This is a genomic window from Clostridia bacterium, assembly GCA_024653205.1.
GTDB lineage: Bacteria > Bacillota > DSM-521 > Neomoorellales > SLTJ01 > JANLFO01.
Genome location: JANLFO010000019.1, coordinates 1 through 45,642, shown reverse-complemented (window position 1 = coordinate 45,642; position 45,642 = coordinate 1). Strand labels below are relative to the sequence as shown.

48 protein-coding genes and 3 tRNA genes are annotated in these 45,642 nt (G+C 62.6%); 45 read left to right on the top strand and 6 right to left on the bottom strand.

The genetic code is table 11. The annotated features are described in order from the left end of the window. The first annotated feature begins 305 nt into the window (after positions 1-305). The 7 genes from NUV99_09595 (at position 306) to rsmI (ending at position 6,474) form a co-directional block, all read left to right on the top strand. The gene (locus tag NUV99_09595; protein MCR4420354.1) at positions 306-1,085 is read left to right on the top strand and encodes a polysaccharide deacetylase family protein; all 780 of its coding nucleotides are present in this window, start codon (positions 306-308) and stop codon (positions 1,083-1,085) included. Positions 1,086-1,350: 265 nt separating this feature from the next. Beyond that, on the top strand, positions 1,351-2,790 hold the full coding sequence (locus NUV99_09590; protein ID MCR4420353.1) for a hypothetical protein: 1,440 nt from the start codon (positions 1,351-1,353) through the stop codon (positions 2,788-2,790). A gap of 13 nt (positions 2,791-2,803) precedes the next feature. Beyond that, on the top strand, positions 2,804-3,448 hold the full coding sequence (gene tmk / locus NUV99_09585; protein MCR4420352.1) for a dTMP kinase: 645 nt from the start codon (positions 2,804-2,806) through the stop codon (positions 3,446-3,448). After that, the gene (gene holB, locus NUV99_09580) at positions 3,445-4,482 is read left to right on the top strand and encodes a DNA polymerase III subunit delta' (protein MCR4420351.1); all 1,038 of its coding nucleotides are present in this window, start codon (positions 3,445-3,447) and stop codon (positions 4,480-4,482) included. Before tmk ends, holB begins: the two co-directional genes overlap by 4 nt. After that, complete coding sequence (locus NUV99_09575) at positions 4,427-5,260, top strand: stage 0 sporulation family protein (protein MCR4420350.1); 834 nt, start codon at positions 4,427-4,429, stop codon at positions 5,258-5,260. The genes holB and NUV99_09575 overlap by 56 nt, the downstream gene beginning before the upstream one ends. Then, on the top strand, positions 5,223-5,543 hold the full coding sequence (locus tag NUV99_09570; protein ID MCR4420349.1) for a DNA replication initiation control protein YabA: 321 nt from the start codon (positions 5,223-5,225) through the stop codon (positions 5,541-5,543). Before NUV99_09575 ends, NUV99_09570 begins: the two co-directional genes overlap by 38 nt. After that, positions 5,524-6,474 carry a 16S rRNA (cytidine(1402)-2'-O)-methyltransferase gene (gene rsmI / locus NUV99_09565; GenBank protein MCR4420348.1) on the top strand — a complete coding sequence of 317 codons (951 nt, stop codon included), beginning with the start codon at positions 5,524-5,526 and terminating at the stop codon, positions 6,472-6,474. The genes NUV99_09570 and rsmI overlap by 20 nt, the downstream gene beginning before the upstream one ends. 20 nt (positions 6,475-6,494) lie before the next feature. Here the strand turns inward: rsmI and NUV99_09560 are convergent, their stop codons facing one another. Beyond that, positions 6,495-6,743, bottom strand: a complete 249-nt coding sequence (locus NUV99_09560) for an AbrB/MazE/SpoVT family DNA-binding domain-containing protein (protein MCR4420347.1) — start codon at positions 6,741-6,743, stop codon at positions 6,495-6,497. A 149-nt stretch (positions 6,744-6,892) separates the two neighbouring features. Here NUV99_09560 and metG point away from each other — a divergent pair, with 149 nt between their 5' ends. The 5 genes from metG to NUV99_09535 all read left to right on the top strand — a co-directional run bounded on the left by metG (position 6,893) and on the right by NUV99_09535 (position 12,124). After that, a complete protein-coding gene (metG, locus tag NUV99_09555) occupies positions 6,893-8,809 on the top strand; it encodes a methionine--tRNA ligase (GenBank protein MCR4420346.1) in 1,917 nt (638 codons plus the stop codon). 14 nt (positions 8,810-8,823) lie between these two features. Next, entirely contained in the window at positions 8,824-9,630 is an 807-nt protein-coding gene (locus tag NUV99_09550; protein MCR4420345.1) for a TatD family hydrolase, read from the top strand. A gap of 72 nt (positions 9,631-9,702) precedes the next feature. After that, the gene (locus NUV99_09545; GenBank protein MCR4420344.1) at positions 9,703-10,668 is read left to right on the top strand and encodes a ubiquitin-like domain-containing protein; all 966 of its coding nucleotides are present in this window, start codon (positions 9,703-9,705) and stop codon (positions 10,666-10,668) included. 88 nt (positions 10,669-10,756) lie between these two features. After that, positions 10,757-11,647, top strand: a complete 891-nt coding sequence (gene rsmA / locus NUV99_09540) for a 16S rRNA (adenine(1518)-N(6)/adenine(1519)-N(6))-dimethyltransferase RsmA (GenBank protein MCR4420343.1) — start codon at positions 10,757-10,759, stop codon at positions 11,645-11,647. A 3-nt stretch (positions 11,648-11,650) separates the two neighbouring features. Then, positions 11,651-12,124, top strand: a complete 474-nt coding sequence (locus NUV99_09535) for a ribonuclease H-like YkuK family protein (protein ID MCR4420342.1) — start codon at positions 11,651-11,653, stop codon at positions 12,122-12,124. Between the two features lie 167 nt (positions 12,125-12,291). On the opposite strand, the gene NUV99_09530 is transcribed toward NUV99_09535, so the two are convergent. Then, a complete protein-coding gene (locus NUV99_09530; protein MCR4420341.1) occupies positions 12,292-13,065 on the bottom strand; it encodes a cell wall hydrolase in 774 nt (257 codons plus the stop codon). A 175-nt stretch (positions 13,066-13,240) separates the two neighbouring features. On the opposite strand from NUV99_09530, the gene NUV99_09525 reads away from it, so the two are divergent. Next, positions 13,241-13,495, top strand: coding sequence for a Veg family protein (locus NUV99_09525; protein ID MCR4420340.1), 255 nt, complete (start codon positions 13,241-13,243; stop codon positions 13,493-13,495). 61 nt (positions 13,496-13,556) lie between these two features. On the opposite strand, the gene NUV99_09520 is transcribed toward NUV99_09525, so the two are convergent. After that, positions 13,557-13,934, bottom strand: coding sequence for a helix-turn-helix domain-containing protein (locus tag NUV99_09520; GenBank protein MCR4420339.1), 378 nt, complete (start codon positions 13,932-13,934; stop codon positions 13,557-13,559). 559 nt (positions 13,935-14,493) lie between these two features. On the opposite strand from NUV99_09520, the gene NUV99_09515 reads away from it, so the two are divergent. The 31 genes from NUV99_09515 (at position 14,494) to NUV99_09365 (ending at position 44,733) form a co-directional block, all read left to right on the top strand. Further along, a complete protein-coding gene (locus tag NUV99_09515) occupies positions 14,494-16,254 on the top strand; it encodes a formate--tetrahydrofolate ligase (protein MCR4420338.1) in 1,761 nt (586 codons plus the stop codon). Between the two features lie 102 nt (positions 16,255-16,356). Then, positions 16,357-17,520 (top strand): dihydropteroate synthase, encoded by a 1,164-nt coding sequence (gene folP / locus NUV99_09510; protein ID MCR4420337.1) that lies wholly within the window; start codon positions 16,357-16,359, stop codon positions 17,518-17,520. Between the two features lie 5 nt (positions 17,521-17,525). Beyond that, positions 17,526-17,885 carry a dihydroneopterin aldolase gene (gene folB, locus NUV99_09505; GenBank protein ID MCR4420336.1) on the top strand — a complete coding sequence of 120 codons (360 nt, stop codon included), beginning with the start codon at positions 17,526-17,528 and terminating at the stop codon, positions 17,883-17,885. 15 nt (positions 17,886-17,900) lie between these two features. Then, positions 17,901-18,446: a 2-amino-4-hydroxy-6-hydroxymethyldihydropteridine diphosphokinase gene (folK, locus tag NUV99_09500; GenBank protein ID MCR4420335.1), complete on the top strand. Its 546-nt coding sequence runs from the start codon at positions 17,901-17,903 to the stop codon at positions 18,444-18,446. Between the two features lie 75 nt (positions 18,447-18,521). Next, complete coding sequence (locus NUV99_09495; GenBank protein MCR4420334.1) at positions 18,522-19,415, top strand: DUF2520 domain-containing protein; 894 nt, start codon at positions 18,522-18,524, stop codon at positions 19,413-19,415. Between the two features lie 10 nt (positions 19,416-19,425). Then, on the top strand, positions 19,426-20,274 hold the full coding sequence (panC, locus tag NUV99_09490; protein MCR4420333.1) for a pantoate--beta-alanine ligase: 849 nt from the start codon (positions 19,426-19,428) through the stop codon (positions 20,272-20,274). Further along, positions 20,249-20,641, top strand: a complete 393-nt coding sequence (locus tag NUV99_09485) for an aspartate 1-decarboxylase (GenBank protein ID MCR4420332.1) — start codon at positions 20,249-20,251, stop codon at positions 20,639-20,641. The genes panC and NUV99_09485 overlap by 26 nt, the downstream gene beginning before the upstream one ends. Before the next feature lie 17 nt (positions 20,642-20,658). Then, positions 20,659-21,627 (top strand): biotin--[acetyl-CoA-carboxylase] ligase, encoded by a 969-nt coding sequence (locus NUV99_09480; protein MCR4420331.1) that lies wholly within the window; start codon positions 20,659-20,661, stop codon positions 21,625-21,627. A 49-nt stretch (positions 21,628-21,676) separates the two neighbouring features. Beyond that, positions 21,677-22,450, top strand: coding sequence for a type III pantothenate kinase (locus NUV99_09475; GenBank protein ID MCR4420330.1), 774 nt, complete (start codon positions 21,677-21,679; stop codon positions 22,448-22,450). Positions 22,451-22,464: 14 nt separating this feature from the next. Further along, positions 22,465-23,523 carry a tRNA dihydrouridine synthase DusB gene (gene dusB, locus NUV99_09470; protein MCR4420329.1) on the top strand — a complete coding sequence of 353 codons (1,059 nt, stop codon included), beginning with the start codon at positions 22,465-22,467 and terminating at the stop codon, positions 23,521-23,523. Positions 23,524-24,154: 631 nt separating this feature from the next. Continuing rightward, the gene (locus NUV99_09465) at positions 24,155-24,709 is read left to right on the top strand and encodes a nucleotidyltransferase family protein (protein ID MCR4420328.1); all 555 of its coding nucleotides are present in this window, start codon (positions 24,155-24,157) and stop codon (positions 24,707-24,709) included. A 120-nt stretch (positions 24,710-24,829) separates the two neighbouring features. After that, the gene (locus NUV99_09460; protein ID MCR4420327.1) at positions 24,830-25,921 is read left to right on the top strand and encodes a shikimate dehydrogenase; all 1,092 of its coding nucleotides are present in this window, start codon (positions 24,830-24,832) and stop codon (positions 25,919-25,921) included. A gap of 239 nt (positions 25,922-26,160) precedes the next feature. Next, positions 26,161-26,664 carry a transcription elongation factor GreA gene (greA, locus tag NUV99_09455; GenBank protein ID MCR4420326.1) on the top strand — a complete coding sequence of 168 codons (504 nt, stop codon included), beginning with the start codon at positions 26,161-26,163 and terminating at the stop codon, positions 26,662-26,664. A 62-nt stretch (positions 26,665-26,726) separates the two neighbouring features. After that, positions 26,727-28,211 (top strand): lysine--tRNA ligase, encoded by a 1,485-nt coding sequence (lysS, locus tag NUV99_09450; GenBank protein ID MCR4420325.1) that lies wholly within the window; start codon positions 26,727-26,729, stop codon positions 28,209-28,211. 161 nt (positions 28,212-28,372) lie between these two features. Beyond that, a complete protein-coding gene (locus tag NUV99_09445) occupies positions 28,373-28,828 on the top strand; it encodes a CtsR family transcriptional regulator (GenBank protein ID MCR4420324.1) in 456 nt (151 codons plus the stop codon). 15 nt (positions 28,829-28,843) lie between these two features. Next, positions 28,844-29,377 carry a UvrB/UvrC motif-containing protein gene (locus NUV99_09440; protein ID MCR4420323.1) on the top strand — a complete coding sequence of 178 codons (534 nt, stop codon included), beginning with the start codon at positions 28,844-28,846 and terminating at the stop codon, positions 29,375-29,377. A gap of 22 nt (positions 29,378-29,399) precedes the next feature. Next, a complete protein-coding gene (locus NUV99_09435; protein MCR4420322.1) occupies positions 29,400-30,458 on the top strand; it encodes a protein arginine kinase in 1,059 nt (352 codons plus the stop codon). Positions 30,459-30,484: 26 nt separating this feature from the next. Beyond that, positions 30,485-32,965: an ATP-dependent Clp protease ATP-binding subunit gene (locus NUV99_09430; GenBank protein ID MCR4420321.1), complete on the top strand. Its 2,481-nt coding sequence runs from the start codon at positions 30,485-30,487 to the stop codon at positions 32,963-32,965. 12 nt (positions 32,966-32,977) lie between these two features. Continuing rightward, positions 32,978-34,387, top strand: a complete 1,410-nt coding sequence (radA, locus tag NUV99_09425) for a DNA repair protein RadA (GenBank protein ID MCR4420320.1) — start codon at positions 32,978-32,980, stop codon at positions 34,385-34,387. A gap of 32 nt (positions 34,388-34,419) precedes the next feature. Continuing rightward, positions 34,420-34,896, top strand: a complete 477-nt coding sequence (locus NUV99_09420; GenBank protein MCR4420319.1) for a CarD family transcriptional regulator — start codon at positions 34,420-34,422, stop codon at positions 34,894-34,896. Between the two features lie 63 nt (positions 34,897-34,959). Further along, positions 34,960-36,099, top strand: coding sequence for a PIN/TRAM domain-containing protein (locus NUV99_09415; GenBank protein ID MCR4420318.1), 1,140 nt, complete (start codon positions 34,960-34,962; stop codon positions 36,097-36,099). Then, the gene (gene ispD / locus NUV99_09410; protein MCR4420317.1) at positions 36,087-36,842 is read left to right on the top strand and encodes a 2-C-methyl-D-erythritol 4-phosphate cytidylyltransferase; all 756 of its coding nucleotides are present in this window, start codon (positions 36,087-36,089) and stop codon (positions 36,840-36,842) included. The genes NUV99_09415 and ispD overlap by 13 nt, the downstream gene beginning before the upstream one ends. Next, entirely contained in the window at positions 36,830-37,315 is a 486-nt protein-coding gene (gene ispF, locus NUV99_09405) for a 2-C-methyl-D-erythritol 2,4-cyclodiphosphate synthase (protein ID MCR4420316.1), read from the top strand. The genes ispD and ispF overlap by 13 nt, the downstream gene beginning before the upstream one ends. A gap of 336 nt (positions 37,316-37,651) precedes the next feature. Beyond that, positions 37,652-38,368, top strand: coding sequence for a serine O-acetyltransferase (gene cysE, locus NUV99_09400; GenBank protein ID MCR4420315.1), 717 nt, complete (start codon positions 37,652-37,654; stop codon positions 38,366-38,368). Then, complete coding sequence (gene cysS, locus NUV99_09395; protein ID MCR4420314.1) at positions 38,316-39,746, top strand: cysteine--tRNA ligase; 1,431 nt, start codon at positions 38,316-38,318, stop codon at positions 39,744-39,746. Before cysE ends, cysS begins: the two co-directional genes overlap by 53 nt. 14 nt (positions 39,747-39,760) lie before the next feature. Further along, positions 39,761-40,423 (top strand): FAD-dependent thymidylate synthase, encoded by a 663-nt coding sequence (gene thyX / locus NUV99_09390; GenBank protein MCR4420313.1) that lies wholly within the window; start codon positions 39,761-39,763, stop codon positions 40,421-40,423. A gap of 3 nt (positions 40,424-40,426) precedes the next feature. Next, the gene (gene rlmB, locus NUV99_09385) at positions 40,427-41,179 is read left to right on the top strand and encodes a 23S rRNA (guanosine(2251)-2'-O)-methyltransferase RlmB (GenBank protein MCR4420312.1); all 753 of its coding nucleotides are present in this window, start codon (positions 40,427-40,429) and stop codon (positions 41,177-41,179) included. A 149-nt stretch (positions 41,180-41,328) separates the two neighbouring features. Beyond that, positions 41,329-41,973, top strand: coding sequence for an RNA polymerase sporulation sigma factor SigH (gene sigH / locus NUV99_09380; protein ID MCR4420311.1), 645 nt, complete (start codon positions 41,329-41,331; stop codon positions 41,971-41,973). A 113-nt stretch (positions 41,974-42,086) separates the two neighbouring features. Continuing rightward, complete coding sequence (locus tag NUV99_09375; GenBank protein MCR4420310.1) at positions 42,087-42,995, top strand: quinate 5-dehydrogenase; 909 nt, start codon at positions 42,087-42,089, stop codon at positions 42,993-42,995. A 16-nt stretch (positions 42,996-43,011) separates the two neighbouring features. Then, positions 43,012-43,371 carry an SCP2 sterol-binding domain-containing protein gene (locus NUV99_09370; protein ID MCR4420309.1) on the top strand — a complete coding sequence of 120 codons (360 nt, stop codon included), beginning with the start codon at positions 43,012-43,014 and terminating at the stop codon, positions 43,369-43,371. Positions 43,372-43,374: 3 nt separating this feature from the next. Further along, positions 43,375-44,733, top strand: a complete 1,359-nt coding sequence (locus tag NUV99_09365) for an APC family permease (protein MCR4420308.1) — start codon at positions 43,375-43,377, stop codon at positions 44,731-44,733. Between the two features lie 55 nt (positions 44,734-44,788). On the opposite strand, the gene NUV99_09360 is transcribed toward NUV99_09365, so the two are convergent. The 3 genes from NUV99_09360 to NUV99_09350 all read right to left on the bottom strand — a co-directional run bounded on the left by NUV99_09360 (position 44,789) and on the right by NUV99_09350 (position 45,035). Continuing rightward, a tRNA-Thr gene (locus tag NUV99_09360) sits at positions 44,789-44,864 on the bottom strand. 1 nt (position 44,865) lies between these two features. After that, a tRNA-Met gene (locus NUV99_09355) sits at positions 44,866-44,941 on the bottom strand. 9 nt (positions 44,942-44,950) lie between these two features. Continuing rightward, a tRNA-Tyr gene (locus tag NUV99_09350) sits at positions 44,951-45,035 on the bottom strand. A 341-nt stretch (positions 45,036-45,376) separates the two neighbouring features. Here NUV99_09350 and NUV99_09345 point away from each other — a divergent pair. Then, the coding region (locus NUV99_09345; protein MCR4420307.1) for a GTP-binding protein at positions 45,377-45,642 on the top strand (266 nt) is incomplete at its 3' end.

Here is a 45,642-nt window from a genome sequence, read left to right as displayed (position 1 = left end):
CGCCGCCAGAAAGCTAAGCCTCAAACCCCGGTGTATTACCGGGGCTTAACTTTTTCTTGGCAGAGGCCGCCTCCCATTTGGGTTTGGCCGCAAATTCCCGTCCCGGTACAGGGAACCAGGTCGGCACCGCCATCGGTTCGACTAATCCTTTCCGACCGGTTGCCTTATGATGGTCTTTACCCGCTCCGGCGCTACGCGCCGCGGCTGCCCTATCCTAACGGGAATACTTCCACCTCTTTCCTGCCCTGCGCCCTCCCCGGGGACGCATATGAATCTTCCGAGTCCCGACGGAAGAGGCGATAGAGGTGTGGACCTACATCGTCGGCGGACGCCGGTTTTGGCGGCGATTGGGCTGGGTGCTCCTGGCCGCCTGTCTGCTCCTGTGTCTCTTGCCCCCTCTTCGGGCCTCTTGGCAATACCTTCTGGTGGGAGGTGCCCGACGAATCCATCCCATCTACCGGGTGGACACGGCGGAACGGAAGGTTTCGCTGTCGTTCGACGCCTGCTGGGGCGCGGAGCGCACGCCGGAGATCCTGGCCGTATTGAGGCGTCACGGGGTCAGAACCACCTTCTTCTTGGTAAACCTGTGGCTGGAAAAGTACCCGGAGCAGGCCCGGCAAATCGCCTCTGAGGGCCACGAGATCGGCCTGCATTCGGCTACTCACCCCCGTTTCACCCGGCTTACCGACGAGCAGATCGTCCGAGAACTAAGGGAGAACGCCCGCCTGATCCGGGAGATAACCGGATACCAGCCCAGGCTTTTTCGCCCTCCTTTCGGCGACTACGATGATCGCGTAATCATCCTGGTCAATCAGGAAGGATTCATTCCCGTTCAGTGGAGCATCGATTCTCTAGACTGGAAGGGCCTGAGCGCTCAGGCGATGCTGGAACGCATCAAGAAGCGGATGGCGCCCGGAAGCATCATCCTGTTTCACAATAACGGCGAACATACGCCGGAAACCCTGGATCCGCTGATAAGCCACCTCAAGGACGCGGGATACAGCATCGTACCCGTTTCGGAGCTCATTTACCATGACCACTATTATATCGATCTGGAAGGGGTGCAGCGTCGGGCAGCGGAATAGTCGGGCAGTCCGCGGCGTGCTTGCCGCCAGGCCTCCCTCCGAACGTGCCTGCCCTGCCGGGGCACGCCAAGGGCGCTAACCGGAGAACGAAGGTTGACCGGGCCACGCGGGGAGAGGTTAAGGGGAACCGGGTGTGGGAAGTCAGGTCGACCCCGGTGAGGCCGGGACAGACTGGGGTTAACCCGGGGACAGGTTGTCTAGGCGGGCCGGGTGGTTTATGCTACAATAGGACCCAGCAAGAACATACTTCTACAAGGAGAAGGTCTTGGTTAAGGGACGGCCGGAAGCACCGCTGGTTAGGGCGCTGGTGGAGCACGTAGCCCGCGATTACTATCCCGGGCATTTCCCGGCTCATAAGGGCGGCAAGGCGTGGCCGGGGTGGTGGCGGAGGCTGGTAGGGGATAAGCTGGCGGCTCTGGATCTCACCGAACTGCCGGGTCTGGACGATTTACACCACCCCCAGGGGCCTATCGCCCGGGCCCAAGAGCTAACGGCCCGACTTGCCGGCGCCGGCCGCAGCTATTTCCTGGTGAACGGGACTACGGTGGGACTGCTGGCGGCGCTCCTGGGACTGTCGCGGCCGGATGAGCCGGTGCTCGTTCCCCGGTGCGGCCACCGCAGCCTGGTAGGTGCGGCCATATTGGCCGGCATTCGGCCCGTATTCTTGAGGGATGCGTTCGACCGGACCTGGGATTTACCGCTGGGCATAGATCGGGCAGAAGCGGAGTCCGCCCTTGCCTCCCATCCGGGATGCAGACTCTTGGTCCTTGTCTATCCTACCTACGAGGGTGTGGCCTGGGAGATCGGGCCGCTGATCGAGTGGGCACATTCGCTGGGAATGACGGTGGTGGTAGACCAGGCCCACGGAGCCCACTTTGGAAAGCACCCGCGATTTCCGCCCTCGGCCCTGGACCTGGGCGCCGATGTGGTGGTAGAGGGCTGGCACAAGACCCTTGGTTCCCTCACCCAGACGGCGGTACTGCACCTGCGTCACGGGCTGGATGAGGGGGGGAGAGTAGTCCGGGCGCTTGATCTTCTCCAGAGCACCAGCCCCTCCTATCCGCTTCTGGCCTCCCTGGACGCCATGCAGGCCCACCTGGCCCGGCGGGGAGCCGCAGCCTGGGAGGAGGCCCTGGCGGCGGTCGACGAGCTGCGAGGCTGGCTGAAGGCCAGACCAGAGTTTGAACTCTGGGAGGGGCCGGGGGGAGAATGCCGCGATCCTCTGCGGCTGGTGATTTCGGCGGCCCCTCTGGGCGTAGAGGGCCGAGCTCTGGCCGAGATCCTGCGCGAAGAAGGCCGGGTGCAGGTTGAGGCCTGGGGCAGGCGCCACGTATTGCTGCTTTTCAGCCTGGCCGACGGCGCCTGGTCGATACCTAGCGTGAGGCAGGCTTTTTCGGTCCTACTGAGCCGACCGCTGGTAGCCAAGCCCCGAGCCGGGGTGGTGGGTTATGAGCCCCGTCCCGGCAGGCCGGTTCTCACCCCGCGTGAAGCGTTCATGGCTCCCCATCGGTGGGTGCCTCTGGACGCTGCCGCCGGGGAGATTGCGGCCCAGGCCCTGGTTCCGTATCCGCCGGGCATCCCGCTCTGTTGGCCGGGAGAATTGATAGGTGAGGATTTGGTGGCCTACCTCCGGGAGTTGCAGGCTTGGGGGCACGCCATTCAGGGCCTTACGGATGAAGGTGAGGTAGCGGTAGTCGGTGAATAGGGAGCAGGGTCGCATGCCTCTTCCCGGGCGGCTTATTTCTCTGGAGGGGATAGACGGCGTCGGGAAGACTACCCAGACCGAGCGGTTGGGGCTTTACCTCAGGGCCTGCGGGTTACGGGTACTGGTAACGCACGAGCCGGGAGGAACCGAACTGGGAGAGGCGCTGAGGGAAGTGGTACTCGGCCGTCGCCTGGGTACGGTGGCGCCGGCGGCCGAGTTGTTCCTGTACTCGGCGGCGCGGGCCGAGCACGTGGCTAAGGTAATCCGCCCGGCCCTGGCGGAGGGCCGGGTGGTGGTGTGCGACCGCTACACCCTGTCCACCCTTGCCTACCAGGGTTACGGGCGGGGTCTTGATCTGGCCGAGTTAGAGGCGGTCAACCGCCTGGCCACCGGAGGCTTGGAGCCCGATCTTACCCTGCTCTTGGATATGCCTGCCCGGGAGGCGCTGCGGCGCCTGGTTACGGCGGGACGCAAGGCGGATCGCCTGGAAGCAGAGGGAAGCGAATTCCTGGAGACGGTGCGCAGGGGCTATTTGACATTGGCCAGGCAGTTCCCGGAGCGGGTGGCGGTGATCGAAGCCCTCGGACCTCCGGACGAGGTCTTCGTCCGGGTGAAGAACAAGGTAGAGGCCTTTCTGGAAAGGAAAGGGTGGTCATGACTCTGGCCGCTCTGTACGGGCAGGAGGTTGCCAAGGAGCAGCTGCGGCGGGCCTTGGTTGAGGGCCGGATAACCCACGCCTACCTTTTTGCCGGGCCTCCGGGCGCAGGCAAGAAGACCGCGGCTCTGGCCTGGGCCCAGGCTCTCAATTGCCCCTACTCCCGGCAGGGGGACGCCTGCGATTTCTGTCCGGCCTGCCTCAAGCTCAGGGAGCGTTCGCACCCGGATCTGCTTTGGATAGAGCCGGCCGGCCAGAGCCTAAAGCTGGAGCAGCTCCAGGAGGTGCGCCGGCGGGCGGTCTATCCCCCTCACGAGGGGCGGTACCTGTTAGTGGTGCTGGTGCGGGCGGAGGAGCTTACCCCGGAAGCGGCCAATGCCTTGTTGAAGCTTTTGGAAGAGCCGACCGCCCCGATGGTCTTCGTTTTGGTTAGTGACCGCCCGGAGGATCTACTGCCCACGATACGTTCGCGTTGCCAGACGGTGCGCTTTGGCCCCTTGCCGCGGGCGGCGGTGTTGAGCTTTCTGGCCGACCGGGGATTCGAAGGGCCGCAGGCGCAGTGGGCGGCGGCCCTGGCCGGAGGGAACCTGGAGCGGGCAAAGAAGCTTGTGAGCGGGGACCCCAAGCGGTCGGTTATGCTGAGGATTTGGTCCGGTGTTTGGCAGGCTCCGGCGCGGCAGAGATTAGAGCTGGCCCAAGAAATGAGAGAATGGGAGGGCCGGGAGGTCGTCGAAACCTTCCTGGATTGGCTGCGCGACGCCTGGGTGTGGCAGAGGACCGGCCGGAAGGACCTCCTGCACCATCCAGACCTGCCGGAGCACCTTCCTCGGCGGTTGCCTTCGCCTGAGAAGCTGGCCGCCCTCCGGCGTCGCCTGGTGGGTGCGCGTAAGGCTCTGGACCAGAACGTCCAGCGGCAGCTACTGTGGGAGGTGCTGCTCTTGCGCTGGCCACAGATAGGGTTGGAAGAAGGGAGAAGCGGAAGTGGTAAGGATAGTAGGGGTCCGGTTCCGGCGAGCCGGAAAAATATACTACTTTGATCCCGGGGAGCAGGAGTTGGCCGTAGGCGATAAGGTGCTGGTGGAAACGGTTCGCGGGCTGGAATACGGAGAAGTGGTGGTGGGTACCAAGGCGGTATCCGAGGAGGAAATAGTCACTCCCTTACGGCCGGTAATCAGGAGGGTTACCGCCGAGGACCAGGAGGTGCTGCGGAGTAATACTGCCCTGGAAAAGGAAGCCTTTGCCATTTGCCAGCAGAAGATACGGGAACACGGCCTGCCCATGAAGCTGGTGGGAGCGGAGTATACCTTCGACCGCAGCCGGCTGACCTTCTACTTTACGGCCGAAGGGCGGGTAGACTTTCGCCAGTTGGTCCGGGATCTGGCGGCGGTTTTCCGCACCCGTATCGAGCTGAGGCAGATAGGGGTACGGGACGAGGCCAAGCTCCTGGGTGGATTGGGCGGCTGTGGCCGCGAACTCTGTTGTGCTTCCTTCCTGGGTGAGTTCGATCCGGTTTCCATCCGCATGGCCAAGGATCAAAACCTTTCCCTCAACCCGGTCAAGATCTCCGGCATTTGCGGCCGCCTCATGTGCTGCCTGCGCTTCGAGAACGACCTTTACGAGGAGGCCCGAAACGGCTACCCGGAGATCGGACAGAGGGTGCTTCTGGAGTCCGGTCCGGGCCGGGTTGTAGGGATCAACGTGGTCAAAGGGACGGTTACGGTAGAACTGGAGGAGAGCAAGGTCGCAGTGGAAGTACCCCGGGAGGAAGTGGGGCAGGTTGAAGAGCAGCCTGACGGAGGCCTTGGCCCAGATTGAGGGCCGGCTGGCCGGCTTGTTGGCCGAGGTCCAGGAACTGCGTTCCCGCATTTGGGGTCTAGAAGAAGAGAACCGGAACCTGCGGGCCCAGCTCTACAGCGGCTACCACCGGCCCGGACCGGAGCAGGGGGTGGTTTCGCTGCGCGAGTTGTACCGCGAGGGCTACCATATTTGCCCGCCCTATTTTGCCCGTCCCCTAAACTACGGCATGGGCTGCCTCCTCTGTCTGGCCCTGCTGGCCCGCCTGGGGAGGGAGGAGGGAAATGAGCAGGCGCAGACCTAGTTCGGCCGAGGGCATCGGCAGCAGCGGAAGCCCGAAGCGGCAAGACCCGGCCGGGGAAAACCCCGAAGGGGGGATTTCCCCCGGCCGGTTATTTGTTTGCCCCACGCCGATAGGCAATCTAGAAGATATTACCATCAGGACCCTGAAGGTCCTGCGGCGGGTGGACCTGATTGCCGCCGAGGATACGCGCAAGGTGAAGGTCTTGCTGGAGCGCTATCGCGTGCGGCGGGTGCCGGTGGTGAGTTACCACCGACACAACGAAGAGCAGCGGGTGGGCTACATACTGGAGTACCTTCGTCGCGGCAGAGACGTGGCCCTCTTGAGCGAGGCGGGGACTCCGGGCATATCCGACCCGGGAGAAAGGGCAGTAAGGGCCGCCATCCGGGAAGGCATTCCGGTAGAGGCCCTCCCCGGACCGACGGCGTTTGTCCCGGCGCTGGTGGTCTCCGGTCTTTCCACCCGGCGCTTTGCCTTCGAAGGATTTCTGCCGCGTCAAGCCGGAGCGCGGAGGAAATACCTGGAGAGCCTGGCAGACGAGGAACGGACCCTGGTCTTTTATGAAGCGCCCCACCGTTTGCAGGAAACCTTGGCAGACCTGCTGGCGGTGCTGGGGGACCGGCAGGCGGCGGTGGCGCGGGAACTGACCAAGTTGCACGAGGAGGTGTTGCGGGGGTCAGTATCAGAGCTGCTGGACCATTTCACCGTCAACCCTCCTCGAGGGGAAGTAGTGGTCGTAATCGAGGGGTGCCGGCCGCCAGAAGATGTAGACTGGGAACAAGTGCTTCGGGAGGTGAAAAGGCAACGAGAGGCGGGCGTCCCTTTTTCGGAAGCGGTCAGGAGGGTAGCGGCCGAGGCCGGTGTTCCCCGGCGAGAGCTGTACCGCCTAGCCCTAAAGGCCGAAGCGGCCCCGGATTCGGAGCCGCTTCGATAACCTTCTATAGCTTGTCCACCCTAAACAGCTTGCGAAGCCATCAGACTGAGGCATTCCCGACAGACGTTCTTTCCCCGGAAGTGGGTGATCTCCTCGGCATTACCGCAGAAAATGCAGGCAGGCTGATACTTCTTCAGTATGATCTTCTCCTGATCCACGTAAATCTCCAGCGCGTCCTTCTCCTCGATACCTAAAGTCCGCCGCAGCTCAATGGGGATCACTACCCGGCCCAGCTCGTCCACCTTCCGTACGATACCCGTCGACTTCATCATGTTCTCCTCTCCCTTGGCAAACATATTTCGACAGTCTTTACTACTATCGTACCAGCGTTTGCATTTAAAGTCAATAGTTTCCTACCCAACTTGACAGCTCTTTTTTTGGTGCTATGATAAATAAAGTAAAAAGGAGGACGGGTGCGGTGGCCGAACCCTTTTACGTTACCACGCCTATTTACTACCCCAGCGACCGGTTGCATATCGGGCACGCCCTTACCACCACCATGGCCGATACCCTGGCCCGTTACAAGCGGATGCGCGGCCATGAGGTCTGGTTCCTTACCGGTTCGGACGAACACGGTCTGAAGATCCAGCGCAAGGCCCTGGAGGCCGGGGTGAAACCGCAGGAGTACGTGGATCGAATCGTCGCCACCTTTCAGGACCTGTGGCGGCGTTTAGGAATATCCTACGACGATTTCCTGCGCACTACCGAGCCCCGCCATCAGCAGGCGGTACAACAACTGTTCCTGAAGTTGCGGGAGCAAGGTGACATCTATAAATCTACCTATGAAGGTTGGTACTGCACGCCCTGTGAAACCTTCTGGACGGAGACCCGATTGGTAGACGGATGCTGCCCGGATTGCGGGCGGCCGGTGGAACGGGTGACGGAAGAGGGATACTTCTTCCGGCTAGGCAAGTATGCCGATCGCCTGCTGCAATTCCTGGAAGAGAATCCGGACTTCGTCCAGCCGGCCTCGCGCTACAACGAAATGGTGAGCTTCGTGCGCGGCGGCCTGGAGGACCTCTGCATTTCCCGCACCACCTTCGACTGGGGGGTGCCGGTGCCGGGAGATCCCAGGCACGTGGTCTACGTTTGGTTCGACGCCCTCACCAACTACATCTCCGCCCTGGGGTGGGGGAGCTCTCAGACCGACAAGTTCGAACGCTATTGGCCGGCGGCCACCCACCTGGTGGGAAAGGATATCGTGCGCTTTCACGCCGTTATTTGGCCCATTATGCTCATGGCGGCGGGGGTTCAACCTCCGAGGCGGGTGTTCGGACACGGCTGGCTGATGGTCGGCGGGGGGAAAATGTCCAAGTCAAAGGGGAACGTTGTGGATCCGGTAGTACTGATCGAAAGATACGGGGCGGATGCCATCCGCTACTTCCTGCTCCGGGAGCTTCCCTACGGAGCCGACGGCTACTATTCCGAGGAGGCCCTGGTAGAACGGTACAACCGCGACCTGGCCAATGACCTGGGCAACCTCTTCAGCCGCACCCTGGCCATGATCGAGCGCTACACTCAAGGCGTGGTGCCTGTGCCCGGTGCTTCCACCCGCATGGAAACCGATCTGGCCGAGACGGCAGCGCGGGCGGTAGAGCGGGTGGAGCAGGAACTCGAGCGTTTTGATTTTGCCGGAGCCCTGGCGGCAATCTGGGAACTGGTGGCCAGGGCCAACAAGTACGTGGACGAAGCGGCGCCGTGGAACCTGGTCCGCGAGGGGCAAGTCGAGCGCCTGCATACCGTTCTCTATAACCTGGCCGAGGGCTTGAGGGTGCTCACCGTCCTCCTGTCCCCATTCCTGCCCGGTCTCCCGCCTCGGGTATGGCCGCAGCTGGGTCTGGAGGACGCGCAGCAGCTGCAGACCTGGGAGAGTGCCCGCAAGTGGGGGATCCTTCCTCCGGGAACGGCAGTCAATCGCGGGCCCGCGCTATTCCCACGAAAGGAGGAACCGACGATGCCCTCTACAGTCACTCCCGGCCCCTCGCCGGGTCAGGAGAAGGCGGCCGCCGGGCAAACCATAAGTATCGAGGAGTTCGGCCGGCTGGACCTCCGCGTTGCCGAGGTGGTTCAGGCGGAAAAGGTGCCCGGGGCCGACCGCCTGCTGAAGCTGGTATTGAGGCTGGGGCAGGAGGAACGAACCGTGGTGGCCGGGATTGCCCAGTACTACCGGCCCGAGGACCTGGTCGGCCGGCTGGTAGTACTGGTGGCCAATTTGGCGCCGGCCAAGGTGAGGGGCATTTGGTCACAGGGAATGATTCTGGCGGCAACCCAGGGTGAAACCGTGAGCCTCCTGACCGTGGATCGACCCGTTGCCGGCGGCAGCAAGGTTCGCTAGGACGGGGTGGGAGCGTGCTCGTAGACAGTCACGCCCACCTCGACGATCCGCGTTTCGGCGCCGAGTTGCCGGAGGTAATCGAACGGGCCCGAGCTGCCGGAGTCACGTGGATAATCACCGTGGGAACGGATCTCGCCTCTTCCCGAGAGGCGGTGAACCTGGCCCACCGCTACCCCATGGTCGCAGCGGCGGTGGGCTTTCACCCCCACGAGGCCCGACATTTTCGGGAACAGGACCTGGAAGCGCTGGCCGAACTGGCGCGCGATCCCAGGGTAGTGGCCATCGGGGAGATCGGGCTCGACTATTACTACAACCGCTCGCCCCGCGAAGTTCAGCTCAGGGTTTTTGATCTCCAGCTCCGCCTGGCCCAAACCCTGGGGCTGCCGGTGATCGTGCACAACCGGGAGGCCCACCGCGACACGGAAACCCTCTTGGAACGGGTGGGACCGGGTCTGGCGGGTGTGATCCACTGCTTTTCCGGGGATGCGGCCATGGCCGGCCGCCTGGTCAAGCGAGGGTTTTACCTTTCCTTTGCCGGGCCGGTTACGTTCCCGAGGACCGAAGAGCATTATCGCCGGGTGCTGGCCGCCGTGCCTCCCGGCCGCTTCCTGGTGGAAACCGACTCTCCGTACTTGAGTCCCGTGCCCTATCGCGGTCAGCGCAATGAGCCGGCACGGGTGAAACTGGTAGCGGAGCGCCTGGCGGAACTGCTGGAGACGGACACGGAAGAAGTCATTGGGGTCACGGGTGGGGCAACTGCCAACCTTTTTCATCTTTCTCGATTGGAGCAGGAGGAATCTGCAGGCCAAAAGGCGAAATGAATGTGACAGATTACGGCAGACTGGCGGGGAGGCTGAAGCCGACACCTCCCCTACGGAGGGCAGACGACCCCGGTGCGAAGCTCAAGACCTCTAGGCCTGGTAATGGTGGGACTGACCGTAGGCGTCATAGTCGCCTACGGTTGCTGGGCGCGAAACGATGTCTGCCTGGCGGTGGACGGCGAAGAACGCAGGTTAGCCACCTTTGCCGGGTCGGTGGGCGAACTGCTGGCCAGCCAAGGGGTGGTGCTGGCGCCGGAAGACGAGGTGCAGCCCGGCCGGGAGACTCCCCTTCACGACGGAATGCGGGTGGAGGTAATCCGTTCCGGACCGGTGACCCTGGAAATAGCAGGGGAGACCCGAACCGTTCGCACCGTACCGGTGACCGTGGGCCGACTGCTGGCGGCTCAGAATGTGGCCCTGGGGCCGGAAGACCGGGTGGAACCCGCACTGGAGTCCACGGTAGGCCCGGGGGATACCGTAAAAGTGGTACGGGTGAAAACCGAGGAGGTAGCGGTTAACGAGGTCATTCCTTTTTCTACCCGGCGCCAAACGGTGTCCTACCTGCCCAAGGGCCATACCAAGGTGCTGCGGGCCGGCCGAGAGGGACTGCAGCAGAGGGTGTGGCGGGTTACGTACGCCAACGGCGAAGTGGTTGCCAAAGAAGAGATCGGGGTAACGGTAATCCGGGCGCCGGTGGAAAAGATAATCGCCGTGGGTACCGGCTCCGCTCCCGCAGGGCTAACGCTGGCCGCTCGTGGCGCGCCGGATTCCTACCGGGAAGTGCGGGAGATGGTGGCCACGGCCTACGCACTGCATAGCCGGACCGCCACCGGAACCAGGCCCAAACGGGGTACGGTGGCGGTGGACCCAAGGGTGATTCCTCTGGGCACGCGCCTCTACGTGGAGGGCTACGGTTACGGTCGGGCCGAGGACGTGGGCAGCGCTATCAAGGGCGACCGGATAGACGTGTACTTTGAAGACCCCGATCAGGCGCGACGGTGGGGCCGGCAACGGGTGAAAGTGTACATACTGGATTGAGCCGGGGAGGTGGAACGCCTCCCTATTTAGTTTTGCCACAGCTTAACTTTGCCCCGGAAATGGATATCGACTATAATGGTTTAGGGACGTGGCCGCCGAAATACTGCCTCCAGAAGTTGACCTGGCTTCTCCTGCGGTCACCCGGGCGGTGGTTAGGCGCTTTAACCTCCGGCCCCGGCCCAGGCGAGGGCAACACTTCTTGGTCAGCCGGGAAACGGTCCGCCGCATCGTAGCCGCCGCCGACCTCGGCCCTGACGACGTAGTGGTCGAGGTGGGTTCGGGGCTGGGAACCCTTACCCGCGCGCTGGCCGCTACGGCCGGCCGGGTGGTGGCCCTGGAGGTCGATGCCGGGCTGCTTCCGGTTCTGGGCTATACCGTGGGAGCCTTGGCCAACGTGCGGATAGTCCTGGCCGATGTGCGGCGGACCAGCTTGAGCGGCCTGGCCCGCGAGGAAGGGGCGACCCGATTCAAGGTGGTTGCTAACCTTCCTTACTACCTGACGTCGGCTTTCCTGCGGCAACTGCTGACCCGCGAGCCGGGTTTCACCCTGGCGGTGCTGACCGTCCAGCGGGAGGTAGCGGAGCGGCTGCTGGCGGTCCCGGGAAGCAAGGCCTACGGACTCCTGACCGTCGCGGTCAGCTACTTTGCGGAGGTCCGCCGCATTGCCGAGGTGGGTCGGGAAAAGTTCTGGCCCCGACCGGAGGTTGATTCCACCGTGGTAAGACTGGTAAGACGGTCTCAACCACCGGTAGAAGTGGGGGATGAAGAGTTCTTCTTCGGATTGGTGCGCGCCGGCTTCGGCCGGCGGCGCAAGATCTTGCTCAACGCCCTGGAGGCCGGGTTGGGGCTGCCCAAGGAAAGGGTAAGGGCGGTCTTATCCGAGCAGGGCTTTTCCGAAACCTGCCGGGCCGAGGAGCTGAGCCTGGAAGATTATGCGGCCCTGAGCCGGGCTTTTATTAGATATAGAAAGGGCGGATAGGCGGTGGAGTACTTCATCAGTCCCACCAAAGGCCCCTTAACCCTGGAGGAGGTTTTTTCGGACCTCGTGGCCTTCATCGACGCCAACCCCGAGGCCGAGTACCGCCTGATTATCGGTACCGACTCCCAGGTGCGGGACGAAACGTGCTTCGTAACCGCCATTATCGTACACCAGGTGGGTAAGGGTGGACGCTACTACTATCGGCGGCGTATCCACCGCCGTTTGGCCAGCCTGAGGCAGCGCATTTTTTACGAGGCCTCCTTAAGTCTGGAAACCGCCAGTTTTCTGGCCCAAAAGCTGGCGCTGAACGGGCACAGTGAGCTCAACGTGGAGATCCATCTGGACGTGGGCACCAGCGGCCAGACCAGGGACCTGGTGCGAGAGATAGTGGGAATGGTGGTGGGCAGCGGTTTTGATGCCAAGATAAAGCCGGACTCCTGCGGGGCCACCAAGGTGGCCGACAAGCACACCAAGTAGGGGCCCGGTGACGGGGTTTGGGGAACGTCCCCCCTGGGCAATACTTTATCCCAGGGGGGATTTGTTTTGGTGAAGTCTGGTCGGGCTAACTGGCGTCGGCTTCAAGCCAGGTTACGCATGTACAGCCTCTTCCTGCGTGTGGCGCGCAAGATGCTGGAGCAAAGGAGCTAAAGGGCGAAAACGTGATTGCCGTATCGGGCAACAATGGTTCGCGACCAGACCCAGCGGTTGCTCGATTTGGCCGGGTTCCAGTAGTAGAGGGCGCCTCCGGTGGGGTCCCAGCCCCGGAGGGCGTCCCTCGCCGCGCGCATGGCGGTGGCGTCGGGGGTCAAGTAGATCTGTCCATCGGCCACGGCGGTGAAGGCTCCGGGCTGAAAGATGATCTGAGAAATGCGATCGGGAAAAGCCGGGTGCTCCAGCCGGTTGAGTACCACGGCGGCCACCGCCACCTGGCCCACATACGGTTCCCCGCGGGCCTCGGCGTAAACCAGACGCGCCAGCAAGTAGAGGTCGGAAGAAGTCCAGGAAGGTTGGGACTGGCCGCTTCGGCTGGCCAGGCTCCGGGTGGTTCGGGTCGGTATCCAAAGGGTCTGGCCCGGATAGAGTAGGGTGCTCCGGAGGCCGTTGGCCCGCTGGATGGCAGCTACCGTACTTTCGGTGCTTCGGGCAATTCGGTAGAGGGTATCTCCCGGTCGCACGCGGTAGCTAAAGCCCCCGTCTGACCTCAACCACAACTTCTGACCGGGTTTGATCACCGTACTGGTTAGCCGGTTGTCCTGCATAATGGTACTCACGCTCAACCCGTTGCCGATTCCTATCCCAAAAAGAGTATCACCGGGCTGAACGGTGTAAACCCAACCTGTTGCCGCCAGAGCCCAGCTTCCGGGTAGCAAGAGCCACAGCAGTAGGAATCCCATCACGGCGACAGCAGCCTTGTGCATGGACCTCCCTCCTTCGAGCGCGAAAAGTGCCAACTCCAAAGCCAGAGACCGGTTGGCACAATTATACGCTTTGCGCCACGGCCACGCATTAGGGAGTTGTTGGCAGCATACTGACTCTTGACATGGGGTGGATGTTGCGGCTAGAATAAACCAAAGTGGGAGGAAGGTGGCAGCAGTGGCGGCAAAGAAGGTATTGGCGGAAATCCGCCAGGACCTGGAGGCCTGTATAGGTAAAAAGGTGAGATTGCAGGCCAACCGGGGCCGGAAGAAAGTTGTCGAGCGGGTCGGCGTGCTAGAGCAGACCTACCCCCATATCTTCGTGGTAAAGCTGGACGAAAAGGGGGACTCCGTTCGGCGGGTGTCCTACAGCTACATCGACGTGCTCACCGAAACCGTGAAGTTAATTCCCTATTCGGAGGAAGAAGAATAGGCATCCCTGAAGACGCAGGAAGCAACTGAGGTTCGTCCGCCTCTGGGACGAACCTCAGTTTTTATCCTTCATCCGGGCCGGAAAGCAAGCCGCGACGGTCGCGCAGGTGGAAAACCAGGACCCGTATCATATCCATTATCAGCTGTAGCTCTTGAGGGGGGCAGTCACTCAGTAGTGCCAGCAATTCGCGCCGTAGGTCCCCCGTCTGGTCCTCGTAGGTGGGTGTCTCCCCGACCAGGTACTCTACGCGCGTGTGCATGGCTTCGGCCAAACGCTTGAGCGTCCGCAAGGACGGAGTCTTTTCGCCTCGTTCCACTTGGCCTATGTAGCTGTAGTGGAGGTTGGCCCTCTCCGCCAGTTGTTCCTGAGTAAGACCCAGACTTATACGCAGGGAACGTAAACGCCCGCCCAGCTGAGTTGGCTCCTTCTTTTCTGGCACTCGGACCACCTGTGGTAACATTAGACGGAAACAGGGCGGATGTAAAGTCGCCAAGAGTGCAGATCGATATTGACTACTAGTATAGTGACCAGTATAATCGGTATGTGGTACAATCTGACCGTAAGAGCGAAGCGGAGCGGGAAACTTCTGAAGTAAAGGGGTGTGGTGGGGCGGTTGCCCCGAGAGCCGTGTTCTGTAAGCGGTGTCCGCACTGTGGTGGCACGTCCTACTCGGCATCGCCGTACTCCACATGGATTTGCCCGTACTGCGGGGCAGATCTGACTGCAGTAGAGGCGGAAGTGGCGGCGGGTCAGGCGAGACGAGACAAGTAGGTGACATGTAAAGCACGGGACCAGAACCCTCGACCGGGTAGGAAATGGCCCGGTCGCATTTTTTCTTGCCGGTACCGGGCCTGTCCAGAACGGTGTTCCACGAGAAGGATTCCTCCCCGCCAAGGACGAAATAACAGTGTCAACCGTCCCCGGCTACATATAGGCAAGGCTCGTTATCCGTGGCCGGGTTCGGGGTGAGATGCGGTAAGAAGGGGGAACGGATCGGTATGGCTTATGACCCCACCAGGTTGGCCGACTGGCAAATCGCCGACGAAGCGGAGAAGAACATGCCTGCTCCGGAGGAATGGCGTGAGCGGCTGGGGCTGCAAAAGGACGAGATCATTCCTTACGGAAGGATCTGCCGACTGGATTACCTCAAGGTTTGGCAGCGGTTGAAAGACCGGCCCAACGGCAAGTACATCGACGTCACCGCCATCACCCCTACCCCGCTGGGCGAAGGCAAGACTACCACCACCATGGGGCTGTTGGAAGGGCTGGGCAGGCGGGGCAAGAACGTGGGCGGGTGCATCCGTCAACCTTCAGGCGGACCCACCATGAACATTAAAGGTACGGCCGCGGGCGGGGGGAACGCCCTGCTGATCCCCATGACCGAGTTCTCTCTGGGCCTTACCGGAGACATTGACGCCATAACCAACGCCCACAACCTGGCCATGGTGGCCCTAACCGCCCGCATGCAGCATGAGGCCAACTACGATGACGCCGAGTTGGCCAAGCGCAGGCTCCGGCGCCTGGACATAGATCCCAGGCGGGTAGAGATGGGCTGGGTGATGGACTTCTGCGCCCAGGCTCTGCGCAACATAATCATCGGTATCGGCGGCAAGCAGGACGGCTTCATGATGTCCTCTCGTTTTCAGATCTCAGTCAGCTCGGAATTGATGGCCATTCTGGCCGTGGCCCGGGACCTAAAAGACTTGCGTGAACGGCTGGGCAAGATAATAGTGGCCTTTGACCGCCGGGGTAACCCGGTTACCACTGAGGACCTGGAAGTGGCCGGGGCCATGGCCGCCTGGATGCGCAACAGCATTAATCCCACGTTGATGTGCACGGTAGAGTACCAGCCCTGCCTGGTGCACGCCGGGCCGTTTGCCAACATCGCGGTAGGGCAGTCCTCGATTATCGGCGATTACATCGGGCTCAAGATGTTCGACTACCACGTGACCGAGAGCGGCTTCGCCGCGGACATCGGCTACGAGAAGTTCTGGAACGTGAAGTGCCGGCTCAGCGGACTGGTTCCGGACGTGGCGGTAGTGGTGGCCACCATCCGGGCCCTCAAGATGCACGGCGGCGGGCCCAAGGTGGTTCCCGGCCGGCCGCTGCCCGACGAATACACCCGGGAGAACCTGCCTTTGTTGGAGAAGGGTGTGGAGAACCTGCTGCATCACGTCAACATCGTGAAGAAGTCCGGAGCCAATCCGGTGGTGTGCCTCAACTCCTTCTACACCGATACTAAGGACGAAATCGCCCTGGTGCGCCGGCTGGTGGAGCAGGCGGGAGCGCGCTGTGCCGTGTCCGAACACTGGCTTAAGGGCGGAGAAGGAGCTCTGGAGCTGGCGGACGCGGTTATGGATGCCTGCAAGGAGCCGGTCGATTTCAAGTTTCTGTACCCACTGGATATGCCGTTCCGGCAGCGGGTGGAGGTTATTGCCAAGGAAGTGTACGGCGCCGACGGTGTGAGCTGGACCCCGGAGGCGGAGGCCAAGGCCAAGTGGGTGGAGTCCAATCCGGAAATGCGGGATTTTGCCACCATGATGGTCAAGACCCACCTGAGCCTCAGCCACAACCCCGACCTCAAGGGGGTTCCCAAGGGTTGGGTGCTGCCCGTCCGCGACGTATTGATTTTTGCCGGTGCCAAGTTCGTCTGCCCGGTGACCGGGGCCATCAGCCTCATGCCCGGGACCAGTTCGGATCCGGCCTTCCGCCGGGTGGACGTAGACGTAGAGACGGGCAAGGTGAAGGGGCTTTTCTAGCTTTCGGGCAAGCAGAAAGAACGGGGGGTCTCGGAACCGTCGCCCGGGGCCCCTTCCTGCTTGGAGGCTTGGAGCGTGGACTGGGACTATAACCCCCGCATAATGGAGCTCGCCAATCGGACTGAGGCGGAGACCGCGCTGCGCTCGATAGGGGTGGAGGAAGCCGGGGTGGCCATCATGGCTCCCAAGGCCGTGCACCGGGTGATAAAGGTGGAGAATATTCCCCTGCGGGCCGCCCACATCCTCAAGCAGGAAATGCTGTCCCTGGGAGGCGAGGCGGCGGTAAGTCGCGAAGTCATGGCGCTTACCGCGGATAAGAGCGAAGTCATTCTTATGGGCACCCTTCGACAGTTCGAGCGCCTCACGGAGAAGCTCCGGCACCAGTACTTCGGCCTGCCGAGCCTGGCAGAGCAGCTATCGGCCCTGCTCCGGCACGCGGAGGGCAGGCCGGTGAGACTGCTGGATTGCCGCGGGCGACGCCTGGTGGTGGGCGAGCGGACGCTGGTGATGGGCATCCTGAACGTAACCCCCGATTCCTTTTCCGACGGGGGCCTGTACCTGGATCCGGGCAAGGCGCTGGCCCGCGCTCAGGAAATGGTGGCCGAGGGGGCCGACCTCATCGACGTGGGGGGGGTGTCTACCCGTCCTGGTCACACGCCGGTGCCGGCAGAAGAGGAATGGAGGCGCCTCGCGCCGGTGCTCGGCCGTTTGGCGGAGACGGTGGAGGCACCCATCTCCGTGGACACCTGGCGGGCAGAGGTTGCCCGGCGCGCCCTGGAAACGGGCGCCCACCTGATCAACGACCAGTGGGGTCTGCAGGCCGATCCCGACTTGGCCCGGGTGGCGGCCCGCTACGGTGCCCCGGTCATCCTGATGCATAATCAGGAACACCGCGAATATCGTGACCTGATGGGGGATATACTCCGGTTCCTGCGCCGGGGCATCGAAATTGCGGAACGCAGCGGCCTGACCCGGGACCGGCTAATCGCCGACCCGGGCATCGGTTTCGGAAAGGATACGGAGCAGAACCTGGAGGTTTTGCACCGCCTGCCGGAGCTGCGCAGCCTGGGTTTACCCATACTTATCGGCACCTCGCGAAAATCGGTAATCGGCAACACCCTGGGGCTGCCCGTGGAAGAGCGGTTGGAGGGCACGGCGGCCACCGTGGCCCTGGGCATTGCCTTCGGCGCGGACATCATCCGGGTGCACGACGTGAAGGCCATGGTGAGGGTGGCGCGTATGACCGATGCCGTGGTACGGCGGTGATGCCGATGGACAAGATTCTCCTGGAAGGTCTGCGTTTTTATGCCTTCCACGGACTGTTGCCCCAGGAGAAGCGGCGGGGCCAGGTTTTCCTGGTGGATGTAGAACTGTATCTTGACCTGGCCGCTGCGGGCCGGGAAGACGATTTGGGCCTGACCGTAGACTACGCCCGGGTATACGAATTGGTGAGAAAGACGGTGGAGGAGGACAAGTATGCCCTCCTGGAAAGCCTGGCCCAGGCGGTGGCCTCGCGCATTCTGGCTGCCTATCCGGTAGAAGAAGTGCTGGTACGGGTAAGAAAGCCGCAGCCGCCCGTAAAGGGGGACTACGCCCAGTTCGGAGTGGAGATCCGACGCCGGCGGGGCTAGGGGGAGAGCATCCGAATGGTTACCGCCTACCTGGGACTGGGGTCCAACCAGGGTGATCGGGAAAAGAACCTGGCCCGTGCCAGGCAAATGCTGGGCCTGACCCCCGGAGTGGTGCTGCGCCGGGCCTCCGGCCTTTACCTCACCGAGCCGGTGGGAAGGAAGGACCAGCCCTGGTTCCTGAACCAGGTACTGGCGGTGGACACCCTGCTCAGCGCCCGCGGTCTGCTCCATGCAGCCAAGCGCGTGGAGAGTATTATGGGGCGGGTTGCCGCCGAGCGGTGGGGGCCGCGGATAATCGACGTGGATGTGCTGCTTTACGGCAGCCAGGTCATCAAGGAGGCGGACCTCGAGGTTCCCCACGCCGGTCTGTACGGCAGGGCCTTTGTGCTTATACCATTGGCGGAAATCGCCTCGGATCTGCGCTTGCCCAACGGAAAGACGGTGGCAGAGCTGAGCCGGCAAAAATTCTCCGAGGCCGTCTTGCCGTGGCAGCCGAGTAGTGCTACAATTTACTACGGACCCCATGAACGGGCCCCGAAAGAGTACCGCTTGGATCCGTAAGGGACCGAGACGGAGGATAGGAAAAAGCCCCCGGCTTTGTCCCGGGGGTTTTTTATGCGAAAGGAGGCCCACGCCATGACCAAGCCCAGGGTGGGCATTGTCGGTGCCGGCAGAGTAGGCGGGGCCATCGGTCTACTCCTTCGGGATAGGGGATATCCCCTGTGCGGAGTGAAGAACAGCACTCCTGCCTCTACCGCCCGGGCGGCAGACTTGCTCGGCACGGTCGGGTTCGCGCGGGCGGAGGAGTTGGCCCGTGAGGCCGAGGTGCTTTTCGTCACCGTCAAGGATGAACTGATCGGCCGGGTGGCCGAGGAGATTGCCGATGCAAAGGGTTTTCATGCCGGCCAGGTGGTCATTCACACCAGCGGCTCGCAACCGGCAGGCGTTCTGGCTCCGGCCAAGAAATTCGGAGCCCACACCCTCAGCCTGCACCCCCTTCAGTCTTGTCCCACTCCCGAACAGGGTCGGGTAAACCTTCCCCAGGCGGTATTCAGCCTGGAAGGGGATAAGGAGGCGTACCCGGTAGGGGAGGAAATCGTGCGCGATATCGGGGCCCGGCTATTCTACATCGATGCCGCGGCCAAGCCCCTCTACCACGCTGCGGCCTGCGTAGCCTCTAATTACCTGGTCGCTCTGATGCACCTGGCCCAAGCCTTGATGACCGCAGCCGGCCTGCCTCCCGAGATGTTTCCCCAGGCGCTGTATCCTTTGATCCGGGGAACCCTGGAGAATATTGCCAAGCTGGGCATACCGGAGGCTCTCACCGGCCCGATAAGTCGGGGAGACGTGGGGACGGTGGAGGAGCATATCCGGTCCATGAAGGAGAAGTTGCCGGATCTCGAGCCGCTCTACAGCCTGTTGGGCGTGTATACGCTGATGCTGGCAATGCGCAAGGGCAGCATTAGCACGGGTGAGGCGGCAAAAATGGTGAGGGTACTCGGGGGGATGGCCGGTGCGAAGGATCGTTGATCTCGGGGAGATGCAAGGCTACAGCCTGGGAGAGAAGCAGAAGGGGCTTAGGGTGGGGCTTGTGCCCACCATGGGCTACTTCCACGAAGGGCACCTGAGCCTGATGCGCCGGGCGCGGCAAGAGTGCGACCGGGTGGTGGTCAGCCTTTTTGTCAATCCCCTGCAGTTCGGTCCTCAGGAGGATTTTGCCCGCTATCCCCGGGACCTGGAGCGCGATGCCGCCCTGGCCGAACAGGTGGGAGTAGACGTGCTCTTCATACCCACCACCGAGGCCATGTATCCGTCGGGATATGCTACCCATGTGGAGGTAGTGGGGCTGACCGAGCCCCTTTGCGGCCGGTCCCGTCCCGGCCACTTCCGGGGGGTTACCACGGTGGTGGCCAAACTGTTCAACATAGTACAGCCGGATGTGGCCTATTTCGGCCAGAAAGACTACCAACAGGCGCTGGTAATTTCGCGCATGGCGGCGGACCTCTTTTGGCCGCTTAAAGTAGTGATCTGCCCCACCGTGCGGGAACCGGACGGCCTGGCTGCCAGTTCCCGGAACGTCTACTTGAACCCCGAGGAGCGGGCGCAGGCGAACTGCCTCATTCGGGCGCTGGAAGCGGCCCAGAAGGCCATCGCCGGGGGCGAGCGGCGGGCGGGGGAAATCGAGCGTTTAATGCGGGAGACCGTCGGGCGGTATCCTTTGGCCAGGGTGGACTACGCCGAGGTTCGGCGGGCCCGCGATTTGGCGGAGATAGAAGTTCTGGAAGAGCCGGTCGTGCTGGCGCTGGCGGTGTGGATTGGACGGACCAGACTCATCGACAACGCCTTGGTGGAGGTGGGGAGCCATGTGGCGGGAAATGATGAAGTCTAAAATTCATCGGGCCACGGTAACCGACGCGAATCTCAACTACATGGGGAGTATTACCCTCGACCGCACCCTCATGGAGGCGGCCGACCTGTTGCCCCACGAAAAGGTCCAAGTGGTCAACCTCAACAACGGAGCCCGTTTTGAAACCTATTGCCTGCCCGGTGAGCCGGGGAGCGGTACCGTCTGCCTTAACGGTGCCGCTGCCCGCCTGGTGCAGCCCGGAGACACGGTCCTGGTTATTTCCTACTGCTGGCTGGACCAGGACGAATTGCCGGGCCATCGCCCGCGCGTGGTCTTTGTGAACGATCAAAACCAAATCATCGGGATTGAGGAACAGTGGTTCCTGGAGACCCAGGCTCCGGTTTCCTGAGAGGGAAAAGCTCGGAGATGCGGGCCATGGTACTGGCGGCCCTGCGGGAAACGCCGGGCCGGTTTGTGTCCGGTGAGGAACTGGCCGGCCGTTTGGGCCTCAGCCGCACGGCAGTGTGGAAGCAGATAAGGCGCCTGCGCCAGGAAGGTTACGGGATCGAGGCGCGGGCCCGGGCCGGGTACCGGCTGGTTCACGCTCCCGATCGCCTTTACCCCGAGGAACTGGAACCCTACCTGAAAGGATTGCGGCTGGCCGGTCGGGTGCTTCACTTCGATCGGGTGGGATCGACCATGGACGTGGCCCGGAAACTGGCCGAGACCGGGGCCGAGGAGGGCACCCTGGTTATCGCCGAAACCCAGGAGGCCGGTCGCGGCCGCCTGGGCCGAGCCTGGGCTTCGGCCCACGGTTTGGGCCTGTGGTTTTCCCTGGTACTGCGGCCGAGGCTCCTGCCCGCCCAGGTGGCCAAGACCACCTTGCTGGCGGCAGTGGCAATGGCCGAGGCCGTGCAGCAGGTAACCGGGCTGGGTCCGGGAATAAAGTGGCCCAACGACCTTTACCTCGGCGGCCGGAAGGTGTGCGGCATTCTTACCGAGTTGAAGGGCCAGGCCGATGCGGTGGAGTACCTTGTCCTGGGGGTGGGGGTCAACGTCAACCAGCGGGAAGAGGATTTTCCTCCCGAACTGCGCCGGCAGGCCACTTCCCTGTTGCTGGTCGGCGGTGGGCGGGTGGAGCGCACCGCTCTGTTGGCCTCGTTCCTGCGGGAATTCGAAGCCCGTTATCGTCCCTGGCAGGAGGCGGGACGGGAAGATTGGCTGGAGGAATGGAGGCGGCGCAACATAACCCTCGGCCGCAACGTAAAGATCACCCAATTAGAGGAGAGTTTCTTCGGGCGGGCCGTGGCCCTGGACGGCGACGGCAGCCTGGTAGTGGAAGGCGAGGACGGCCGGCGCCGGGTGTTTCGGGCCGGTGACGTGAGCTTGCTTTAGGTGGGGTGGAGGGGATAAACTTTTCGGGAGCGGCAGGGAGGGACCGAGCGTGCTCCTGGCCTTCGATGTAGGTAATACCAACCTTACCCTGGGGGTTTTCCGCCGGGAAAAACTGGAGGCCTGCTGGCGGCTTTCGACCCGCACCAGTATCACCGCGGATGAACTGGCCATGTCCCTCTGCGTGTTGTTCGGCCACCACGGGTTGGAGATGCGGGAAGTCACCGGGGCAATCGTCTCCTCGGTGGTACCCCCGCTGACGCCGGTGGTGCTCGAAGTGGGACGGCGATACCTTCGGTTGGAACCCCTGGTGGTGGGCCCGGGCATCAAGATGGGTATGCCCATACGGTTCGAGAACCCCCGGGAGGTGGGGGCGGACCGGATAGTAAACGCCGTAGCCGGTTACGAACTTTACGGGGGTCCGGTGATAGTGGTGGACTTCGGCACCGCCACCACCTTCGATGCCATTTCCGCTCAGGGCGAATACCTGGGCGGCGCCATTGCCCCCGGCATAGGCATATCCACCGAAGCTTTATTCTTGCGGGCGGCCAAGCTGCCCCGGGTAGAGCTGGTCAAGCCGAAGAGCGTAATCGGCAGGAATACCGTGGCCAGCATGCAGGCGGGGATCATTTACGGCTTCATAGGACAGGTAGAACACATTGTCAAGCTCATGCGGCAGGAGCTGGGTTCTCGCACCAAAGTGGTGGCTACGGGAGGCTTGGCGGAGATGATCGCCGGCGAAACCAAAAGTATAGATCAGGTGAACCCTCACCTGACCCTGGAAGGCTTGCGCATCCTCTATCAGCGAAACACTGCCCAGTCCTAGCCGGAGGGAAAGGAGTGCGGCTGGGAAGCTTGCTCTTACCCCATCCGGTGGTGGCCGCGCCCATGGCCGGGTTCAGCGATAAGCCCTATCGTCTGCTGGCCGCGGAATTCGGGGCGGCTTTAGTGTTTACGGAGATGATCAGCGCCCGGGGCCTGGTTTCCGGCAGCACCCGAACCCTCCGGATGCTGGATCTGGCCGGTGAACCCCGGGCAGGAGTACAGCTTTTCGGAGCCGAACCGGACGAAATGGCCGGCGCAGCCATGATCGCGGTGGAAAGGGGAGCGCCGCTTATTGACATTAACATGGGCTGCCCCATGCGCAAGGTGGTGGCAAACGGTGCGGGCGCGGCCCTGCTGCTTGATATCCCGCGCGCCGCGGCCATAGTGCGGGCCGTAGTCCGGGCGGTGCCGGTACCGGTAACGGTCAAGATGCGGAGAGGGTGGCGGGTGGGGGAAGAGCTGGCCGTTGACCTGGCCCGGGCGGTGGCCGAAGCCGGAGCGGCGGCGGTCACCGTGCACGGCCGCTTCCGCGAGGAGTACTACGGGGGCGAGGCCGATTGGGGGGTTATCGCCCGGGTAAAAGAGGCGCTGTGTATTCCGGTCATCGGCAACGGCGACGTCTATCGGCCCGAGGACGCCCGTCGCATGGTGGACCTCACCGGCTGTGACGCGGTGATGCTTGCCCGGGGGAGTCTCGGCAACCCCTGGCTTTTTGCGGCCTGCCGGGCGGTGCTGGCGGGAGACCCTGAACCGGCCCCGCCCTCAGTGAGGGAGCGTCTCGCGGTGGCCCTTCGCCACCTGGATCTGGCCGTGGCCTACTATGGCGAGCGGCGCGGGGTGGTGAAAATGCGCAAGCACCTGGCCTATTACCTGAAGGGCCTGCCCGGGGCGGCGCGCCTGCGCCGGGAAGTCTGCCGCCTGGAGACTGCCGCCGGCGTGCGGCAACTCCTGAGCGGTTACGTCGGCGGCAACGACGACATGTCTTCTGGAAGCGAACCGTCCTCATTCAGTTGGTCCTTCCTGAAACAACTGCTGAATCGCATTGAGAACCTAGAGAAAAAGAATAAAGGATAGTTGTAGCTCGGCTATCGGACTTTCCGGGGTGACGCCGTACCTGCTGGTTCTTGGTTCACCGTCACCCGGGTGAGAACGAAGCGTTTGCGCGCCTGCTACGCCTTATTGAGTCCGGGCGTTTCCAGAGGACGATAGCCCCAGGGGGGAGTAGACCCGACCGTATACAATAAGCATCGAAAAGCGCGCCGCGCCCGAAGCAGAGCCTCCTTGCGAGCTCGCCGCTACAAAGCTTATTCCCGTCGACTGGGGACCGCGCTGAGGATGAACTGGTAATCCCGAATTGAGTGGTGACTGCGTTCCGGTCTTTCGCTTGGATGATGAAGTGGTATACTGGGCCACAGAGAGGTACCGCTTGCGACCAGGGGGGCGAGGGGCTTGGAGCGCGACCAGCTCCTTCACAGACGCCGGCAATGGGAACGGTTCAATGCTTGGGAGATTACTGGTTCAAGGAGGTTAACCGGACCCAGGGCCTCCGAAGAACTCTCCCGTACCCTGCGCTGGTTTGCCGAGGCCTGGGAGTTGGCGCGGGAAGCCAATCCCAATTGGGCACAAGCCAAGGTTGATGCGGACAAAATCCGGCGCCTACAAAGTGCCAGGCAGTACCTGGCCCGCCTAACGGTAGGAGGCTTGCATGACCGCTCTCGAGCGTAGCCTCAAGCAAGTGACCGCCTTTTTCGAGCAGGAGCGCATTCCTTACATGTTCATCGGAGGCATTGCCAACCTAATCTGGGGCCAGCCCAGACTGACTCGGGATCTCGACGTTACAATTCTTTGTAGAGAATCCGAGATTCCTGCATTAGTTGAGAGGCTTAAGAGCAGTTTTCAACTCCTGGTGAGACACCCCCTTGGGTTCATAAAGCAAACCAACGTCCTACCTTTGACTACTAGAGACGGAGTGCGGGTAGATGTTGTCTTTGCCCGCTTGCCCTATGAAGAACATGCCCTCGCCAGGGCCACGATCGTAAAGTTGGGAAAACAGCAGTTCAGGGTATGCACCGCCGAAGACCTGGTTGTTCATAAGATAATCTCCGAGCGCCCTCGCGATTTGGAAGACGTGCGCCATATAATAGTTCGTCAACGCGATAACCTGGACCGGGATTATCTAGATCCATTGGTCCGGGAACTTAGCCGGCTATTGGCCAGGCCCGAGATTTGGGCGTATTACCTACAGTGCTGGTCAGAGTAACGGGCCTCGCCGGGCAGTCGAGAGTGTAAGCGCGGATAAAGTCCGGCAGCTTCTGACCAGGTGCGCTTGCGGGTGGAATTGACTTTTGCTAAAATGGCGTTGCCAGCAGGGGGTGGGGCAATGGATACGTTTGCCTTTATGATTCATCCCTTAGACGTTAGGGACGTGGCCCGCAAGTACCGCATCGCCGCCCGGTTGCCGGCCCGTCTGGTAGAAAGATTCCTCTGCTGGCTGCCGCCGGTCAACACCGCCCACATAACCGGGGTGCGGTCGCCTTACAACCAGATCGAAGGCTGGTTCGTGGCCTGCCCTCTTACCTCTCGCCAGATGCTTTCCCTGCCAACGGATTACGTGCTCAACCGCATTATCCAGGCCGGTCGTCTGGCCGAGAGGCTGGGCGCTAAGGTATTGGGGTTGGGAGCCATGACCTCGGTGGTGGGGGATGCCGGCATCACCGTGGCCCGGAATCTGAACATCCCGGTAACCACCGGCAACAGCTATACCGTGGCCACGGCCCTGGAGGGAACCCGGGAGGCCGCCCGCTTGATGGGGCTGGAAGTCTCCCGCTCTCACGTGGTGGTGGTAGGGGCCACGGGGTCCATAGGTGCGGTGTGCGCGCGGGTGATGGCCCGGGAGGCGGCCCGCCTCACGCTGGTTGCGCGCCAGGTGGATAAACTGGAGCGTCTGGCCCATACTATTCTTCGCGAAAGCGGCGTGGCGGCGGAACTGTCCAACGATCCTCACCGGGTGCTGCCCACGGCGGATATCGTGATCAGCGTAACCTCGGCGGTGGACACGGTGATCCAGCCCGCGGACCTGAAACCCGGCGCGGTAGTCTGTGACGTGGCCCGTCCGCGAGACGTGTCTCGGAAGGTGGCCGAGCTGCGGGACGACGTTCTGGTGATTGAGGGGGGAGTGGTACGCGTTCCGGGTGAGGTGAATTTCCACTTTGACTTCGGTTATCCGCCCGGGGTGGCCCTGGCCTGCATGGCCGAAACCATGATCCTGGCCCTGGAGCGGCGCTGGGAGAGCTTCACCCTGGGAAGAGAGATCACCCTGGAACAGGTGGAAGAGATCAGCCGCCTGGCCAGGCGCCACGGGTTTGAACTGGCGGGTTTCCGCAGTTTCGAGCGCCCCCTTACTGCCGAAGACATAGCCGCCGTGCGGGAAAGGGCGCGGCAGCGAAGGCGGGTGGCGGGTGGTTTGGGTTAGGCTCGGCAAGATCGGGAGCGGCTCGGGGCTTCGCACCCTCCGGTGGGGTGGCCGCGGGAGAACGCGCTCCCAGGCCGATGGGGTTCGGCCGCCGCGGCCCGTGTTCGGCGCGGCGCACGTCTTCGTTGCCCGGCAAACCAGGGCTGCCCGTGGAAATTGGTGACAATTCGTCGCAGGAACGGGTTGACAGGGGAGAAGACTCCTCTTATAATACACCCCAAGCTTCGGTCCCGAAGACTATGTGGCGGAGAGCGGAGGCGAACCAATTGGCCGACCAGGAGGTAATCCTTACCAAGCAGGGCCTGAAGCGCCTGGAGGAAGAACTGGAGTACCTGCGGACCGTCCGGCGCCAGCAGGTGGCCGAAAGAATAAAGCAGGCAATCGAGTTCGGCGACATCAGCGAAAATTCCGAGTACGAAGAGGCAAAGAACGAGCAGGCCTTCATTGAGGGTCGGATAATAACCCTGGAGAAGACGCTCCGGCGGGCAAAGCTCATAGATCAGCAGGACATCTCCACCGAGGCCGTTACCTTGGGTTCCCGGGTGCGCGTGCGGCACCTGGAGACCGGCGAGGAAAGCGAGTACGAAATCGTGGGGTCAGTGGAGGCCGATCCTTCCCAAAACCGCATTTCTAACCTCTCCCCCGTAGGTAGGGCCTTACTGGGCCAGAAGGTGGGCACGATAGTAGAGGTCAAGGCGCCGGGCGGGGTTCAGTATTACGAGATCCTGGGTATATCCGGTTAGGCACCGGGTTCAGGGCCTGCGGTCGGTATCGGCAAAAGATCGGTTGGGGAGGTCTTACCCAGTTGTCTCAGGACTCATACGGGCTAGGAGAAGATCTCGGGGACCTGGTTCGAGTGCGCTATCAGAAGTTGGTGGACCTGCGGGAACGGGGGATTGATCCCTTCGGTCGGCGTTTCGAGCAGACCGCTCTGGCCCAGGAGATCAAGGAGCGCTTCGAAGAGTTCTGCGGGGAAGAGGTGCAGGTGGCCGGGCGTCTCCTGGCCAAGCGGGTGCACGGGAAGGCCAGCTTCGGGGACCTGCAGGACCGCTCGGGTCGAATCCAGATCTACGTGCGCCAGGATCTGGTGGGCGAGGAGGTCTACGCCCTGTTCAGGCTCCTGGACCTGGGGGACATCCTGGGAGTGAGGGGCACGGTTTTCCGCACCCGCCAGGGCGAAATCAGTGTCGAGGTTCAGGGGCTGGAACTCCTTTGCAAGTCGCTCCGGCCTCTTCCCGAAAAGTGGCACGGTCTGCGGGACGTGGAGCTCCGTTACCGCCAGCGCTACCTGGACCTGATCATGAATCCGCCGGTTCGGGAAACCTTCTACCGACGCACCCGCGCGATCAAGGCCCTGCGTGCCTTCCTGGACCAGCGGGGATTCCTGGAGGTGGAGACTCCCACCATGGCGCCGGTGGCCGCCGGTGCTGCCGCCCGTCCTTTTGTGACCCACCATAACGCTCTGGACCTGGACCTTTACCTCCGGATCGCTCTGGAGTTGCCGCTCAAGCGCCTCCTGGTGGGAGGGTTGGAAAGGGTTTACGAGTTGGGCCGGGTCTTCCGCAACGAGGGCATTTCTACCCGACACAATCCGGAGTTTACCATGTTGGAGGCCTATCAGGCCTACGCCGACTACGAAGACATGATGCGTCTTACCGAAGAGATGCTGGCTTACGTGGCAGAAGTCGTCTTGGGGAAGCTCAGATTCTCCTACGGAGACTGGGAAATCGACCTCACTCCGCCCTGGCCGCGGCTGAGCGTGCTTGAGGCCCTGCGCCGCTTCACCGGGATAAGCTGGAACGGCCTGCCTTCGCGGGAAGAAGCTTTGGCCGCCGCCCGAGCCAGGGGGGTGGAGGTGAACCCGGCGGCCTCGGCGGGAAAGATAATCGATGCCCTGCTGGAGGAGCTGGTGCAGCCCCGGCTCATCCAGCCCACCTTCCTGGTGGACTATCCTCTGGAAATATCTCCCCTGGCCAAACGCAAGGCGGAGGCGCCGGACCTGGTTTACCGGTTCGAGCTCTTTGTTGCCGGCCGAGAGCTGGTCAACGCCTTCACCGAGCTCAACGATCCCGTTGACCAGAGGGAGCGACTGCTGGCGCAGGCACGGGAACGGGCGGGCGGAGACGAGGAAGCGCAGATGATGGATGCCGATTTCGTCCTGGCCCTGGAGTACGGAATGCCTCCGGCGGGCGGTATGGGCCTGGGAGTGGATCGCCTGGTCATGCTGCTGACCAATTCTCCTTCCATTCGTGACGTTATCCTTTTCCCTGCCTTGCGGCCGTACGAGTAGGCAGGCGGAGCAAGGGGGCGAATAACGGCCTCAGACCGTCCATTAAGGTTGCTGGGAAGCCGAGACGACACGCAGTATTACTTGCCTCCCGGAAGGGAGGCAGTTATATTGTAAGTTGAAAGGTCAAAGTAGATCAGAAGGTAAAGGTAGGTCAAAAGCCCATGCGAACCCTGGCCGACAGGATCGAAACCTACTTGAAGCAGCGACTGTCGGAGAGCCCGCGGGGCGTAGTGGAGATCCGGCGTCAGGAATTGGCCCTATTGTTCGCCTGCGTGCCCTCGCAGATCAACTACGTGCTCAGCACCCGCTTTACCGTGGATCAGGGGTACTGGGTGGAGAGCCGCCGCGGGGGCGGCGGGTATCTGCGAATCGTGCGGCTGCCGGTGGATCTGCACCGGCTGGTGGAGGCCCTGCGGGACCGGCCGTTATCCCAGCAGGCGGCGGAGGGCGTTGTGCGGCGCCTGGAGGAAGAAGGGCTGCTCTCCCGGCGGGAGGCAATGCTGGCCCGGGCGGTCCTTGACCGGGAGGCGCTGGGCTTGGAGCTGCCCGCCCGGGATTTTCTGCGCGGACGTCTGCTGCGGGTTATGGTGCTAACCCTGCTGCGGGAAGACTTTTAGGTGGGGGTGAGGCCGGTGCTCTGCGAGGATTGCGGGCAGCGACCGGCGAGCGTGCACGTCACCAAGCTGGTTAATAACCAGAAGACCGAGTACCACCTGTGTGAGGAATGCGCCCGGCGGCGCAACGAGGGCTGGGGGTTCTTGGGATTCGGCGAACCGGGCTTCTCCCTGGAGAAGTTTCTGGCCGGCCTGCTGGCCCAGGAGCCGGCCTGGGGTCCGGGTCCGGGCGTGGTGGCCAGACGGGCGTTGCGGTGCCGGCGCTGCGGATGGTCTTACGAGCAGTTCCGGGAGGCGGGAAGACTGGGGTGCGGCGAGTGTTACCGCTCCTTTGGCGATCAGCTCGAGCCTTTACTGCGGCGCCTGCACGGTTCGGTGCAGCACGTGGGCAAGGCTCCCAAGCGCACGGCCGGAAGGCTGGGGCTGAGCCGTGAGATCGAGCGCCTGCGCCGCGAATTGCAGGAACTCATAGCCAAGGAAGAGTTCGAGCGGGCGGCCGAGGTTAGGGACCGCATCCGGGAACTGGAACGACAGGCGGTTCAGGGCGAGTGACCCGGGGAAGGTGGGGAGAGGAATGCGCAATCTGGCTGCCACTCCCAGCAAGTGGATGGAGGGATCGGGACCCTACGCGGGCATGGTCGTGGCCAGCCGCGTTCGCCTGGCCCGCAATCTGGCCGGTTTGCCCTTTCCTGCCTCTATGGGCCGGAGGGAAGCCCAGGAAGTGGTGGAGCGGGTCACCGCAGCCTGCAAGACCACGACCGTACATGCGGTGGCCGGGCGGCTGGAGATCCTGCGGCTGGAAGACCTCTCGGCTCTGGAGCGCCAGATCCTGGTGGAGAAGCACCTGATCAGCCCGCAGCATGCGGAGCCGGACGGAAACAAGGCGGTGGTTCTCAACGCGGAAGAATCGCTGAGCCTGATGGTAAACGAGGAGGACCACCTGCGGCTGCAAGTGCTGTTGCCCGCCCTGCAGTTGCACGAAAGCTGGAGGTTGGCTACGGCGGTGGACGATGCCCTGGAGGCCCACCTGGAGTACGCCTTCGATGAGGAAAGGGGATACCTGACCGCCTGCCCCACCAACGTAGGCACCGGCCTCAGGGCTTCGGTAATGCTGCACCTGCCCGGTCTGGTGATTAGCAAGCAGGCGCCGCAGGTTCTGAGTGCCCTTTCGCACGTGAGCCTGGCGGTCAGGGGCCTCTACGGCGAGGGTACCGAGGCGGCGGGCAATCTCTTTCAGATATCCAATCAGGTGACTCTGGGACGAAGCGAGGAAGAAATCATCTCCAATCTGGTAGCGGTAACCAAGCAGTTGATCGAGCAGGAGAAGGCGGCCCGGGAATTGCTCTTGAAAGAGGCCGGATCCCAGCTTGAGGATCGCGTGGGACGGGCCTTCGGCATCCTCAGCCACGCCCGGGTTATCAGTTCCCAGGAGGCACTGCACCTGCTTTCAGACGTGCGCCTGGGGCTGGACCTGCACCTGCTGAGAGGGGTTGACCCGAGGGTAATTACCGAACTGATGATCGGAATACAGCCTGCCTTTTTGCAGGGACTGACGGGAAGAGAAATGGATCCCCAAGAGCGGGATAGGGAACGCGCCGCCTTTATCCGGCGGCGGTTAAAAGCCGAGCATTGAGATGACTACAAAGCGGGGTGAAGAAAATGCCCAGCCGGTTTACGGAAAGAGCGCAAAGAGTCCTGCGTTTGGCCGAGGACGAGGCCCGGAACTTGGGTCACGCCGCCGTGGGCACCGAGCACCTGCTGCTGGGGCTGGTGCGAGAAGGCGAGGGCGTGGCGGCCCGGGCCTTGAAGAACCTGGGGGTAGACCCGGAGCGCGTTCGCAAAGAGGTCACCAGGCTGGTGGGCAAGAATCCGGGGCCTGCCGCGGTGCAGATAGGCCTGACTCCCCGGGCCAAGAAGGTGCTGGAGCTGGCCAACGACGAGGCCCGGCGTCAGGGAGTAAATTACGTGGGTACCGAGCACCTGCTGCTGGGGTTGATCCGGGAAGGGGAGGGCATTGCCGCCCAGGTGCTGGCCAACATGGGGGTCAGTGCGGACAAGGTCCGGCAGCAGGTGGCGGCCCTGCTCGGGCCGAGCGGGGGTACGCCCTTTACCTGGATTCTCGGCGGATTGGGCGGACACCCCCTGTTGGGTCAGGTGACGGGTGCCGGACCGCATGCGCCGGGCAGGGGTCGGGAAACCACGGCCCTGGACGAATTCGGCACCGACCTTACCCAGCTGGCGCGGGAAGACAAGCTGGATCCGGTAGTAGGTAGGGAAAAGGAGATCGAGCGGGTCATTCAGGTGCTGAGCCGCCGCACCAAGAACAACCCGGTACTCATCGGCGAACCCGGGGTGGGCAAGACGGCCATTGCCGAGGGTCTGGCCCAGAGAATCGTGGCCGGAAAGGTGCCGGAAACCCTGCGCAATAAGCGGGTAATCGCCCTGGACCTCTCCGGGATCGTGGCCGGGACCAAGTACCGGGGCGAGTTTGAGGAGCGTTTCAAGCGGGTGCTCAACGAGATTCGCCAGGCGGGGAACGTCATCGTCTTCATCGACGAACTCCACACCCTGGTAGGTGCCGGCGCGGCCGAGGGAGCCATTGATGCGGCCAACATAATCAAGCCGGCCCTCGCCCGGGGTGAGCTGCAGTGCATAGGTGCCACCACCCTGGACGAGTACCGCAAGCATATCGAGAAGGACGCAGCTCTGGAGCGCCGCTTCCAACCCATTCTGGTGGGTGAGCCTACGGTGGAGGAAACCATCGAGATCCTGCACGGGCTGCGGGATAAGTACGAGGCCCACCACGGGGTAAAGATTACCGACGCGGCCCTGGAGGCGGCGGCCAAGCTTTCCGCCCGCTATATCACCGATCGCTTCCTGCCGGACAAGGCCATCGACCTGATCGACGAGGCCGCCTCCCGGGTGAGGCTGCGGGCCTTTACCGCCCCTCCCAACCTGAAGGAGCTAGAACGCCGAATTGAGGAACTGGCCAAGGAGAAGGAGGAAGCGGTCCACAACCAGGAATTCGAGAAGGCCGCCCGGCTGCGGGACGAGGAACACCGCCTGCGGGAAGAGCTGGCGGCCCGGCAGCAAGAGTGGCAGAAGGAACAGGGCCTGGAAAGCCAGGTAGTCAACGTGGAAGATGTGGCGCAGGTGGTGGCGAGCTGGACCGGGATTCCGGTAAGCCAGCTGGCCCAGGAGGAAACCGAGCGCTTGCTGCGCCTGGAAGAAGTCTTGCACCGGCGGGTTATCGGCCAGGATGAGGCGGTGCGGGCGGTGGCCAGAGCCATCCGGCGCGCCCGGGCCGGCCTCAAGGACCCGAAGCGGCCCATCGGCTCCTTCCTCTTCCTGGGACCTACGGGAGTGGGCAAGACCGAGCTGGCCCGAGCCCTGGCGGAAGCACTTTTCGGCAACGAGGAAGCCATGGTCCGGCTGGATATGTCCGAGTACATGGAGAAGCACACCGTCTCCCGGCTGATCGGCGCTCCTCCCGGGTATGTGGGCTACGAAGAGGCCGGCCAGCTCACCGAGGCCATCCGCCGGCGGCCCTACTCGGTGGTCCTGTTCGACGAGGTTGAGAAGGCCCACCCGGAAGTGTTCAACGTGCTGCTGCAGGTGCTGGAGGACGGCCGCCTGACCGACGGGAAGGGGCGAACGGTGGACTTCCGTAACGCGGTGATCATCCTCACTTCCAACGTGGGCGTGGGCCTGATAAGGCGCGAGGGCCGATTGGGATTCCGCCAGGATAGCCCCGAAGATGCCTACGAGGCCATGAAGGAGCGCATCCTGGACGAGCTGAAGCGCACCTTCCGGCCCGAGTTCCTGAACCGTCTGGACGAGATAATCGTCTTCCATCCTCTGGGTCGCGAGGAGATTGCCAGGATAGTGGATCTCATGCTGGCAGAGTTCAACCGTCGGCTGGAGGAGCACGGTTTGAAGCTGGAGGTTGCGCCCGAGGCCAAGGCCGTCTTGGCGGAAAAGGGCTTTGACGAGATCTACGGTGCGCGGCCGCTGCGCCGTACCATCCAGCAACTCCTGGAAGACCCGCTTTCCGAGGGTCTGTTGGAAGGCCGGTTTTCCCGGGGAGACACGGTGCTGGCCCGCGCGGAAGACGGACGTATAGTCCTGACCAAGAAGTGAGGAGGGCCGAAATTGGCGGCAGGCAAGGGCTGGTACGTGTGCCGGGAATGCGGCTACGCCACACCCAAGTGGCTGGGCCGCTGCCCGGCCTGCGGCCAGTGGGGAAGCCTGGCGGAGGAACGGAGCGGCGGGGGACAGCGGCGGGGGGCGGACGCCAGGCGCGCTCCCGCCACTCCGCAGCTTCTCGGTGAGGTGGGGGCGGAGACGGAGGAACGGTTTCCCACCGGTATAGGAGAGTTGGACCGGGTTCTGGGGGGAGGGCTGGTAGCCGGCTCCCTGGTACTCTTCGGCGGCGAGCCCGGGGTAGGCAAGTCCACCCTGCTGCTGCAGGCGGCGGAGGCCTGCGCCCGACGCAGGAAGGTTCTCTACGTCTCTGCGGAGGAATCCCTGGGTCAGCTTCGGTTGCGGGCTACGAGGCTGGGTATCAATTCGTCATCGCTTTACGCGGTGGCCGAATCCGACGTGGAAACCATCCGGGAGCAGATACGGATTGCGGAGCCGGATCTGGTGATTATCGATTCCGTTCAGACCGTGCACCTTCCCGAACTGCCTTCTCCCCCCGGCAGCCTGGTTCAGGTCCGGGAGTGCGCGGCGGAGTTCCTGCGGGTGGCCAAAGAAGGGAACCTTCCCTGCCTGCTGGTGGGCCACGTGACCAAGGAAGGCTATCTGGCCGGTCCCAAGGCCCTGGAGCACCTGGTGGACACGGTACTTTACCTGGAGGGGGAACGGTATTCCAGCCTGCGGTTGCTGCGCGCGGTCAAGAACCGCTTTGGCTCCACCAACGAAGTCGGAGTTTTCCAGATGGGTGAGCGCGGGCTGGCCGAGGTGCCCAACCCCTCGGCCATGTTTCTGGCCGGGCGGCCGGGACAGGTAAACGGCTCGGTGGTGGTGGCCGGAATCGAGGGCAGCCGCGCCTTGCTCTTGGAGCTGCAGGCCCTGGTAGCCCCAACCGGGTTCGGCAACCCCCGGCGCCTGACCGCGGGTCTGGATCTACAGCGGGTGCTGTTGCTGTTGGCAGTACTGGAGAAGCGTTGCGGTCTGCCTTTGGGCAGCCAGGACGTGTACCTCAATCTGGCCGGCGGCATGCGGTTAGAAGAGCCGGCGGCAGACCTGGGTATCTGCCTGGTGGTGGCCTCCAGCGTCCTGGACCGGGCGCTGGGGGCGGGCGTAGCCGTGGCCGGGGAGGTAGGGCTGACGGGCGAGGTGAGGCGGGTTACCCAGGTGGAAAAGAGAGTGGCCGAGGCGGCGCGCCTGGGCTTTCGCAAGTTCGTATTGCCGGCTGCCAACCTGGAAGATGTAGGAAGCTGTCCTTTAGAGGTAGTAGGGGTGCGGGACCTGGAGGAGGCCTTTGAAGAGTTTAATTTGAAAGGAAATATGATGCAATTTGACAGGGGTGATGCTGACTTGTTACAATCGAAGTGAGACTCATTGTCAGAATAGGGGGCTCACACGCATTGTTTAAGGTAGGTGACCGGGTAGTCTACCCCATGCACGGTGCCGGAATCATCGAGGCCATTGAAGAGAAAGAAATCCTGGGTCAGAAGAGGCAGTACTACGTTATGCACCTGCCCATGGGGGACATAAAGCTGATGATACCAACGGACAACGTGGAAGAGACCGGGTTGCGCGAGGTCATTTCTCAGGAGGAAGTGCCCAAGGTATTGCGGATATTGCGGGAGCGCAAGGTCAGCATGTGTTCGAACTGGAACCGCCGCTACCGCGCCAACCTGGAAAAGATAAAAAGCGGGAACATATACGAGGTGGCAGAAGTGGTAAGAAATCTGGTTCTCCGAGAGAGGGAGAGGGGGCTGTCCAGCGGAGAAAGGCGTATGTTGGACAGCGCACGCCAGATACTCATCAGCGAGCTGGTATTGGCTCAGGGCAAGGCAGAGGAAGAAGTGGCAAACCTCTTGGATGGGCTCTTGGCCTAGTGCGCATCCCAATATTTGTATAGCCAACCCCCGCCGGAGTTAAAATAGGGAGGGGGTGAAAGCATGTTTTGGTTACTGCGGTGGGCAGTGACTGCGGTGCTGGCCGCCGGAATTTTTTACGGGGGCACGTTAGCCATCCGCTCTCTTCCCGTCCATTACGCCCCGAACCTGAGGCTGGCCTTGTTTGTGGGCCTGGGACTGGCGGCCGCGGGTGTGGGTTACTGCGTGACACCCGGGCTGATCGCCAAGATGCAAGCCGCGGGGCGCTGGCTGGAGGGCAGGGTGCAGAAGTTACCGACGCAGGACATTCTGGCCGGGGCGGGGGGGTTAATCGTAGGCCTTATCATCGCCAATCTCCTGGGTCCCTCACTCAGCCGTCTGCCCTGGGTAGGGCCCTACCTGCCTTTAGGAGTCAATCTCCTGTTCGGATATCTCGGTTGGAGCATAGCCACCAAGAAACGAGAGGAAATCTTCCCTTTGTTGGGGTGGCTGAGACCCGTGGGCAAGGACCGTTCTCCGGGGCGGTCCGACCGTTCCAATACCCGGCACAAGATCTTGGATACCAGCGTGATTATCGACGGCCGCATTCTCGACATCTGCCAGACCGGATTTTTGGAAGGGGTGCTGGTGGTACCCGACTTCGTCCTGGAGGAACTGCGGCGCATCGCCGACTCCTCGGACGTGCTGAAACGTAATCGGGGTCGTCGGGGGTTGGACATCCTCAACAAGATGCGGGAACAGCCGGGAGTGGAGGTACAGTTGTGGCGAACCAGTCGGACGGACACGGGCGAAGTGGATACGCGGCTGGTGCAATTGGCCCAGCAGATCCAAGCCTGTATCGTTACCAACGATTTTAACCTGAACAAGGTGGCCTCTTTGCAGGGCATCAAAGTTCTTAATATTAACGAGTTGGCCAACGCCGTGAAACCGGTCGTGCTTCCGGGCGAGGAAATGGTGGTACAGCTCATTAAGGACGGCAAGGAAAGCGGCCAGGGTGTGGGCTACCTGGACGACGGGACCATGATAGTGGTGGAAAACGGCAAGCGTTTTATCGGACAAACCGTGGCGGTTCTGGTGACCAGCGTGCTGCAAACTGCCGCCGGCCGCATGATCTTCGCCAGGCCCAAGGGTCTGGCCAAGAGGGTGGCTCACTCCGCCGGGGCGACGGCGACGGAGCGAGGAGAGTATCAGTGCCTGACGTAGCCGCAGTAGTGGTGGCCGCAGGACGGGGAGAGCGACTGGGCGCCGGGGGCAACAAGGCCTTCGTTCGCCTGGCCGGGCATCCGCTGCTGGCCTACACTCTGGCCGGACTGGAGGCCATTCCGGAAGTAAGGTACGTGGCGGTGGCCGTCGGGCCGGGTGAGGAAGAACTCTGCCGGGAATTGATTCGGGCCTACCTTTTCAAGAAAGTAGCGGTGGTGGTGACCGGGGGGGCAAGCCGGCAGGAGAGTGTGGCGCGGGCCTTACGGGCCGTTGATAGTAGGTACTCTATGGTGGCCGTGCACGATGGCGCACGGCCTTTTCCGTCGCCGGCCCTGCTTCGGGCGTTGACAGAGGCGGCCGAACCCCAGGGGGCGGCGGTACCGGCGGTTCCGCCGCGGGATACGATCAAGCGGGTGAACAGGCAAGAGGACCGGGTGATCGAGACCCTGCCTCGAGAGGAGCTGGTAGCGGTCCAGACGCCGCAGGTCTTCTCCCGTTCCCTGCTTGAGGTCGCCCACGCTCGGGCGGCGGCCGAGGGATTCCTGGGTACCGACGACGCCGTCCTGGTAGAAAGGCTCGGGCACCCGGTGCGGCTGGTGCCGGGAGACTACCACAACCTGAAGATCACCACTCCGGAGGACCTGGCGCTGGCCGAGTTCTACCTGGCCCGAGGGTTGGTGGAGAACCCGCTGGTCGCCCGGCAGCCGGGGTCGGCCGTGAGGAGGAAACAATGCCGGGGCTGAGGTTCGGTTTGGGTATTGACGTGCATCCACTGGTCCGGGGTCGGCCGCTGGTTCTCGGCGGAGTACCCGTGCCCGCGGACCTGGGTTTGGCCGGGCACTCCGACGCCGACGTATTGGCTCACGCCCTCATGGATGCTCTGCTGGGGGCGGCGGCCCTGGGCGACATCGGCCGGTACTTTCCCAGCGGGGAGCCGGAGTATGCCGGTGCCGATTCCATGGAACTATTACGTAAGGTGCTCGACCTCCTTCGGGAACGCGGGTTTTCTCCCCGGCAGGTGGACTGCACCCTGCTGGCGGAAAGGCCGGTTCTGGCTCCGTATTATGCTCCGATCCGGGAGAGTCTGGCCCGGGCCTTGTCCCTTCCTTTGGACCGGGTAAGCGTGAAGGCCACCACTGCCGAGCGTTTGGGCTTCATCGGTCGGGCCGAAGGGATGGCGGCCCTAGTCTTGGCGGTAGTGGAAGGCCCCGAATGAGGACGATCGGCACCTCCGGTGCCGTAGGAGGTGGGTCCGCCGGCGGACCGTCAATATCCCGGCCGCCCCGCGAAGCGAGATGATTCCCAGTTCGGTCGGCGAAGCGGCCGGTACGAGGGGGAACTGGGATTTCCAGGACAAATTGCCAGGGCCAAGAGGCGGGGATCCGTTAGCAGGTCCGGCCTTGACAGGGCGCCAAGGCGGCGATTATAATGGCGCCGAACCCGCAGTGGCGGGGAGCAAGTGCAAAGCCGGACGGCCGAAAGCCGGCAGGAGCGAGTAGGTCGAGCCCGGGTTTTTTGTTAATTGGATTGGGAGGAGAGCACGGTGGCGGGGGTGTTTGAACGACTCAGAGAGGATATCCGGGTGGTCTTCGAACGGGACCCTGCGGCCCGCAGCACGCTGGAGGTCGTTCTCTGCTATCCCGGTTTCCACGCCATCCTCCTCCACCGGGTGGCCCACTGGCTGTATCGCCACCGCTTGGTGCTGCTGGCCCGGCTGATCTCCCAGCTCAATCGTTTCCTGACCGGGATCGAGATCCACCCCGGTGCCAAGATCGGCCGGCGCCTGTTTATCGATCACGGCATGGGCGTGGTGATCGGTGAAACGACCGAAATCGGGGATGACGTTACCATCTATCAGGGCGTTACCCTGGGCGGTACGGGCAAGGAAAAGGGCAAGCGCCACCCCACCATCGGCAACAAGGTCGTAATCAGCACCGGGGCCAAGGTACTGGGCAATATAACCATCGGAGACAACGTGAAGATCGGGGCGGGATCGGTGGTGCTGCGGGACGTCCCGGCCAACTGTACGGTCGTGGGCGTGCCGGGCAAGATCGTAGTGCGGGAGGGTCGGCACGTAGCCGATGCCTCACCCTCGCCCATAGATTTGCGCCACGACCAACTGCCCGACCCGGTAGGGGAGATGCTGGTCAGTCTGCAGTGGCAGATCGAACGGCTGGAGCGCAGGCTTATGGAGTTGGAGGTGCAGCTGGGTGGAAATATTCCTGTACAACACCCTCACGCGGAGGAAAGAAAGGTTCAGTCCGGCTAGGCCCCCGGTAGTGCGCATGTACGTCTGCGGCCCTACCACCTACAATCTCATTCATTTGGGCAACGCCCGACCCATGGTCTTCTTCGATACCTTGCGTCGCTACCTCGAATACCGAGGCTATCCGGTAATTCTGGTCCAGAACTTCACCGACATCGACGACAAGATCATCGCCCGGGCGCGAGAGGAAGGAAGGCCTCCGGAGGCAATCGCCCGCCACTATATAGGAGAGTATTTTCGGGACGCCCACCTCCTAGGAGTAAGGCCGGCTACGATCCATCCCCAGGTGAGCCAGCACGTGGACCTCATCATCGGCATGATCGAGGCCCTGGTGGCTCACGGGTTTGCCTATCAGGTCGGGGGGAACGTGTATTTCTCCGTGCGGCGCTTTGCCGGTTACGGCAAACTCTCCGGACGCTCCCTGGAGGAGATGCAGGCCGGAGCGCGTCTGGAGATCGACGCCCGCAAGCAGGACCCGCTGGACTTTGCCTTGTGGAAGCAGGCGGAGCCGGAAGAGCCCGGTTGGGAGAGCCCGTGGGGACGGGGGCGACCCGGCTGGCACAGCGAATGCGCGGCCATGGCCCTGCATTACCTGGGCCCGGAGTTCGACCTCCACGGTGGGGGGGCAGACCTGATCTTCCCCCACCACGAAAACGAAATCGCCCAGGCCGAGTGCTATACCGGCAAGCCTTTTGCCCGTTGTTGGGTTCACAACGGCTTTATAACCGTACGGGAAGAGAAAATGTCCAAGTCCCAGGGCAACTTCTTTCTGGTACGGGAACTCCTGGAACGCTATCCCGGACCCCTGCTCCGGTTTTATCTGCTGTCCACCCACTACCGTACCCCCCTGGATTTTGATCCGGACAAGCTGGAAGAGGCCCGGAGGGCGTGGGAGCGGCTGGGCCGGCTGAATGCCGCGCTGGGTTCGGCGACCGAGCCACCGCCACCGGCGGCAGAGAAACCGGCCCGGCCGGACGAACTGGTGGGCGCGGTAGACGAATACCGGCAGCGGTTTGTCCAGGCCATGGACGACGACTGCAATACAGCGGCGGCGCTGGCCGCCCTGTTCGACTTCGCCCACGAAATAAACCGCCTGATCCAGGGTATGCCGCCCGATCGCCTGTCTGGTCTGGCTCGGGTGCGGGAAGTCCTGGAGGAAACGGCGGGAGGGGTGCTGGGCATCCTCCCCGCCGAGAAGGAGAAGAGTGCCGAACCGAAATCGGAGCTGGTGCCGGAACTGGTGGAACTCCTGCTGGAGTTGCGTGCCCGCGCGCGGGAAGAACGGGATTGGGCCACCGCCGACCGCCTCCGGCAGCGGCTCAACCAACTGGGAGTCGTGGTGGAGGATACGCCTGCGGGAACCCGGTGGCACCTGGGCTAGAGGGGGGGGACGCCGTGGAGGTAAGGCTATTATCCTGTACCCCTGATTTCTTACGCATGATTTGGTGTGCCGCCCGCACCTGCTACAGCCCCTCCTCACCTTTAGAACTCTGGGAACAGGAGGTGCCCCGGGAGGACATGCTGCGTTTGGTCGACCGGGTCATCCGGGCCGGCCATCTCAGCGTGACCGAACACTGCACCATGACCTTCGCGGTGGCGGGCGTATCCCGTACCCTGCTGGCCCAGTACACGCGCCACCGGATCGGTGTGAGCATTTCCGTGCAGTCGCAGCGCCACGTGCGGGCGGCCGGTCGAGGCGAGGAAGGGCTGTTCGCCCACGTGGTTCCGCCCCAGATCGCCTCCGATCCTCAGGCCAGGGAGGTTTTCTACCAGCAGCTTGGTGCGGCGCAACGGGCGTACGAGCGCCTGCTGGCCCTGGGTATAAAGAGAGAAGACGCCCGGTTTCTTCTGCCCGGGGGAGCGGCCACCAACTTCGTCACCACCCTCAATCTGCGTTCGCTCCTGGACGTCTACCAGAAGCGGGTGCTGACCCCGGGAGCCCAGTGGGAGATCCGAGAGCTGCTGGACCGTTTTGCCTACCTGATTGTAGAAAGGGAACCCTGGCTGGCCCCCTATTTCCCCACCGTGGGTCAGGAGGCCAAGGGAGAGGAAGGGTGAGGGTTGGCGGAAGACCTGCTGGTGGGAATACACCCGGTGCTGGAGGCCCTGCGGGCGGGCCGCACCCTGAACAGGATTTGGGTCGCGGATGGCGTCCGGCGGCCGGAGGTCAGGGAAATCCTGGAGTTGGCCCGCCAGTACCGGGTTCCGGTGCAAAAGGTAGACCGGGACTACCTGCGACGTCTGTCCGGTTCCTTGCCCTCGCAGGGGGTGGCAGCCCGGGTTGCTCCCACTTCCTACGCATCCTGGTCGGAAGTCGTGGCCGACCTGGCTCGAGGTCAGGGCCCGGCCCTGCTTCTGGCCCTGGACCAGATCGAGGACCCCCAGAACCTGGGTGCCCTTCTGCGCACGGCCGAGGCGGCCGGGGTAGGGGCGGTGGTAGTGCCGGCCAGGCGGGCGGCGCCGGTTACCGCCGCGGTTGCCCGGGCCAGCGCCGGGGCCGTCGCCTACGTCCGGGTTGCCCGGGTGACGAACCTGGCCCGGGCCTTGGGGGAAGTGAAAGACCTGGGGCTGAGGGTGGTAGGGCTCAGCGCCGACGGTGAGCATAACCTTTTTTCCCTGGATTTGAGGGTGCCCCTGGCGTTGGTGGTGGGCGGCGAGGCGCGGGGGTTGCGTCGGCTGGTTAGGGAGAAGTGCGATTACCTGGCCCGGCTGCCCATGCTGGGACGGGTGAACTCCCTGAACGCGTCTGCCGCCGCCGCAGTTGCCCTGTACGAAGTAGTACGTCAGCGTTGTTTTATGAATAATTTGCCTTGATTTCGGTGACCCCATTCGCTATAATAGGTGCGGCAAGACAAGCTTGCGCCTCCATTTTGCCCATTCAAGGCTTATATGCGCCTTACTCTAGCATAGATTGAGACTGGTAGCTTGGTATAACGGCAACTCCCGGTAGTGGAGGCGAGGTTATGAGCGCTACCGTTCAGAGGCAGGCCGTCGAGCCCTACGAGATGATGGAGGACGAGGAAATCGTTGAGCTGGCTCAGGCGGGAAACGACGAGGCGCAGGAATATCTAATCAACAAATACAAGAACTTCGTAAGGGCCAAGGCGAGGTCCTACTTTCTCATCGGGGCAGACCGGGAAGACATCATCCAGGAAGGTATGATCGGGCTCTATAAGGCCATCCGGGACTTTCGGGGCGAAAAGCTGTCCTCCTTCCGGGCCTTTGCCGAGTTGTGCATCACCCGTCAGATCATCACCGCCATCAAGACCGCTACCAGGCAAAAGCATATCCCCCTGAATTCCTACGTCTCTCTCAACAAGCCCATCTACGACGAGGACTCCGACCGCACTCTGATGGATATTATTTCCGGCACCCGGATCAGCGACCCGGAGGAGCTGATCATCAGCCGGGAAGAGTTCGATGATATCGAAGAGAAGATGGGGGAAATACTGAGTTCGCTAGAATGGCAAGTGCTGGTCTCATACCTTGAAGGGAAGTCTTACCAAGAGATAGCCTTGTCCCTGAAGCGTCACGTGAAGTCCATTGATAATGCCCTGCAACGGGTGAAGCGGAAGCTGGAAAGGTACCTGGAGAGAAGAGATAGCTAGCAATTTCACGGCTCACTTATCATGGCTGGGGCCGAAAGGCCGAGGTCCAGGGGAAGCTAGTGAAGCGCCTTCCGGCGCAACTAGCTTTTCCTTATAAACGGGGGGATACATAGGTGCGGAAAGTAGTAAGCGTAAGCCTGGGTTCTTCTAGCCGCGATCACGAGGTGGTAGCGGAGTTTTTGGGCCAAGAGTTTATCGTCAGCCGGGTGGGGACGGACGGGGATTTTGAGCGGGCCCAGCAACTGATCCGGGAACTCGACGGCCGGGTGGATGCCATCGGCCTCGGAGGGATTGACGTTTACCTGTACGCCGCCGGAGAACGCTACGCCCTCCGGGACGGTCTGCGTTTAATGGAATGCGCGCGCTTTACGCCCGTGGTGGACGGTAGCGGCCTGAAGAACACCTTGGAGAGGCAGGCGGTGTATTTCCTCAGGGACAGGGGCCTCCTGGAGCCGGGTACGCGGGTGTTGATGGTCAGTGCGGTGGATCGCTTCGGCATGGCCGAGGCCTTGGCCGGAGTGGGCTGCCGGTTGATATGCGGAGATCTCATGTTTGCGGCCGGCGTACCTTACCCCATTGAGGGTCTGGAAGAACTGGCCAAGATGGCCAAGAAGCTCCTGCCCGAAATGGCAAAAATGCCTTTTCATATGCTCTACCCCACGGGGAAGAAGCAGGAGGAAAAGGCCGCCAACGCGGCCAAGTTTGCCGCCTACTTTGAGCAAGCGGAAGTAATTGCCGGGGATTTCCACTTCATCAAACGATACTCTCCCGACCGTCTGGAACAGAAGACGATCCTGACCAATACGGTTACCCAGAAGGACGTGCAAACCTTGCGGGAGCAGGGGGTCAAGTGGCTGGTAACCACCACCCCGGAGTTGGGAGGCCGCTCCTTCGGCACCAACGTGCTGGAAGCGGTGCTGGTGGCTCTGTTGGGCAAGCGCTGGGAAGAGATCACGGCCGAAGACTACTTGGATCTCCTGGAAAAACTGAGGTTAGAGCCGCGGCTGGAAAGGCTAAACTAGGCGGGGTGGTGAAATCGTGGCCACGCACGAGGAACTGGGGGAATGCCTGGCCGACTTCCGGGATCGCTGTAACGCCGATCCTCAGTTGCGCCGGTTACTCCTGGATTGGGACCGCGACATTCTGGTCCAGGCTACGGACGCCGATTCCAGCTATGTGCTGACGGTGAGAGACGGTACGGTCTACCTCGATCACCGCGGCGGGGAGGTCGGCCGGCCGGACGTGACGGTTAGCGCGGAAATCGCCCTTCTGGTGGAGCTGTTCTCCGGACGAATAACGCCCACCGAGCCCTACCTTAACGGTACCCTGAAAGTACTGGGTACGGAAGAAGACGTTATGCGGCTGGACTTCATATCGCTGATGATTTGGGGTGAATAGATTTTGAGACTAAAACGGGTTCTCTCCCTTCCCACCATCGTATCCACCAGCGCCGGCCTGACCCTGGCCAGCTCCTGCTTTGTGGCTGCGGCCCAGGTCGCCCACTATCTGGCGGGAAACGCCGCCTGGCTGGCCATTCTCGTGAGCGGGATCCTGTGCCTCCTGGCCGCAGCCTGTTTCTCGGAACTGAACGGGATGCTTCCCTCCGCCGCCGGTATCCGGCTCTACCTGGCACGGGCTTTCAACGAACGGGTGGCCGTTACCGCCTCCTTGGTCTACATGGGTGTGGTGGCCAGCGTTATCGGCGCCGAGAGCTACGTCTTGTCTCAGGTGCTGGTAGCTGCGGTTCCCTGGATTCCCGCCCTGGCCTGGATAATAATTCTGGAGGCTCTGGTGGTCGGTCTTAACCTCAGGGGGGTTAAGCTGGCGGGAAGGTTTCAGGACGTAGTGACCTACAGTCTGGTTTCCTCGTTGTTGTTTTTCGCCTTCCTGGCTCTAGGCCGTCAGGGCTTCTCGGTTCCCGAGCCCTTGGTTACCGGCGGAGCGGTGAACCTGATCAATGCCGTAGCCCTGGGAGTATTTCTTTTCATCGGTTTTGAATGGGTTACTCCCCTGGCGGAGGAAGTTACGAAGATCAAGTTGATTTCCCGGGGGATGTTTTTGGCCATCGGATTACTCAGCGTTACTTACGCTCTGTTCACCGTGGGCATGAGCAGCACTGTTGATCCCGACCTGCTTTCGGCCACCCCGGCGCCGCAGCTGCTTTTCGCCGAGCGGTTGCTGGGCAAACTCGGAGTGGGTTGGATGGTCGCTCTCAGCCTCGCCGCCAGTGTCACCACCTTTAATGCCGGCCTGTTGAGCCTCTCCCGCTTTATCTACGCCTCGGCGCGGGAGCACGTGCTGCCCTCGGCCCTGGCCCGGATAAACCGGCGCTACTTCACCCCCTGGACGGCCATCCTGGCGGTTTTTGCCTTTGCCCTGGTGGTCTCCATTACGGTGTATCTCACGCGGAGGTATTTGGTGCTGGTAAACGTAGGGGCGGCTACCGAGGCCCTCATCTACGTGCTGGCCGCCCTGGCGGTATGGGCCTTGAGGCGCCGGGAGCCGGACGCTCCGAGGCCCTACCGGGTACCCGCGGGCAGGCTGCTTCCTTGGGTGGTGGTAGTGGTTTTCGGGCTTCTGGCCGCGGCGGTGCTCGGCCAGGACCTCGCCGCCCTGGCGTATCTGGCGGGGACGGTAGTGGCTGGCTGGCTTTACGTGAGGTGGGCAGTACCCGTACTTAAGGAGCGCGCCAGAGCCCGGCGCTCGACCGCGCGGTTGCGGCAGGCCGAGATGGTTCCCTCGGGCCGCCCGAGCCGATAAGAAAAGCAAGAAGCCGGACCACAGGTGCAGTCCGGCCCTGAATAAGAACCACCGCTGGAGCCCACAACCGGGATTGAACCGGTGACCTCCGCCTTACCAAGGCGACGCTCTGCCGACTGAGCTATGTGGGCGTGGTTGCGGGGGATGGATTTGAACCACCGTCCTTCGGGTTATGAGCCCGACGAGCTACCAGCTGCTCCACCCCGCAATCATTGTCTGGTGGAGGGGGCTGGATTCGAACCAGCGTAGGCGGCGCCAACAGATTTACAGTCTGCCCCCTTTGGCCACTCGGGAACCCCTCCACTTGCCGAAAGGCATTATAGCACGTTGCCCGGGCAGAGTCAAGCGCTGCGGACCCTGCGGCGCCTTGGATCGCGGTACGCGCCGCTCTGCCAAAGCGGGCCGGGCGGGCCGCCGAAGACGGGCGAAGCCGCCAGCCGGCTGCCCGGTACCGGCTCTGACGGGTTATTGCCGGCGGGCGGGATACCGCAGGGAGACGGGGCTACCGCAAGGAGAGAGCGGGAAGCAGTGAGCCCAGGCCGGTTTGACAGCCCAACCGGGGATAAGTTACAATATGGTCCGGTAATTCGGGCAGAACCGCTCCTCGGAGGCTATTCCTTTGCGGTTCAGGAGGTAAGCGAAGATGGGGAAGCAGAGATTTGAGCGGACGAAGCCGCATGTGAACGTAGGGACGATAGGGCACGTAGACCATGGGAAGACGACGTTGACCAGTGCGATCACGTATATTTTGGCGAAGGAGGGCAAAGCGCGGGCGACGGCGTTTGAGGAGATAGACAAGGCGCCGGAGGAGCGTGAGCGGGGCATCACGATAGCGACGGCGCACATAGAATACGAGACGGATAAGCGTCACTATGCGCACGTAGACTGTCCGCATGCCCCGGACAGTCT

What these genes read in the sequence shown, in the direction of transcription:
- tmk (MCR4420352.1), top strand. Translation starts at nt 2,804, where the DNA reads ATGCCTCTTCCCGGGCGGCTTATTTCTCTGGAGGGGATAGACGGCGTC.
- holB (MCR4420351.1), top strand. Translation starts at nt 3,445, where the DNA reads ATGACTCTGGCCGCTCTGTACGGGCAGGAGGTTGCCAAGGAGCAGCTG.
- rsmI (MCR4420348.1), top strand. Translation starts at nt 5,524, where the DNA reads ATGAGCAGGCGCAGACCTAGTTCGGCCGAGGGCATCGGCAGCAGCGGA.
- NUV99_09560 (MCR4420347.1), bottom strand. Translation starts at nt 6,743, where the DNA reads ATGAAGTCGACGGGTATCGTACGGAAGGTGGACGAGCTGGGCCGGGTA.
- NUV99_09530 (MCR4420341.1), bottom strand. Translation starts at nt 13,065, where the DNA reads ATGCACAAGGCTGCTGTCGCCGTGATGGGATTCCTACTGCTGTGGCTC.
- NUV99_09515 (MCR4420338.1), top strand. Translation starts at nt 14,494, where the DNA reads ATGGCTTATGACCCCACCAGGTTGGCCGACTGGCAAATCGCCGACGAA.
- folP (MCR4420337.1), top strand. Translation starts at nt 16,357, where the DNA reads ATGGAGCTCGCCAATCGGACTGAGGCGGAGACCGCGCTGCGCTCGATA.
- folB (MCR4420336.1), top strand. Translation starts at nt 17,526, where the DNA reads ATGGACAAGATTCTCCTGGAAGGTCTGCGTTTTTATGCCTTCCACGGA.
- folK (MCR4420335.1), top strand. Translation starts at nt 17,901, where the DNA reads ATGGTTACCGCCTACCTGGGACTGGGGTCCAACCAGGGTGATCGGGAA.
- NUV99_09495 (MCR4420334.1), top strand. Translation starts at nt 18,522, where the DNA reads ATGACCAAGCCCAGGGTGGGCATTGTCGGTGCCGGCAGAGTAGGCGGG.
- panC (MCR4420333.1), top strand. Translation starts at nt 19,426, where the DNA reads ATGCAAGGCTACAGCCTGGGAGAGAAGCAGAAGGGGCTTAGGGTGGGG.
- NUV99_09485 (MCR4420332.1), top strand. Translation starts at nt 20,249, where the DNA reads ATGTGGCGGGAAATGATGAAGTCTAAAATTCATCGGGCCACGGTAACC.
- NUV99_09480 (MCR4420331.1), top strand. Translation starts at nt 20,659, where the DNA reads ATGCGGGCCATGGTACTGGCGGCCCTGCGGGAAACGCCGGGCCGGTTT.
- NUV99_09465 (MCR4420328.1), top strand. Translation starts at nt 24,155, where the DNA reads ATGACCGCTCTCGAGCGTAGCCTCAAGCAAGTGACCGCCTTTTTCGAG.
- NUV99_09460 (MCR4420327.1), top strand. Translation starts at nt 24,830, where the DNA reads ATGGATACGTTTGCCTTTATGATTCATCCCTTAGACGTTAGGGACGTG.
- greA (MCR4420326.1), top strand. Translation starts at nt 26,161, where the DNA reads ATGTGGCGGAGAGCGGAGGCGAACCAATTGGCCGACCAGGAGGTAATC.
- NUV99_09445 (MCR4420324.1), top strand. Translation starts at nt 28,373, where the DNA reads ATGCGAACCCTGGCCGACAGGATCGAAACCTACTTGAAGCAGCGACTG.
- NUV99_09435 (MCR4420322.1), top strand. Translation starts at nt 29,400, where the DNA reads ATGCGCAATCTGGCTGCCACTCCCAGCAAGTGGATGGAGGGATCGGGA.
- NUV99_09430 (MCR4420321.1), top strand. Translation starts at nt 30,485, where the DNA reads ATGCCCAGCCGGTTTACGGAAAGAGCGCAAAGAGTCCTGCGTTTGGCC.
- NUV99_09415 (MCR4420318.1), top strand. Translation starts at nt 34,960, where the DNA reads ATGTTTTGGTTACTGCGGTGGGCAGTGACTGCGGTGCTGGCCGCCGGA.
- ispF (MCR4420316.1), top strand. Translation starts at nt 36,830, where the DNA reads ATGCCGGGGCTGAGGTTCGGTTTGGGTATTGACGTGCATCCACTGGTC.
- sigH (MCR4420311.1), top strand. Translation starts at nt 41,329, where the DNA reads ATGAGCGCTACCGTTCAGAGGCAGGCCGTCGAGCCCTACGAGATGATG.